This window comes from Citrobacter sp. W9, from assembly GCF_026719375.1.
Taxonomy (GTDB): Bacteria; Pseudomonadota; Gammaproteobacteria; order Enterobacterales; family Enterobacteriaceae; genus Citrobacter; species Citrobacter werkmanii.
Genome location: NZ_JAPPTE010000023.1, coordinates 1 through 54015 on the forward strand (window position 1 = coordinate 1; position 54015 = coordinate 54015).

Here is a 54015-nt window from a genome sequence, read left to right on the forward strand (position 1 = left end):
TCAGCGTGGTACCTGTTCCATATGAAAGTCTGCTGTAAATGGTGCTCATTCTGGTCATAGCCTCACCTCCGATACTTCGGATGGCGCTGTGTGTGATGAAAGGGTCAGGCTTCACGGGCTGGATTTATCAACAAAGCACGTAGTAATTGATTCCCGTGAGCCTGAAATGAAAAAGCCCCGCGAATTGCGAGGCTTAATATTTGTGGAAGATTAGATCGACGATATGACAGGGGTACTGGTGCAATGCACCTCGCGAATACCCCTGTCGTATCGCCGGAAAGCAAAAACCCCGCGCTGGCGGGGTTCTCGTTATATTCAAATTGTTCGCTTTTCGTCGCTGCCATCGTGGTGCAGCTCTGCCAAGCATGAATGGATTATCTAACTTTCTGGGTAGTTTTCAATACCAGACACAAAAAACAGCACAAAAAAGCAAAAACATTATTCCTCAGTTTCCAAAAGTGCTTTGGCTGACAAGAACACCTTTGCTCTGAAAATCTGTAAACACCACTTCACTCGCTCTCTGGCCTTTTCTTGTGTCAGCCAGGGCGCAATCGCCTGCAGTTCCCGGGTTATATCTGAGATTTTTTTTCGTGTGGTGTAATACTGAAGACCAACGACATAAACCGGATCGCTAATATCCAGCGCCTGTAGTACGCATTGCTCAACAAAATCGACATCGTCATTATGCAGGGCCTCGTCAATTACACTGGCGGGTGACTGGGGCCAGAGAATGCTGTGTGCCCTGTTCATTGCCTGCTGTCCACGGAATCCCTCTTCTCTCGCCTGATTTAACGCAGCAGTGAAACGCTCAAGCGCCTTATCTGACCAGTTCCGTCCCTTAAGCACATTCCAGCACGCATGGCCCCGCGGCATACGGGGTGCTGTTTTTCCTCCCACACCCTCTCCCCATGTAGTGAGCAGGGATTTAATCCATCCTGACTGGATCCCTGTCAGGAGGATACATTTACCCAGCCAGCTTTTACGCGGTGCAGATGCTGCTTTACCAAGTGCTTCATAATGATTGCGGCGTTGACGTGGTGTCATCCTGTTCTTCTCCTTACGCCAGAACACCGAGCCCGTAAGCCCGGTCCAGCACTCTGATAATCATTACCGGCTGAGGTACATGCTTTCGCTCAAACTTCACCGGGTCGTTATGTAGTTCTGTATGGCACTGACGACACAGGGGGATCGCGAAAATATCATGCGCCTTCGTTGCCATCCCTCCCTGCCCCCAGCCAATTAAATGGTGTGGGTCATCTGATGGTTTACCGCAGCCTTCGCAGGGCTGTGTTTTAATCCATTCCAGATAACCGGGGGCCGTCCAGCGGATACGCTTTGGACGTTTCATATAGGTTTGCGGGGACTCAGGGTCGACCAGAACACCAACTACGGGCTTAACCTCAGGCACCTGCGCTGGTGGCATGTTCACGGTTACTGTGCTGGCTTTGGCTGTAATGATGCTGGTGGCGGTTAGACCCGGTTCGATGTCGCATTCATGCATGACTGACTGATGATCTTCCGAAGGAATACGAAGCGCCCGACTGGCTACTGATTCGGGAATTGCGTCGGTAACACCCATACGCACCGACCACCAGCATAGCTCCGCCAGCGACAGTTCTCTGGAAGGATCCTGATTCAGCGCCACCATGATGCTGTTGATAATCCAGCTAATAACATTACATCTCGCCAGCTCTGCAAGTTGTTCGCTGTAGTGGTCGCGCAAATGGTTATCACAATGTCCACACAGAAGAACCGATCCGGGTTCATGGCGCAAGATGGTTAACTCGTGATAATGGTAATCGCTGTGTGGCCACTGGCAGCAGCTACCGCCATAGCGCAGAAGCCAGTAATCAAGGCCACTCAAACCACCAGCAGCCTTAATAACTTTTTCATCCAGGAAGAACGGTCGCAGGGACTCGTCACATGCAAGCGGCTGGCGAACGTCAGGAACACGGCCAGCAGGCAAACGCTCCATACCTGCTGGCTGGCTTTCCACCAGCACACGTTCACAACTGAATAATGACATCAGCTCACTGCCCGGCTTGAGCAGCACAATTCCAAGCTCACGCGCAACCACCGGCTTCAGCAGCGCCCTCATTCTGCAATCTCCCCGATAATTATTTGTCCCTTCTCTCCCCATAATTTTGTGACGCGTGAATCCCAGATGTGAGCGTCATCTTCGTAAATAGCATCCATCAGGGCTTTCATCATGTTGTCGAAATCAGGTTTAGCCTGGTGTGGTTTACCGTTGAACTCAGCCCGTTTCTTTTTGCTCCAGCTCGCTGGCATCGGCAGAATGAAGGTGACATGTGAACCGCTTTCCGGCAGCTCAACACCCCGCAGACGAACTTCATCACAGAAAGCGCGGTAACGCAGAACCTCGGGGCGTTTTTTCCATTTGTCAGCGCGCGTCATTCTGGGCTTGCCCATTGGGGTGATATCGTAGACTTTCACATTCACCTCCAGATCCGTTGTTGCCATGTTCTGTCCTGACGCGGAGTCTTAGAGACTTCTGGCAAGAACGCGCTGATCGTCCAGTGAATGAAGTCATTATCCAGACTACGCTCGGTCTTAATCTGCTTTGCGTGATAGCGGGCTTCCAGTTCGTCAGCCTGCTCAGTGGTGAGTTGTGTATGTTGAAACCAGCTTTTCTTCATAACGCACCTCTGGATGCGGCAAAAAGAAAATCGCTGGCGTTGGTTAACGTCAGTATGTGGGATTGCTTGAATTGATCTTGCGCCATGGGGCTTTTCTCCTGTGGCGCAGCAGGTATAGGTTGTTCAGGCCTATGACGGGAGTGTAACAGAATTCTGGGTAACGCGATAACCAGCCCTTTCCAGCATCTGAGTAAATAACGTAGGTGTACCAATAATTTCATCATCCTGAAGAGGCATGAAAGACACCATGCTACCGCGACGGTACATCAGTGCTCGCTCACACTCAGGAAATGATTGCAGTCTGGCAACGATGACTCCATCGTGACATCTGATGACTGCGTAGCCTTTTTTGGGCAATTCTACTTTTTCTTTCACTTAAACTCCCCCATGCAAACGGGATCAAAGTAACACCCAAAATAATTAATAAAACCAGTCGTCAGCGCTTTCCCAGGTATCCTGGAGGATTGATTCAATTTTCTTTTTGTCGTCCTTGTCACCGCCAATAACACTTAACCCATTTGAACCGGCACGGCGGATTGTGAGCCTGCAATTGTCATAGTGATCATTCAGACGCTTAAGCAATTCTTTCTCCAGTGCTGGTACCGCGCCTTTAGGAAGTTCTTTCATGCGATCAATGGTTAATTCAACTTTCATAATGGCCTCCATTGCATATACTGTGTTTTTATACAGTATACCTATGCAAGGAAATGATCAACGATTTAAGAGCACAAATTGTTAATTTTCTGTCAGTAGTAAAAAAAGAAAACCCGCCGTAGCGGGTTGAATTAGCAATGTTTTATTAAGCCGCTATTTGTTTCTGCTGACAAAGCTCCGGCAAATTAGCACGCACCAGCGCCTCAGCAAAAGGCGGAGGAACGGCGTTACCGCAGCGGGCAACCTGCTTATCCTTCGCGTACTTCTTGCCCCGATAGTCCTGGTCGATGATGTACCACTCAGGGAAGCCCTGCGCTCGATATAACTCGTGTGGCTGCAGCATGCGCATGCCGATATCAACGATGCGGTAAGTTATGCCGTCAATGGTCACCAGCCCGTCACAATCCTCGCCGCAGTATTTACGCAGAAACGCCAGCGCCTGCTGCGCGCGATGTTCGTCGTATTCATCGACCGCAAGAGTGGTTTTCACCTCCCCTACATGCAGGCCGCCCGCCGTCACCGTTGGCATTGGATCACTGGTTGGCTGCCCGTCCCGGCAGGTACCGCGCAGTTTAACCAGATGCGACGTAACTGCAGCGTGATGATTTCCCGTCGTTATGGTATGAGCCGGATTGTCCAGCGTACCGCCGGGATGTCCTGTGTTATTGACCATCAAATGCGCAGCGACAACTGCGTGGTGATCAACAGTGGTAACTGAATGAACAGGCTCATCTAAACCGACACCCGGCCCCGTATAGTTACCGCCGTAGTGTTTAGCAAGGAAAGCGCTCACCGTCGCGAATTTATTTCCACCTGCAGTAACGGTCCCCAGCGGGTTATCCAGCCGCAGCACACGCGGTTCTTGTCCAGGTCGTTCGCCATACCCCATCTGGATCAGCGTAGGCGTTACCAGTTGAGATTTACCGCCACCGCCAGCGGTGATGGTTGCGCTCGGTTCGTCTGCCCGGTGGCCGACACTTGCCCCAAACTGCCGGCCAACAAACGGTGCAATGGCTGCCTCAACGATACCCAGAGCATGCCCGTTCCCGCCCGGGCGTTTTGACGTGCCCGCGGTTACCGTCGGAACAGGTTCGGTAACGGGCTGCCCGGTTGCGCCTGTGCGAAATTTGGTAAGATGTGGGACGGCTAACGCGTAACCGTGGGTTTTAGTAATGGTCTGCAAAGGCTCACTCAGTTCCTGCCCGCGGAAACAGTCGTATTTTCCTTTGGTCGTGGTGTGATTGCACTTCACGATAAACGGCGACGCACTGTCGATAACAAACCGCTGGATGCCGCGCGCGATGCGCTTCAGGGTATTTTCTGCCAGCGTTTTTTTGCGGTCGAAAATCGACGGTGCCGGAATTGTCCAGTCGATACACTCCGCAGCTGTACGCCATGGTGCCAGCCTGCCAGCCTGAACCGCAGGTGATTTCGGATCCCCATGCGTTGGTTCCGGCCACACAATCGGCTTCCCATCGCGACGCATGACCATGAAGAAACGTTTTCTGATTGTCGGCGCACCATAGTCGCATGCGCGCAGTTCGCGATACTCGACAACATAACCAAGGCCTTTAACCAGCCGCGCAGCGTCTTCGCTATCAAGCGAAATATTCAGAAACTCACAGCATTCAGCCAGCGCCGGGTGTGATGCAGAAATACCCGTGGTCAGCATTGCGACAAAGGCGTTAAAGGTCTCACCGACCCGTGCCGGGTCAGGACGCTGTTCAACTGGCTCAGGTGGTCCGATAAATTCATCAAGAAAACGATCCGCGTGACTGATGAATGGCATTTCACGTAATAATGGCCCCCACGTTTTAAACTCTTCGACGTTCTCCAGCATCATCACGCGAGGGTCAACATCCAGACCCCAGCGCAAAGTTACCCATGCCAGACCTCGTATAGACTTCTCTACTGGCTTAGCGCCCTTTGCCTTTGAGAAGTGTCGACAGTCAGGGGAAAGCCACACCAGACCGACACGATGCCCAGCGGTAGCCACCTTTGGGCGAACCTCATACACAGATTCGCAATAGTGCAGCGTATCAGGGTGATTCGTTGTGTGCATCGCCACGGCGTTCTCATCGTGGTTGATTGCTATATCAACACTACGACCGATCGCCAGCTCAATTCCCGTACTTGCCCCACCGCCGCCGGCAAAGTTATCAACGATGATTTCTCTCACGCGTATTTCTCCATAGCGATGGCCAGTGACTGTGCCGCTGTGATAATGTCCGGTACCGGCAGTTTCTCCAGCCACATGCGATTGATGTGATGTTTAAGGCGCCGCTGGTGATGTGACGGGAGATCCTCGGCACTTTCAATCTGGCTATATACCATTCCCACTTCGGCAGGCCAGACAGTTTCCTCAACATTCACCAGCAGCAGGTTTTCCAGCTCGACGATACGCTTCGTGGCGTATTCCAGTTGCGGATCCATCACTTCTCTCCCTGATGCTGTTCAGTTTTGATATGCAGGCGCGGCTCCCCGTCTTTCGGCTCAGGCCATTCTCGCTGCTTGTTTACCGCCAGCTTTTCTACCATCGCCAGGGTAATCTGCTCGTCACTGATACCGGCACGACGTTGTGCATCCCATAACAGGAATTGCATGTCAGCCCATTCGCTAAGGTCGCCTGGTTCAGCAGCAGCCTCGAGCGCTTCTTTGGAAAGGTGCTTCAGCTGACCAACTGGGCCGACATCGCCGAAAGTGGTCTGTGACCATACTGAATGCTCACGGCGTACCAGCTCGCGGGCAATCACCACATCAATCACCTTCACAGCATCAGCCATTGCGTAGCCGAGATTACCGCCGTCGCTTTGTGCTGCTGCTTTGCTGAGTATTTCGTGTATCTGGTGCAGGCGATCGAGTGATACAAGGCCGCGAGCCGGGTGGTTGTTAGTTGTCATGGTTAGTGACTCCTGAATCCGTTGCAAGCGCGAAGAAATTCGACGATATAACCCTTCATTTTTTCAGCCATGTCGCCGGACCATCCTTTAGGTGGTGTCCATGTTTCTACGATGTCAGCCATCTTTTTCGCTTTGGCTGGGGTAACATTGAGCGGGTCATTGGTATGTTGCTGGTTAACAAGTTTTTCCATTCCTGGAATATCCAGCACCGCGAACCATGTCCCATTTGACATTCCGAGTCCTGGGATGCGTTGCCCGCTGCGACGTTTATCTCTTAGTGCTACAGTCATGCTCACTCCCCCTTCACGCCAATGCCAGCGGCGATTAGTGCCTCTTTGTCGGCCTTTCCGCGAGCATTCCAGCCCTCATCAAACCAGGCCGTTGCGTCATCTTCTGGTGATTCAGATTCTGCCGCGTTATCTGCTGGCAACTGCACTGTGACGGTCTGCGCCTCCAGCTCTGCTATGCGACGATCCATCGGCTCTATCTTCGCTGTCAGTTCAGTATTGCGCTGATTGGTTTCTACTATGCGCCTCTCTGCGGCTTCCAACTTTTCACGCGTTTCCCGCATATCGTCACGCATAGCAAGCGTTGCCGCTTCAAGGGAGTTATTGTCGCGCTGTAGTTGGAGATTTTCATCCAGCAAAGGCTTAAATACCTTCTCGTAGACACTACGGGCTACAGCATCACGACCATCACGCGATCGTAATTCAGTGGCTTTTGCAATGGCCGCAATGAATTCTGCTGCCGACAGTTTTGGTGCCTGTTTGTTGAGTGCTGTCATTGGGCTGATCCTTCTTCCTTGCGGCGATTGATATAGCGAGTAATAGCCTCACGTACTTCTTTCCGCTCTGCTTCGGTAGACTTTGTTGAGCGCATCCACTCCGGAATTGTGTTCTTGCTCATAGCGCGGCTCCTTTGCGAAGCTGGGCTGCGAATTCGTTAGCATCATCGATATAAGAATCCATCCATTCAGATTTGCGGTAGGCGGTTAACATCTCCACGCCCTGCGCCCGCATTTCAGCCAGAAAGGCGTCTGTCGCTGGCATGTTGCCCGTTGCGCTCATAGCAGCAAGAATCGCCTTCACTCCGTCCTGCCCGACTTCTTCGCAGATGGCATCGGTATTAGCGCCAACCACATCACAGAAAGTTTGAACTGCTTTTCTTGATATGTGGTTCTCAGCCGCCAGCCCCCTGCACTTGCTCTCGGCGTTAGCGAGCTGTACTGCCATGTCGAGCATCTGTAGTTCAAGTTCTTCGTATGTCGGTTTCATGCTGGCATTCTCCCCACGATATCTATAACCCGGCGCATAACCGCACTTCCCCGAAAATCTGCTGGTAACTCAATCACAGGCTTACTCGATCCGTATGAAAAACGTTGGAGATCGAAATCAATCACAGCCTTTTGGTCCCTGAACAAACCTAGACGACCGTAACGAATGAGTTCGCCGCGTTCGGCTGCTACGCGGAAATACTTCTCAGCAGTCTGACGATGCAGCGACAACATCTGTGATGCCTCGCTAACGGTTAAGCGTCCACGGATTTTCACTTCTTCGATGATCACCCGGATAAGTGCCGCCTGCTCTTCTGGTGTGTTTGGTCTTGGCATGCTGATCATCTCCGGGCCATACGCAGGCATTCATTACGTTGCTGTGCTATACGTGACACTTCAGCTGAACTACGGGCAATGTCTAACATGTCGGTATATACTTTTGCCGCGCGCCGCCAGAGTCCTCGGGACTTCAGGTCTTTCGCCATTTTCTCTGCTAATTGCGTTTCAACCGGGTCACTTTTCTCTTCCATGAAGGGCAGTTTTACGTCAGGTAATTCGGCATCCGGAGCGATGTTATAAACATACTGAGTTCCGTTGTGAGTACGCAGGACTGTGCCGCTGACAGTCAACGTGCGCAGAAACTTACCTGCGGTACCGGATGGAATATCCAGCGCTTCACACACATCACGTAATACGCAGTTCGGGGTATGGCGTACCACTATCGCTACCCGATCTTTCTGAGAGATTTCTATGGTCATTGGTCAATACTCGTTTTAGTTACTTCACGACCCGTAAATGGGTCACATTTTTGCGATAACTTCCCCAGGCGAAATTTACCCAGATACCGTCATCCATGGTTAAGCGGTCCATGACCCGCTCACCCAGAACTTTAGATAACTCGTCATAATTCAGGTTTGTTAGCACCCCCACTGGTTTCATTGACGCCATACGGCGATCGATAATCTGATTAAGTAATACCCACTCATTGCGCGTATCTCGTTGAACACCAACCTCATCAAGAACAAGCAAATCAACCTTGCACAAATCGTCCAGCAAATCGGACTCAGACTGGCCCTCGTCATAGCATTTGCGTGCGCGAAGCATCAAATCAGGTACTGTCACGACCAGAACGGAATAATCGTGCTGAAGCAGGTAGTTCCCGATTGCCGCGGCAAGATGATTTTTCCCTGTTCCGCAACTGCCGCTGAATATGAAACTGGTAAAGCCATTCCCAAAGTTATGGGCGTAGCTCTTAGCCATCGTCAGCGCGTGTTTCTGCCCGTCGTTGCTCACCTGGTAATTTGCAAATGAACACCCCCTGTGCAACTCGCAGATCCCTGATCGCCCAAAAATCCTTTCTGAACGGTTACGCTGATTTTGTTTTTCCAGCTCAGCTGCGCGCTTTCGCCCTTCTTCCTGCTGCCAGGCCATTAATTCCTGACTGCTGGTAAATTTCGGCTGAACACCTGCAGGCATGAGATTACGTAGACGGCCAAGCAAGTCATGCGTCGATTTCATCATTACCCCCTGAATCCCGGCGGGATCTGAGTGTCAGGTTGTGAAACGCCAAAGCCAGTCTGTCGACGTGTACCTGCCGATGGTGAGGAAGATTTGGCGCGTGATGTTTTCAGGCTGGAAGCAAAAGTCTGTTCCCACTGGATGTGGTGTTTAACTTTCCCTTCGCATTTCCAGTAGTCCCGGAACTGCTGTAATTCGACGTCGGTATACCCTGGTAGATCCCCAAGGTTTATTCCCCACTGCGCAGCCTGGCGTACAAAGTCATCACCAGGTGTCCAGTCATCTGTGATCGGAAATTTGCCTATGGGCGGTAAAAAGCCACTTGGCGCGTATAACTCTCTCTCTTGGTTTTCTTTTAGATCTGTATCTGTATCTGGATCTTTATTAGTTGGGTTTCCGTTGGCATTCTGTTTTAACGGTGGCTCAACACCCGTTGAACACCCGTTGTTATTTTGTTGGTTATTCGCTCCTTTTTTAGCTTTTCTCGCCTGAGCGGATGCTTTTCCAGCTGCTGACTTTTGGCTGATCGAGTTTTTAACCGCCTCCAGATCACGCTCTATACGCTCCTGTACCCATTCGGTTCCGTTATCGTTAAAAAACTCTTTCAACGAAGGTTCAACGGCATCCCAACGGTCGTTACTCAGCCGTGCAATTTTCGATAGTCGGTTTTTGGGGATCGGGCGACCTGTTTGCCAATAATTGAACATCAGTAGCAGGTATGCGCCATGCTCTTCTGTAGACAGATGCATGGTGTCCGCCAGGTAATCAGCAATGTAAAGTTGCATGTAAGGCAGAGCTGCCATGGTTACTCCCTTGTCCGGTTTCCCGGCGCGTAATGGTTATTGCTCAAAACTCGATTAAAACAATTGCGGCGCTACGGCACTTATACTCGCCAGTAGTGGTCCCGCCGCGTCAGCTGGTAACATGTTGAACAATGCGATTGCCGCTTCACGAATCTCCTTCTCAAGCTTCTGTAATGGCGCGCCAACTAATTTCGCCTGGTGTGCCTCACTGCACTCCTTGATAGCGCTAGCCACCAGCTCCGCTTCTGTGCTCGCATTACTTAACCCGTGCTTCCTTGCGATCTGAACTGGCATAGCGCTGATGATTGAGCCTGACAGCCGCATAACGTAAGACGTGTACTTTTCTGACCCTCCTTCGTTTTTCAGATATCGGAATAAATTCTGTTTATTAACAGCAATTCCGCGGCCATCTGCCTTGGCCCACTCTTCAGCCACCAGCTGAGCTATCCGTTCCTGTGCCTGCCCTGGTAACGTTGATTCCCATTCACGAACGGCAGCCAATATGACGCGGTGCTGAATGCTGTCGCGGCGCTGGGGTTTAAAATGATTTTGCGTTTTCAACGGAACAGCTAAGCGTTGGCTATGATGTTGATATGTTACTGATTGCATGATTAAGCCTCCTTTTGAGGTAAACCATCAGTGGGGTTAGGATAAAGATCAGGACGCAATTCGTGGGGGATAACTTGCCAGTCCAAAGCCCTGCAAGCGTTTAGAACCTCTGTGCTGGCGACTTGGGTACGAAACCAAGCTGAAACAGTTTGCGAATTTTTACCAAGCCGGCGAGCCAGCTCTGATTGACTACCACATAACGTAAGTATTTTTTTCTGGGTCTGTTCTTTCATGGTGCCTCCTGATTTTGTTTTCATATGATTGAAAATAAAATTTTCATTGTCAAGAAAATAGAACGATCCAATCTGCAAAAAAACTTTGTATCCTTACTTAATGGTTTGATTTGGATATGAATATGAACTTTGAAGAAAGACTGATAAGAGCCCTCGAAGAAGCTGGCATATCTCAATCTGAGTTAGGCCGCCGGGTTGGTGTGAACTCTCAATCCGTCAGTGGCTGGTGCAACTCTGGAATTATTCCAAGAAAGGAAAAGTTGGCTTTGCTGCCGGAAGCTCTAGGTAAGCCCTTGTATTGGTTCTTTATGACTGATGCTGAAGAAAAATGGCTTAAGGAAACCACCGAGAGCAAAACTATCCTAAATGATAAGCAGCAGCGATTGCTGGAGGTATTCGATCAGCTTCCAGAGTCTGAGCAAGATCGGTTTATTGCCCTCGCTAATGAAAGGCTCGATGAGTTGGATAAATTCATGGCAGAATTCCTCAAGAAAAGAAAAATTGAACCCCCAATACCTCACGACTGAGATAGAACCCCACCAAACAGCCGCAATCGCGGCTTTTTTTTCGCCTAAAATTCACAAAATGTAAATACCCGCAGACTTCATTGAAAGTTTTATCTTCAATAAAAACTTGACCAATGAAAATATTATTTGTAGTCTGATTTTAGAAAATCAGTCATCAAGGCAGGACGCCCACGAAGTAGCTGCCGGCGGCATACGAATCACCGGATGAGATGGCAGGCATTAACACGCAGCAGGTTCAACGTTCCGCCAGCCTGGCGACAAGGGCAACACAAGAGGATAAATCCATGATCGATTTCGCACGTAAACCAGTGCGGTGTCAGGCCGTACATCTAAATCGCATTGAAGTCATCATTCGACTGATTTGCTACACGCTTGCCCAGAAGGGCGACCCGTCTGCCGACCAACAGACCGTAGTTCGTTAATAACGAGTTTGACCAATGGCTGTTGCCAGCCTCATGCCCGGTGCACAGGGCATTGTGATGGTAATACCACCATCGTAACCAAACAGGAGACGAAGACCTGTTCTGGTTAAATTGGAAAAGTGTTCTTAGCCCGTCCCGTGGCGGGCTTTTTTCCGGAGGTTTTTATGTCAGCGAACGATCTGGCATTGCGCTTCAGCAGCGCACCAGCAGAGGCATTAATCGGGGTTTTGCCTGTTCTGGAAGTAAAAGAAGCATTACGTGAAGAAGTTGAAAGTGATGTGATGGATGAAGTCTGGACTGAGCACAACTTTGAAATGGAAGCGATGGGTGAACAAGTTGATGAAACAGCCAGGCTCGCTCGTAAGTTTGAATGTGCGGCTGAAGCTCTTGGAACGGCGATCAAACTTGCTCTGACTCTCCCACATAATGAGGCAATGCAGGTTCTGAATGACGCCTTAAACGATAACCCAGGATACGGTCGCGAACCGGCAAAGGATGCGTGATGGAGTTTGGAATAAAACGTGTGGTGGCTTCAGTTCAGGTCGTTGCCATCCTCAACAGAATTTACAACGGCAGCCCGGTTTCCATCGCATCTATCAGCAAGGAATCAAAGCTGTCTGTGTCTTACCTGGAGCAAATCTTCTCGAAGCTGCGCAGCAGTGAAATCGTCACCAGCCAGCGTGGCGCTGGTGGCGGGTACCACCTTAACAAAGCAAACCCCAGCGTGGCTGACGTCGTTCGCGCCGTTACTCACACGCCTGATTCATTTGAGCCCGTGCTGAATGCTCTGGAGTGGGTCCCCGTCGCACAGCTGGCGCAGGGAAAATCCCCTACCCCATAAAGCACAAAACCCGCGCAAGGCGGGTTAAGTACCCGGTCAGCCGACCAAAGCTTTCCGGAACGAGTTTTGACCAATAACCACTACCTTAGGCGGCGATCATCAGCTGCCGGGTATCTTACAATCCTATGGAGCCCGAACGCAATGTTAACGTATGCGTATCTTATTAAAGCCAAAGCGAAAGCAACTGAGGCAAAAAACCTGTTTTGCTGGTTCTCTGCGAAATCAGATTCCCGTGCAGAACGCGAAATCCTCAATATTCTCGAAGACAACGATATTGCCGTCGGTCGTGGCGCCGACTATCAATTACCTGTCCGCACCAACTGGTTTGTTGTTGACGATCTTCCTGAGGAAAGCACACTTGATGACACATGGTGCGATCGTTACGAACTGGCAGAAGATCAGCAAACGTGGCAACTGAAACAGAAGCTTGATCATGAGAATCAGGAGACTTCCTGCCAGCAAAAACCTGAAACTACCAGTGCCAATGTACCCACCAGCGATGCACCAACGTTGCTCCGCCCCATATCTCGCCTGCGCCTGTCTCAGCGACTGATTGCGCACCTGGTCAATGACACTGAAGAGAAGGAAATCAGTGAAGCGCAGCACATCCAGATCGGACAAATGGTACTGGACGAAAATGATCTCTATGTACAAAACCTGTTACTGGCCGTTGCGAATGTGCCGGCGGTGAAAGAGCTTTCTGCTCATGTTGAGTGGAAGCTGGCAAATGCAATAAAAGAAGTTTTTGACCGTGAGCAGGTCTATACCGTTGCTTCATTTGAGCAATTTATTACCGAATGGATTGAAGAACCAGAAAAGCGAGCTCTTACCGTTCAGGAGTGGGTTAATCAAAAGAAAGCAGGAGTTGCGGGTGATGAACATACCACTCCACCTGTAACGCCTGAACTCATTACCGTTGCGACTCTCCCGCTACGCCAGCGCCTTTTGGCTCAGTTTATTTCTGATGAATATGCTTACCATATTGATACTGAGCAGAAGAAAACCATTCAAGAACTCGAGCTGGATGTGGATAACAGCTATGTGCAGAACCTGCTGCTTGCCGCCGAGAATGTAGAACCATTCAGGAAGGCGCCAGAGATCGATATCTGGAAGATTGTCAGCGCGCTGAAAACCGTTTTTCCGGTTGATGGAAAACGAGTTGAACTGGTCACCGTCATTCAGTTCTTTAAGGCCTGGTTCAACACTGAGTACATTGACCGTGGGCTGCTGGTTAAAGAGTGGTGTAAGGGCAATCGTGTGTCGCAGATTCAGCGCACTGACTCCGGAACCAACGCTGGTGGAGGCAATAAGACCGATCGCAACCCGCAACTTGTCCACACGCTGGATACTCTGGACATTGATATTGCGCTGGCCACACTTCCAATGGATTTCAACATCTACGATATTCCTGGTGGCGTTTTCCGTCGTGCAAAAGAGATCATTTCTAAAAACGAAAGCCCTTTCAAAGAGTGGTCCGCCGCCCTGCGCAAACGCGCTGGCATCCTGGATTATTCCCGCGCCGCTATTTTCGCGCTTATTCGTAGTGCAGAAGAAAACACTCACCATTTCCCGGAACTGCTGAGCCGTTACATCAACAAAAACCTGACTGAAACCGACCACCAGCACCCAACTGAAGAAACCCTGGCGGCAGCCGGTCACGTACCAGAAAAAAGCTGGGAAAACGAGATTAAAGAGAAGTCCACAGCTGAACAGAAGGCAATAACCGAGCAACCAGAAATCGCCAACATGGGCAACGGTGTTTTCTCCATCGATGGTCTGATGGGTAACCAGCCGGCGCCAGCGCTTTCTGTCGTAGACCAGGTACGCCAGCGCGCCGTCGAAGAAAAATTACATCAAGCCAATACCGAGGAAACCACCAGCGATGTGCAGATGGAAAAAACTGACAACAGCGAAATCAAAGCCAATCCTGATGTGCCTCAGGGCGAAGCAGCAGCTTTGCCAGTTGAAAGCACTGATGCAACTGGTGAGCCTCCAGCTTCCCTGAATAATGAACCCGTTCACCATATAGATACGGATCACCTGAACGCTTTTTATACTCACCTGATGGTTGATTTGGAAACTATGGGCAGCGGTCCTGATGCACCAATAGTCTCTATCGGCGCCGTATATTTTGATCCTTCAACTGGTAACACTGGTGCCGAATTTTACCAGGTTGTCAGTCTTGAATCATCGATGTCGTTTGGCATGAAACCGGATGCGTTGACAATTCAGTGGTGGTTGAAACAATCATCTGAAGCCCGCTCAGCCATTCTTGTTGATGAGGCCCTGGGGCTGCGTGAAACCCTTGAACTACTGGCTGACTTTATTGCTGAAAATTCTGCTAACGGTAGTCACACCGTTCAGATGTGGGGTAATGGTTGCTCGTTTGATAACGTCATTCTCCGCCGCGCATATGCCTTAACAGAAACTCCTTTTGCTGTTCCGTTCTGGAATGACAGGGACGTAAGGACCATGGTTGAACTGGGTAAATCTGTCGGTATCAACCCACGCTTCGACATCCCGTTTGAAGGCGACATGCACAATGCGCTTTCTGACGCCCGGCATCAGGTCAAATACATATCTGCAATCTGGCAACGTCTGACCGCAAACTGATTATTGAATATCAACCAGTGCCAGCTGTTGCGCGTATCGTAATGGCTGGCTATCGAGGTGAAAGTGAAACTTGTATCACTCGAACGCTGGGCGGAACTCAGATATGAAGTACCGCCACCAATAGGAACGCTAAGGAAATGGGCGCGAAACGGGAATATCTACCCAGCGCCAGAGAAGGAAGGCACCCAGTATCGCGTCAGGCCGGATGCGGTTTTTATCCGACCAAATAAATATTGTAAAACGATCAACACAAACCAAAGCAGACACCCGTTAAAAGGGCGATTGATAGAGAGGATTATCGATGGCGAGGCCGGACAAGTATGACGCTAATTTGCCTAAGAATCTGACCTATCGTAAAGCCAGGAAGTCATATTCCTGGCGCAATCCCGTCGACGGAAAAGAGATATCTCTGGGTAAAATTTCGCGCAGGGAAGCGATCGCCCAGGCCATTGAAGCAAATCACTACATCGATAAAAATTACACTCCAATCGCCCTACTCGAACAACTGAAAGGTACTAATGAATACACCATGGCCAGCTGGCTCGATCGGTACGAAATTATCCTGCAACGACGCAAGCTGGCGACCAATACTTACAAAGTTCGCGCCGGGCAGCTGGCGACCATTAGAGAATACTTTGGCGTAATGATACTGGCCAGCATAACCACCCGAGATGTGGCTGAGTTTATTGATCGCTGGACGGAGTGCGGCAAAACAACGATGGCAGGAACCATGCGATCAGTACTGTCTGATGTTTTCCGTGAGGCCGTTGTGGAAGGACGTGTTGATTCCAATCCTGTGGACCCAACTCGAGCACCTAAAATTAAAGTGCTGCGCGAGCGCCTGGAATATGAAATGTTTGTGGCCGTTCGTGCTGGTGCAGAGCGCATGCCAGCATGGTTCGGCCTGGCGATGGATCTCGCCCTGGTCACCGGTCAGCGACGTGAAGACGTCGCCCGGATGTGCTTCAGTGACATTAAAGATGAACGACTGTACATCGAGCAACAAAAAACCGGGTCTTGCCTGGCTATCCCACTTTCACTGACGTTGAAAGCATCCGGCCTGAGGCTGTCGACCATCATCGATCGCTGCCGGCTTGTCAGTCGATGCGATTTTTTGATAAGCCCCGGGATCAGAAAAAACAGCGAAGACGGAAGCATAAACCTGGACAGTCTGACAAAAGGTTTTGTGAAAGCACGAAATTTTTCTGGTTTAAAGTTTTCAGAAAACCCACCTTCATTTCATGAAATTCGGAGTCTGGCGGGAAGGATGTATGAGAAGGAATTCGGGAAGGATTTTGCGCAAAAACTGCTGGGGCACAAGTCAGAAAAAATGACTGAGAAGTATCTTGATACGAGAAAAAAAGAGTATGTGCTGATCTAATTTTTCTTCGTAAATGAATTGTGAATGTTAAAAATGGTGTGGTATAACGAATAAAGACCGAATATTTGAATTCGGACAAATTTCGGACATTTTCGGACATGGAGTCCTAAGTGACTGAAATTAAAGCCCGATAAAAAGAGACCGAATACGATTCCTGTATTCGGTCCAGGGAAATGGCTCTTGGGAGAGAGCCGTGCGCTAAAAGTTGGCATTAATGCAGGCTAAGTTACCCTGCCATTTAAGAATAGATGACAGCGCCAGGTTTTCCAGTCCGCGACTAAAGTGACCGGAAAAAAAGGCAGTCTGTTACACGACCAAATGTAAAAACCGCAAGTTCTCCTGTGAGATCCTGCGGTTTTTTTATTGGAAATCAGAACGCTACATCTGACAATTAACAGAGTTTTTCTGCACGCTCAACAAACGGCGCCAGGCTCATTTTTTCACCCGGTTTCGTCGGGTCATCAATCTGGATAATCTCAATCGGCTTCGCCGTGGTTTTACCGCTCGCAACCTGTTCTCTGGCAACATCATTCAATGGATATTGCACCAGCGTGCTGGGATTGATGACATACAGCGCGTGACCTGCACGGCAGGTCAGCATCACCTCTTCCCGATTAAACGCCCACTTATCTTTGCCAACCTCAAAACGGCTGACGGTGATGACCTGTGGCGCTGCCAGCGCGGCCCCTGAACTTGCCAGTAGTAGTAAAGAGAGAATGATTTTTTTCATGCGTTTTGCCAGTCCATCAATCAAAAAGGTTCGAGGGTTGCAAACAGGCTGACAATCGCCAGCACAACGGCCCCTATTCCCCATTCCAGTTTTGTCATCCAAATGAAATAGAGCGTCACACAGCCATTATCCTGCTGCATGCGTGGTACCAGAACATACCGATTCGCCAGGGCAATCGCTACCATTAGCATGACAAGGGCACCTTTTAACAAAAGCAGTTGCCCATAAGCCATGTGCCAGGAGCCGGAAACACCGACAATAAACAGGGCATTCATAATCCCGGTAAGTAAAACCCCGGCAACGAAGAGATGCCCATAGCGGGAGAAACGCATCATGGTTCCGATCGCTTGTTCCCGCCAGCGGCCCTGCGCCATTCTCATACAGTAAAGTACGGGCAGCAAGCCGCCAAACCAGGCGGCGGCACATATCAGATGTAAGGCATGGTTAACCTGTTGGATAGCCCCAGCGACGCCAGTATGCAGCGTTGCATGTCCAACGCCTGCCAGCAAAATAAACTGAGCAATCGTCAGCATCAAGAGCAGTCGCGACATGCTGCGCGGCACAACGATGGTCACCACCAACGTGACCATCGCGAGGATAATCTGCCATAGCCAGACGCCGCCAAATTGCGTCTGCAGAACGGCGCCCCAAACGTCTGTAGAGACGACATCCCGCCATCCTGAGCCCATTAAGCCCCCCTGGATCGCCAGCATTAGCGTCGCGCTGATAAAACTCCACGTCGCGGCATGGCGTTGCAGACGTAAAAAACGACGCATCATTAAACGGCGAACCGAAACGGGAGCCAGCCATGCGCCGTAAAGCGCACAACCAAACACCAGCATCAACGCGGTAAAATGAATAAATCGCAGGGCAACCCAGGTAAATGCCAGCATCGGTTATTTCACGCTAAAGGTATATTGTCCCTTTGTCTTGTGACCATCCACGGATACAACGTGCCAGTCCACCGTATATTTTCCGGCCTTCAGCGTTTGAGCGAGCGGAATAATCAGTTGCGTTTTGTCCTGATCGCTGCGGGTCGCTTTGCCCGTCTTGATTGATTCCTTTTGTGGACCTGTCAGCGTTGCGCCGCTGAACGCAGGTTCGACGCCTTCAGAAAAATTCAGCGTCAGCGCCTGGGGAGAAGCGGTGACTTCCGCATTCGCCGCCGGACTTTGTTTTGTCAGGTGAGCATGCGCCAATGCAGCGGGTGTTGCGAGGAGGCTGGCGAGTACGATGAGAGTATTACGTAGCGAAGATGCAGATGAAGCCATTTCAACTATTCCTTTTTGTTATGTCTAATCTATAGAGAATAACCTTCTACAATGATCGAGTCGAGAATCATCAATTCTGTCTTGCCATTAATGCGCACTCTTAGTAACTTTGCGCGCCGGAAGACAGAGAAAAGGAGCAGCCTATGAACATCAATCTGGCCAAACTTGAGCAAGCCGAAATGGATAAGGTCAATGTTGACCTGGCCGCGGCGGGTGTCGCATTTAAAGAACGCTACAATATGCCGATCGTTGCCGAAGTGGTTGAACGTGAACAGCCCGAACATTTACGCGACTGGTTTCGTGAAAGACTCATCGCGCATCGCCTGGCATCCGTCTCCCTTTCACGTTTACCGTACGAGCCGAAAGTTAAATAAAACTTATATTACGTTACGATTCCTTACATGATGCCTGCTACAGTATAAGTATATTCTTAATCTATACTTTAAAGATGGTTGTAGACACTATGAAAAGGAAATCATTATGTCACACTGGAAAATCGCAGCAGCACAATACGAACCCCTTCACACATCAGTGACCGAAAACGTTGCCCATCACCTGCAATTCATTCAGGCAGCCGCACAATGCCAATGTGAATTGCTGGTCTTCCCCGCCCTCTCCTTGTTGGGCTGCGTTGATGAGAATGACTCCCTCCCAGCGCCACCTGATGAAGCGTTGCTGGAACCGCTGGCGCATGCCGCAGCGACTTACCGCATGACAATTATCGCGGGATTGCCGGTAGAGCATAACAATCGTTTTGTGAAAGGCATTGCGCTTTTCTCTCCCTGGATGACATCACCATTAACGTTTCATCAGAGCCACGGGGCCTGTATTGCCAGACAGCGCAATGCCATCAGCGTTGTGGATAGTCAGCCAGAAGGTATTGATATCGATCCTGCTTTTTCGTTATTCACCAGTAGCCAGTCCGTCAGCGAGCCAGAACTCCTCTCATCCGCATCTCAGCTACAAAGTTTCTCGCATAAATTTGCCATCGCGGTATTAATGGCCAATGCACGCGGGAGCAGCGCGTTATGGGACGAGCGAGGTCGATTGATTGTACGCGCCGACAGCGGTTCTTTGCTCTTAACCGGTCAACGCACGCCACGGGGTTGGCAAGGTGATATCATTCCTTTACGCTAGTCGTTTTGGTCGGGAGCATGGCATGTTGCGCATAATAGATACAGAAACCTGTGGTCTGCAGGGAGGCATTGTTGAGATTGCTTCTGTCGATGTGGTTGATGGAAAGATAGTTAACCCAATGAGCCACCTGGTGCGCCCTGACCGCCCCATTAGCCCCCAGGCGATGGCTATTCATCGCATTACTGAAGCGATGGTAGCCGATAAGCCATGGATTGAAGATATCATTCCGCACTATTACGGTAGTGAGTGGTATGTGGCGCACAACGCAAGTTTCGACCGCCGCGTATTGCCAGAGATGCCCGGAGAGTGGATCTGCACCATGAAGCTCTCCCGTCGATTGTGGCCAGGAATCAAATACAGCAATATGGCGCTGTACAAATCACGTAAGCTGAACGTTCAGACGCCTGCAGGCCTGCATCACCACCGCGCTCTGTACGATTGCTACATCACTGCGGCTTTGCTGATCGACATCATGCAGACTTCAGGCTGGACCGCAGAGCAGATGGTCGACATTACCGGCCGCCCTGCATTACTCACTACTTTCACATTTGGTAAGTACCGTGGAAAACCGGTATCAGAGGTGGCAGAACGCGATCCGGGCTATCTGCGTTGGTTATTTAATAACCTCGACAGTATGAGCCCGGAGCTGCGATTAACGCTGAAGCACTATCTGGATAACATCTGATCTGAAGCTTGCCCAGACAGCGTTCCCTGTGCCAGCCCAATCAAAAACGCGTACTCCAGGGCCACGCCTTCGTAAGATTTAAAACGCCCGGACTTACCGCCGTGCCCGGAATCCATATCCGTGCACAGTAACAGCAAGCGATCGTCCGTTTTCAGCTCACGCAATTTTGCCACCCACTTTGCCGGTTCCCAGTATTGCACCTGGGAGTCGTGTAATCCCGTCGTGACCAGCAAATGCGGATAATCCTGCGCGGTGACGTTGTCATAGGGGCTGTAGCTTTTCATATACGCATAGTACTGCGGATCCTGCGGATTACCCCATTCCTCAAATTCACCGGTGGTGAGTGGAATTGACTCATCCAGCATCGTGGTCACCACGTCGACAAACGGCACCTGGGCGATCACGCCATGGAACAAGTCCGGGCGTTCATTAATGGCGACGCCCATTAACATTCCTCCGGCGCTTCCCCCCATGCCGTAGCATAACGATGGCGCACCATAACCCATTCTTAGCAGCGCATCGCAGACATCGAGGTAATCATTGAAGGTATTTTTCTTGTGCAGAAACTTACCGTCTTCGTACCATTGCTGACCCAATTCACCGCCGCCACGCACATGGGCAATGGCGTAAACAAAGCCGCGATCCAATAAGCTTAAACGGCTGCTACTGAAATCAGCATCCATGCTGGCACCATACGAGCCATAGCCGTAAACCAGTAGTGGATTTTTCCCTTTCAGGAAATACTTTTGATGATAAACCAGCGAGACCGGAACCTCAGTACCATCACGGGCGGTGATCCAGACATGTTCGCTGCGGTAATTCGCCGCATCAAATCCGGGAACCTCCGTCTGCTTAAGCACGCGACGCTCCCCGGTGTCCATATCGAGTTCAAACAACGTGTCCGGCGTGGTCATGGAGGAATAGCCATAGCGCAGGCGCGATGTCTCCGGTTCCGGGTTATAGGCAAGCCAGGTCACATACGCCGGATCGTCAAAGGCGATACCGATCACTTCGCGCGTTTTGCGATTGATCTGACGCAGACTGGTTAAACCCTGCTGGCGTTCTTCCACCACCAGCCAGTCGGTAAACAGGGTAAACCCCTCCAGCATGACGTTCTCGCGCGGCGGGATCAGCACCTCCCACGCTTGTTCATTGCGTACGCGCGTGCGGTACAGACCAAAGTTTTTACCTTCACGATTAGAACGCAGATAAAACTTGTGCTGATAGTGATCGAGGCTGTACTCATGGTCTTTACGCCGCGCTAAAAAAAGCAAAGGTTCGGCGTCGGCCAGTTCTGCATCCAACAGCAGAACCTCACTGGTCGTCGCGCTGGCGATATGGATCACCACATAATGTAACGAGGTGGTTTTATGCAGACTGACATAAAACATGTCATCGGCTTCTTCGTACACCAATTCGTCCAGTGACGAGGGAGATCCAACGGTATGCCGCCAGACCTGGTACGGCAGTAACGTCGTGGCGTGTTTGCGAACGTAATAGAAGGTCTGGGAATCATTCGCCCAGACCAGATCCGCTTCAACGTTATCCAGTACTTCCGGATACCAGTTGCCGCTTTCCAGATTGCGGAAGCGAACGCCATATTGCCGCCGGGAGAGGTAATCTTCGGCCAGCGCCATAATGCTGTTATCGGGTGATATCGCCAGCCCTCCCAGCGTATAAAATTCACTGTGGGCTGCGCGTTGGTTGCCGTCCAGCAGAGTATCCCATTCATCCCACTCTTCGCTGAGAACCGACTGGCGCTGATAAATGGCATATTCACATCCCGGTTCATAAATATGCCGGTAACGATAACCATTTTTCACATAGGGAGCGGACGCATCCTGTGGGGGAATACGGTCGATAATTTCTTTCAGAACGCGGTCCTGCAAAGCCTGCTGCGAAGCCATAACCTGATGGCCATACGCATTTTCCTGTTGCAGGTATTCGAGCACGTCCGGCTGCGAGCGGGTGTCGTCTCGCAACCAGTAATAATTATCAACACGTGTATCGCCATGCTGCGTCATGGCGTGAGGAATACGAGAAGCTTTTGGTAGCATGTCATTGTTCTTTTGCTTAAACATCCTATAAGGGTGGCAAAAGACAGCGATGATGCAAGCGAAACATGCGCCTTAGCGATAAGTAATTAACCCGGTAAAGCCTGTTTTTGCGCCTTGAGATCCTGTTCAATGCCGTCACGAACATCCTGTGGGATCTTCAACGCATCCCCCAGAGCATTCAGATAGCTGCGCTCCATAAAGTGGTCGATATCAATCGCCGCACAGCTCAGGAAGTATATTTCCAGCGCCTCTTCTTCGTTGCGGATCCCTTGCGCCAGGCGCTGAGGATCCAGCGGTTGTTCGATAGCCCGCTCAATCAGAACGCGGCCTTGCTCCTCAACACCCGCGTCACGAAGCTGCTGTTCAATGGCGGTACGCTCTTTGGCATCAATATGACCATCGCTTTTAGCCGCAAAAACCAGCGCCAGGATCAGGCGTTCAGTTCGCTCATCCAGCGGCGAGCTTTGTACGCCGAACTGCGGCTCATCCTGATGCGCGGCGCGAACTTTATCTTTGTATTTGTTCCACAGCACGGTTCCGGCAACCGCACCACCACCCACCAGAAGCGCGCTGGTGCCGTATTTGCTCAGTAACTTACGTGAGGATTTGTTGGCAACCAGTAATCCCGCCAGACCGCCTAACGCGCCAGGGACCAGAAGTTTACTCAGCCCTTGCTCGCCGGAAGATGATGCGGAGGATCCTTTTTGCCCAAGAAGAGATTGTAGTTGGTTCAGCCAGTTAGCCATTTTGCCCCTCAAGTACAGACGAATAATCGTCAAAGCGTACCCGAGGGGATGTCAGGAAGTGTTCAGCTCATCAAAAGATGTGCAAATACGCTCATTACTGCGGTTGATACTCCGCCGTTCCGGCCTGGCAGTCGACTTTTACCTGATAGTGAATATCCGCGCTTTTTCCGCGAACCGTCAGCGGGACCGACCATTTGCCATCTTTGCCCGTAATATCGGGGGTATTAACCCAGGCGACAGGATCGGCTTGCCCAACACGCTTTTGATCGTCAGCCCAGCGCGCGATGCGATTTTGTTGATAATCACGTTTCACGCTCGCCGCAATACCATCAGCATTCAGCCCTTCGCATTTTGGAAACTGAACATTTTTGCTTTCCATGTTTGCCGCAAAAACAGATACGCTGGCAGATAACAACAGCAGGCTTAATAACGCTCTTTTTTTATACATTTTTTTCTCCTTTATCTCCCCTTCGTCTTTCCGGTCGCATGTAGCAACGCGAAAAGACGTCAGGGATTGCACAATGATTCAGGAAAAAGCATGGTACAAAACGTCAGGAGCGCAAGTCGTTTCAGGCAGCCTGGGTATCATCCTCAGCGTGCGCGTCATCTTTAACGGCCTGCGGAGACGGCAGCTTGCCGTTTTTCAGGATGGCGCTCAGCACATCTTTTTGCTCAGCCAGCCACAGGGAAAGCGCTTCACGCTGCTCGTCTTCAAGCGCTACCGGTGACTGCTCCAGCCATGTGTCGAGCAAATCCGCTGTATCAAGCATTTTGTCATACGCATCGGCTTCCTTTTTGCTGGTAAACGACATTTTTTCCTCACCTTCCCGAATGACTACGTATTTAACTTCAACCGCCATTTTTGCAGCCTCTTAAATTACCTGTATTTATGTACAGTATATTCTTTTTGCGCCCTGAAATCAACCTGGCAATAAAGACAGACGCAAACGTTTTCGTATATACTGCGCCCAGATAAAACAGGGGATTAATTTATGACGTTATTAGGCACAGCGCTGCGTCCCGCAGCAACGCGAGTGATGTTATTAGGTTCAGGTGAACTGGGTAAAGAAGTGGCGATCGAATGCCAACGCCTGGGTGTGGAAGTCATTGCCGTGGATCGTTACCCCGACGCGCCAGCCATGCACGTTGCCCATCGCTCATACGTAATCAATATGCTCGATGGCGAAGCGTTACGCGAGGTTGTCGAGCGCGAAAAACCACATTATATCGTGCCGGAAATAGAGGCGATTGCCACGGATATGCTGGTAAAGCTGGAACAGGAAGGGCAACACGTTGTGCCGTGCGCACGAGCGACCCAACTGACCATGAACCGCGAAGGGATCCGTCGCCTCGCCGCAGAGGAACTGTCTTTACCAACCTCTTCTTTTCGCTTTGCAGACAGCGAAACTCGCTTTCGCGAGGCCGTCGCCGAAATTGGCTTTCCTTGCATCGTGAAGCCAGTAATGAGTTCCTCAGGTAAGGGGCAAAGCTTTATTCGTTCAGCCGATCGGCTCACCGAAGCCTGGAACTATGCTCAACAGGGAGGCCGGGCAGGCGCCGGGCGCGTTATCGTCGAAGGCGTGGTAGATTTTGATTTTGAAATTACCCTGCTTACCGTTAGCGCCGTTGATGGCGTACACTTTTGCGCGCCGGTAGGGCATCGTCAGGAAGATGGCGATTATCGTGAATCCTGGCAGCCTCAGCAGATGAGCGACCTGGCGCTGGCGCGCGCGCAGGAGATTGCCCGTAAAGTCGTGCTGGCGTTAGGCGGCTACGGTCTGTTTGGCGTGGAGCTGTTTGTCTGCGGTGATGAGGTCATTTTTAGCGAAGTCTCCCCTCGCCCGCACGACACCGGAATGGTGACCTTAATTTCGCAGGACCTGTCTGAGTTTGCCCTGCACGTTCGCGCATTTCTCGGTCTGCCCGTTGGCGCAATCCGTCAGTATGGGCCTTCCGCTTCCGCCGTTATTCTGCCGCAACTTAGCAGCCAGAATGTGACGTTTGATAACGTACAGGCCGCCGTGGGCGCTGGCCTGCAAGTACGATTCTTTGGTAAGCCGGAGATCGACGGGAGCCGTCGTTTAGGCGTGGTACTGGCTACAGCGCAAACCATTGAAGACGCGGTTGAACGCGCGAAACACGCCGCCGCACAGGTGAAAGTTACAGGATAAAAAACCAGCCCCGTAGGCCGGATAAGGCGTTGATGCCGCATCCGGCCTACGGTTTACACATTAACGGCTTACTGCTTCGCGCCTTCTACTGCTTCACGAGCCAGTTTGGTAATGCGTTCGTAATCGCCAGCTTCCAGCGCATCTGCCGGAACCAGCCAGGAACCACCGATGCACAGCACGCTTTTCAGCGCGAGGTAGTCACGGTAATTCGCCGGAGAGATACCACCGGTTGGGCAGAAACGTACCTGAGAGAACGGGCCCGCAATCGCCTGCAGCGCTTTAGTACCGCCGTTCGCTTCCGCCGGGAAGAATTTGAACTCTTTCAATCCGTAGTCCATACCCAGCATCAGTTCAGAAACCGTGCTGATGCCAGGGATCAGCGGAATAGTCCCTTCCGTTGCGGCTTTTAACAGCGGCTCGGTCAGACCCGGGCTGATAGCAAACTGCGCACCGGCTTCGGTGACTTCAGCCAGTTGTTGCGGATTCAGTACAGTACCTGCGCCGACGATGGCGTCCGGAACTTCTTTCGCGATCGCGCGAATGGCATCCATCGCACATGCGGTACGTAAGGTCACTTCCAGAACGCGCACGCCACCTGCAACCAGCGCTTTTGCCATCGGCACCGCATGTTCCAGTTTATTAACCACAATAACCGGTACAACCGGGCCAGTGGTCAGGATTGCTTCTGCACTTGTCTTCCAGTTTTTCATCAGAGTTTTCTCTCGCCTGATTACAAAATAAGTCTTAAAAAGTGATACAGGTTGCGCCCTGCTCCGCTCCGGACAGCTTCTCACGCAACGCGCTGAACATTTCACGTCCGGTCCCCACGCGCGATGCGCTGAGGTCTGGAATGTGAGGCTGACGTGAAGCAAGTTCTTCTTCGTCAACCAGCAGCGTCAATTCACCTGTCTGTCCATTCACACGAATGATGTCGCCATCACGTACTTTTGCCAGCAGACCGCCATCATAGGCTTCTGGGGTTACATGGATTGCTGAAGGCACTTTACCTGAAGCACCTGAAAGTCGTCCATCGGTAACTAACGCAATTTTGAAACAACGGTCCAATAATACACCAAGTGGCGGCATGAGTTTATGTAATTCTGGCATTCCGTTCGCTTTTGGTCCCTGATGACGCACAACAACTACGCAATCGCGGTCAAGCAGACCGGCATCGAACGCCGGTAACACATCGTGCTGACTTTCAAAAACGACTGCCGGCGCTTCAATAACCTGATTTTCAACCGGTACCGCCGACGTTTTCATCACTGCGCGCCCGAGGTTACCGCTCAGCACTTTAGTGCCGCCGTGGTGAGAGAAAGGTTGGTCAAAGGTGGCAATCACGTTGCTGTCCAGTGATTTCGCCGCCCCTTCGCGCCAGTCCAGTTCACCGTTGTTAAGCCACGGCTCCATGGTGTAACGCGATAAACCGAATCCGGCAACGGTATTCACATCTTCATGCAGCAGACCCGCGTTCAGCAGCTCACGCATTAGCACCGGTACGCCGCCCGCCGCCTGGAAATGGTTAATATCCGCCGGACCGTTCGGGTACAAACGCGCCATCAGCGGCACGATATCGGACAGATCGGAGAAGTCATCCCAGTTAATCAGAATCCCGGCCGCGCGCGCCATGGCCACCAGATGCATCGTGTGGTTAGTTGAGCCCCCGGTCGCCAGCAGCGCCACAATTCCGTTCACCACCACTTTTTCATCGATCATTTTACCGATCGGCATCCATTCATTGCCGTTCCCGGTAAGACGCGTAACCTGACGGGCGGCAGCAGCGGTCAACGCTTCACGCAGCGGCGCATCCGGATGGACGAATGAGGAGCCTGGCAGTTGCATCCCCATGAACTCAACGACCATCTGGTTGGTATTCGCCGTACCGTAGAACGTACAGGTACCCGGTGCGTGATAAGACGCCGCCTCGGACTCGAGCAGCGCCATGCGATCAACTTTGCCTTCCGCATAGAGTTGACGAATACGCACTTTTTCTTTGTTCGCCAGGCCGCTCGCCATCGGCCCGGAAGGAATGAAGATTGACGGCAGATGACCGAATGACAGCGCCGCCATCACCAGGCCAGGGACAATTTTATCGCACACGCCGAGGAACAACGCGCCATCGAACATATTGTGAGAGAGACCTACAGCCGCTGACATCGCAATCACTTCACGACTGAGCAGCGAAAGCTCCATCCCATCCTGTCCCTGGGTAACACCATCACACATGGCCGGCACACCACCGGCAACCTGACCTACCGCATTGGCTTCATGCAGCGCCTGGCGAATGATAGCCGGATAATGTTCATATGGCTGATGCGCAGAAAGCATGTCGTTGTAGGAGGTAATGATCGCGATATTGTTACGCAGCATGCTTTTCAGCGATGCTTTGTCGTCCGGTTGACACGCGGCAAAGCCATGCGCCAGGTTACCGCATGCCAGTTGCGAACGATGAACGGTGGTCGATTTAGCTTGTTCAATACGGGCGAGGTAGGCGGAACGTGTATGGCGAGAACGTTCGACGATACGTTGTGTTACGCGTAACAAATTCGGATTCATAGAGGCTCCTAAAATTTATCTGTCAGAGCGGTAGGGTTAACAATGCTTATCAGTCGTGTTAAAAAGTGCTGAATCGCTTGTTTGCCGTAGCTCAGGGGCAAAATCGTTTCAGGCAGTGTAATAAAAAAAGCCCCGCGGGTGAATCCACGCGAGGCTTAAAAGTGCAAAAATTGTTCTGCAATCTGTGTTAGATCATGTTACCGGTAAAATAACCCCTATGGGTAAGGCGATCTTTTACTCGAATTCGTTCCAGGAACGACCATCTCGGGTGATCATTGCCACAGAGGCAACCGGTCCCCAGGTCCCTGCCTGATACGGTTTCGGCGCATCGTTGTCCATCGCCCATGCTTCGGTAATTGAGTCGACCCACTTCCAGGCTTCTTCAACTTCATCACGACGCACAAACAGCGCCTGAATACCGCGCATCGTTTCAAGCAGCAGTCGCTCATAGGCGTCGGCCAGATGCGTCTGGTTAAAGGTTTCGGAATAGCTCAGATCAAGCTTGGTGATTTGCAGGTTATGCTTGTGGTCCAGACCCGGCACTTTGTTCAGCACCTGGATATCAACACCTTCATCAGGCTGCAAACGAATAGTCAGCTTGTTCTGCGGCAGATCCTGCCAGGATTCCCGGAACAGATTCAGCTCAGGCGTTTTGAAATAGACGACGACTTCAGAGCACTTCGTCGGTAAACGCTTGCCGGTACGCAGATAGAACGGAACGCCCGCCCAACGCCAGTTATCAATATCCACACGGATCGCCACAAACGTTTCCGTATTGCTGCTTTTGTTCGCGCCCTCTTCTTCCAGATATCCCGGAACTTTTTTGCCCTGGGCAAAACCCGCGGTGTACTGACCGCGAACCGTCTTTTCACGCACGTTTGAGCGGTCGATACGGCGTAGTGATTTCAGTACCTTCACTTTTTCATCACGAATGCTGTCAGCGCTCAGGTCCGACGGCGGAGACATCGCGATCATGCACAAGATCTGCAGCAGGTGGTTTTGGATCATGTCGCGCATTTGACCGGCCTGGTCAAAATAACCCCAGCGACCTTCAATACCCACTTCTTCCGCGACGGTAATTTCAACGTGATCGATCGTGCGGTTATCCCAGTTGTTTACAAACAGGGAGTTGGCAAAACGCAGTGCCAGCAGGTTCAGCACCGTCTCTTTACCGAGATAGTGGTCGATACGATAAACCTGACACTCTTCGAAATATTCACCGACCTGATCATTGATCTCGCGCGATGTTGCCAGTGACGTTCCCAACGGTTTTTCCATCACGACGCGGGCAGGTTTAGCATTCAGCTTTGCTTCACCCAAACCTTTGCAGATCGCGCCAAAGGTGCTTGGCGGCATCGCGAAATAGTTAATCGTAGTCCGTGATTTCTGATCCAGCATTTCACCCAGACGGCTAAATGCGGCGGTATCATTGACATCCAGATTACAAAACTCCAGACGGCCGCTGAGGGTCTCCCACAAACCTTCATCAATTTTTTCTTTCATGAAGGTTTCGAGCGCTTCGCGCACAACCTTGGTATAGGCTGCTTTGTCCCAGTCGGCACGCCCTACCCCGATGATACGGGTTTCCGGGTTAATCTGGCCGGCCTTTTCCAGTTGATACAGGGAAGGCAGCAATTTCCGCCGCGCCAGGTCGCCCTTCGCGCCGAAAATGACCAGGTCACATGCCTGGGCTGTTTGCGTTACCGCCATGTCATTCTCCTCAATTAAGTGTCTGGTGCTTTTGCCAGAAACTGGTTGTAATTTTATTACAGTGCACTGTACTGCTTTTACGTGAATCCGGAAACCGTAAACGCTTATCCAGCCGTGCTGTTACTGCAAACAGGCGTTTGATTGGCGTTTACCTCTGCAAAATGGATAAAAAAGTCGCTTTTTTTCGTAGCCATGAAGAAGTAACAAAACCAGACTTCGATCATGTAATGAAAAAAAACAACAACTATTCTGTCCATTTTGCCCCGTTCCTTCCGTGGCAGGGGTAATATCTAGCAAATGTATCCCCCGATTTCCCCGTATCGCTGAAATCGTTTTTTCCCATGAGCCATGAGTCGACCTACATCATGAATATGCTGGAAAAAATCCAGTTAAAACTGGAACAGTTGAGCAAATCAGAGCGTAAAGTCGCTGACATTATTCTTGCCTCACCCGACCGGGCAATCCATTCAAGCATCGCTGCGCTTGCGCTGGAAGCCAACGTCAGCGAGCCGACGGTGAACCGCTTCTGTCGCAGTATGGATACGCGCGGCTTTCCTGATTTTAAACTGCATCTGGCGCAAAGTCTGGCAAATGGCACCCCTTATGTTAATCGTAATGTGGATGAGGATGACAGCGTAGAATCTTACACGGGAAAAATCTTCGAGTCGGCGATGGCAAGTCTTGACCACGTTCGCCAGTCTCTGGATAACACCGCGGTAAACAGGGCGGTGGATTTGTTAACCCAGGCGAAGAAAATTGCCTTTTTTGGCCTTGGGTCTTCCGCCGCGGTAGCGCACGACGCGATGAACAAATTTTTTCGTTTTAACGTACCGGTGATCTATTCCGACGATATTGTACTGCAACGTATGAGTTGCATGAATTGTAGCGACGACGACGTTATTGTGCTGATTTCGCATACCGGAAGAACCAAAACTCTGGTTGAACTGGCGCAGTTGGCGAGGGAAAACGACGCGATGGTTATCGCCTTGACCTCTCCCGGCACGCCGCTGGCGCGCGAAGCCACGCTGGCCATTACCCTCGACGTACCGGAAGATACTGACATTTATATGCCCATGGTCTCTCGACTTGCTCAACTGACCGTGATAGATGTGCTGGCTACAGGATTTACTTTGCGCCGCGGGGCAAAATTTAGAGATAACTTGAAGCGTGTCAAGGAAGCACTCAAGGAATCGCGTTTTGATAAAGAATTACTCATCAAGAGTGATGATCGCTAAAAGCAATAACAATGTTCTACCCTTTTATCATCCGGGTCGTTCATTTACCGTCAATGTTTGAGAACGACCGGATTAATGTTCACGCAACACCTAGTTGTTTCAGTCAACGGAGTATTACATGTCCAGAAGGCTTCGCAGAACCAAAATCGTTACCACGTTAGGCCCAGCAACTGATCGCGATAACAACCTCGAAAAAATTATCGCTGCGGGTGCGAACGTCGTACGTATGAACTTTTCGCACGGCTCTCCAGAAGATCACAAAATGCGGGCGGATAAGGTCCGTGAAATTGCCGCAAAACTGGGCCGCCATGTAGCTATTTTGGGTGACCTGCAGGGACCTAAAATCCGCGTATCAACCTTTAAAGAAGGTAAAGTTTTTCTTAATGTTGGCGACAAGTTCCTGTTAGACGCCAACCTTGGCAAAGGCGAAGGCGACAAAGAAAAAGTCGGGATCGATTATAAAGGTCTGCCTGCTGACGTCGTGCCAGGCGATATCCTGCTACTTGATGACGGTCGCGTACAGCTTAAGGTGCTGGAAGTCCAGGGAATGAAAGTCTTCACCGAAGTCACCGTCGGCGGCCCGCTGTCCAATAATAAGGGCATCAACAAATTGGGCGGCGGTCTTTCTGCTGAAGCCCTGACCGAAAAAGATAAAGCTGACATCGTCACTGCAGCGCAAATCAGCGTTGATTATCTGGCCGTCTCCTTCCCGCGCTGCGGCGAAGACCTGAACTATGCCCGTCGTCTGGCGCGCGACGCAGGTTGCGATGCGAAAATCGTCGCCAAGGTAGAACGTGCGGAAGCTGTCTGCGACCAGAATGCGATGGATGACATCATTCTGGCTTCCGACGTGGTGATGGTCGCGCGTGGCGACCTGGGCGTTGAAATCGGCGATCCTGAGCTGGTAGGTATTCAAAAAGCGTTGATTCGTCGCGCACGTCAGCTGAACCGTGCGGTCATTACCGCCACACAGATGATGGAGTCGATGATTACCAACCCAATGCCGACCCGTGCGGAAGTGATGGACGTGGCTAACGCCGTTCTGGACGGTACCGATGCCGTTATGCTCTCTGCAGAAACGGCAGCAGGTCAGTACCCGGCAGAAACCGTCGCGGCAATGGCTCGCGTATGCCTGGGTGCCGAGAAGATCCCGAGCATCAATGTCTCCAAACACCGTCTTGACGTGCAGTTTGACAACGTCGAAGAAGCAATTGCTATGTCAGCGATGTATGCCGCTAACCACCTGAAAGGGGTAACCGCTATCATCGCGATGACTGAGTCTGGTCGTACCGCGCTGATGACCTCTCGTATCAGTTCTGGCCTGCCGATTTTCGCGATGTCTCGTCATGAGCGTACGCTGAATCTGACCTCTCTGTATCGCGGTGTCACCCCGGTTCACTTTGACAGCGAAACTGATGGCGTGGTTGCCGCAAATGAAGCGGTGAACCTCCTGCGCGATAAAGGTTATCTGGTTTCCGGCGACCTGGTGATTGTGACCCAGGGCGATGTCATGAGCACCATTGGCTCAACCAATACCACGCGTATTCTGACTGTAGAATAATGCCAGCGTTTGATGTAAAAAAGCCTCTCGTTTGAGAGGCTTTTTTTATTTCTTCGGATAGAGATCTTTGCGTTTATAAGGCTCAATTTCACCCGGTTTACGCGTCTTAAGCAGTTTTAAAATCCAGGTGTATTGCTCAAGGTGTGGGGCAACAAAAATTTCCACCTCTTCGTTCATTCGTCTGGCAATAGTGTGATCATCCGCCGTCAGGATGTCATCCATCGGAGGACGTACCTGGATCGTCAGGCGGTGCGTTTTACCATCATATACCGGGAACAGAGGCACCACGCGGGCGTGGCATACTTTCATCAGACGACCAATCGCCGGTAACGTTGCTTTATAGGTCGCAAAAAAGTCCACAAACTCGCTGTGTTCAGGACCATGGTCCTGATCCGGCAAATAGTATCCCCAATATCCCTGACGTACAGACTGAATAAACGGTTTGATACCATCGTTACGCGCATGCAGGCGGCCACCGAAACGACGGCGCACCGTGTTCCAGACGTAATCGAATACCGGGTTTCCCTGGTTGTGGAACATCGCCGCCATTTTCTGCCCCTGGGAAGCCATCAACATCGCCGGGATGTCCACCCCCCAGCCATGAGGAACGAGAAAAATCACCTTTTCATCGTTGCGACGCATCTCTTCGATGATATCCAGGCCTTGCCAGTCAACCCGACTCTGAATTTTCTCCGGGCCGCGTATCGCCAGTTCCGCCATCATGACCATCGCCTGAGGCGCGGTCGCGAACATTTCATCGACAATGGCCTCGCGCTCAGCTTCACTACGCTCAGGAAAGCAGAGAGACAAATTGATCAATGCTCTGCGACGCGAGCTTTTTCCCAGTCTTCCGGCGAGCCGTCCGAGCTTTGCCAAAACAGGATCGCGGAATGATGCTGGCGTTAACGCAATCCCGGCTATCGCCGCCACGCCAAGCCAGGCGCCCCAGTAGCGCGGATGGCGAAATGATTTGTGAAACTCAGGGATATACTCAATATTCTTTTTTTTCGTTTCCATGCTCTTCCAGTGTCTGGTATCGCGAAAAGTAAATCTGCTGATAGTGTAGCGGCGCACCGTGTGCCGTACAAAATAAAAAAGCCGGCACGCATCGCGTACCGGCTCTGTCAGTGTGCTAATTAATCAAAACGCAGCTGAGGAACAACTTCTTTCACCTGTGCCAGGTAATCAGTGCGATCTGAACCGGTCAACCCTTCTGTACGCGGCAGTTTCGCCGTCAGCGGGTTAACAGCCTGCTGGTTGATCCAAACTTCGTAATGCAGGTGCGGGCCCGTTGAACGTCCGGTATTGCCTGACAGCGCGATACGGTCGCCACGTTTCACTTTTTGTCCTGGCTTAACCAATAGCTTACGCAGGTGCATATAACGCGTAGTGTAGGTGCGACCATGACGTACCGCAACATAGTACCCAGCGGCGCCGCTGCGCTTCGCGACAACCACTTCACCATCACCTACCGATAGCACTGGCGTCCCCTGCGGCATCGCAAAGTCGACACCTTTATGCGGCGCTACGCGTCCCGTCACCGGGTTCAGGCGACGCGGGTTAAAGTTCGAGGAGATGCGGAACTGTTTCGCCGTTGGGAAACGCATAAAGCCTTTCGCCAGTCCGGTACCATTTCGGTCATAGAACTTACCGTCTTCAGCGCGGATGGCGTAATAATCTTTGCCTTCAGAACGCAAACGCACGCCCAGCAGTTGGCTTTGCTCACGTTTGCCGTCGAGCATTTCGCGAGACATCAGCACCGAGAACTCATCGCCTTTTTTCAGTTTGCGGAAATCCATCTGCCACTGCATGGCCTTGATCACCGCACTGATTTCAGAGCTGGTCAGCCCGGCATCTTTAGCACTGGCAACGAAGCTCCCGCCGACTGTGCCTTTGATACGGCTGTTGACCCAATCGCCCTGCTGCATTTCGCTGCTCATTTTGAAACCCGTCGCAGTGCGATCGTAAGTACGGGTTTCGCGACGAGAAACTTCCCAGGTCAGGCGTTGCAGGTCACCTTCCGCGCTTAGCGTCCAGGAAAGTTGCTGGCCAATTTTCAGGTTACGCAACTCTTTATCGGAAGCAGCAAGCTGGCTGATGTCACCCATATCGATGCCGTACTGATTCAGAATACTGCTCAGCGTATCGCCCGTAGAGACGACATACTCATGCACACCGGCCTCACCAGACGTTTTGTCATCCAGTTCATCCTGGGGGATAGCTTCATCTTCCTGAGCGGCCTGATCGATAGGTTCGCTGGCCTCAGGCAACAGAGAACGAATCTCGCTTTTTTCCAGCTCGATAGTTTTGACGATGGGTGCAGAATCAGGGTGGTAAACATAGGGCCGCCAGACAGCGACGGCCAATGTCAGTACGGTAAGCGACCCCAGCATAACGCGATGGGGTCGCGGCAGATTATTAAATGCCAGAGCGACAGAGCGGGCTATCTGTTGCACGTATTCACTTCCTCATTAATCTCCTTTCAGGCAGCTCGCATACTGGTTGGCTAATTGGTTCAAAAACGCTGAATAGCTTGTTTTACCCAGTTTGATATTCGTTCCGAGTGGATCCAACGTTCCCATTCGAACGGTTGTCCCTCTCGCGACGGCTTCAACGACCGCTGGCCTGAACTGTGGCTCAGCAAAAACGCAGGTTGCTTTTTGCTCAACCAACTGTGTTCTTATTTCATGTAAACGCTGCGCACCAGGTTGAATCTCAGGGTTCACGGTAAAGTGACCAAGCGGTGTTAGTCCGTAGTGTTTCTCGTAGTAGCCATAGGCGTCATGAAAAACGAAATAACCTTTGCCCTTGAGCGGCGCGAGCTCGTTACCTACCTGCTTATCGGTTGCGGCTAATTGTGCCTCAAAATCCTTCAGGTTGGCGTCAAGTTTGGCTCGACTTTGCGGCATAAGTTCCACTAATTTTTCATGGATTGCAACCGCTGAGGCCCGCGCTATCTCTGGGGAGAGCCAAAGATGCATGTTGTAATCGCCGTGATGGTGATGCTCGTCACTTTTTTCACCACCCGCATCGCTGTGTCCATGATCTTCATCGTCGTCGTCAGCACCTTTCATGAGTAACGGTTTCACGTCATTAAGCTGCGCAATCGTTACCTGTTTCGCGTTAGGAATATTCTTGACTGACTTTTCCATAAACGCTTCCATCTCAGGTCCAATCCACACGACTAAGTCCGCGCCCTGTAAGCGTTTTACGTCTGAAGGACGCAGTGAGTAATCGTGTTCGGAAGCCCCGTCAGGCAGCAGAACCTGGGTATCAGTTACCCCATCAGCAATGGCTGAAGCGATAAATCCCAGCGGCTTAAGAGACGCCACAACGGCAGCATTTGCCGCCTGTGTTGCACTACCCCAAAGAGCAGCGGATAATGCTGCGAAAAGAAGCGTATTTTTATGTAACATAATGCGACCAATCATCGTAACGAATGTAAGAAATGTGATATTATAACATTCTATAACTTCTGCAAGACTAAAATTGATATGACGACTTTGGTTTCACTGGAAAATGTCTCGGTCTCTTATGGTCAACGCCGCGTCCTTTCTGACGTATCGCTTGAACTTCGACCCGGTAAAATTTTGACGCTTCTCGGCCCAAATGGTGCCGGGAAGTCAACCCTGGTGCGCGTTGTTTTGGGGCTGGTAGCGGCTGACGAGGGAGTTATCAAGCGTAATGGTCAATTGCGGATTGGCTATGTGCCGCAAAAGCTGTACCTCGATACCACGCTTCCGCTGACGGTCAGTCGTTTTCTGCGCTTACGTCCCGGCACCAAAAAAGAGGATATTCTTCCGGCGCTGAAGCGCGTTCAGGCCGGGCATCTGATGAATGCGCCGATGCAAAAACTCTCTGGCGGGGAAACGCAACGCGTCCTGTTGGCCCGTGCTTTATTGAATAAGCCTCAGCTACTGGTTCTTGATGAACCGACCCAGGGTGTGGATGTCAATGGTCAGGTCGCACTGTACGATCTTATCGACCAGTTACGACGTGAACTGGATTGCGCCGTACTGATGGTTTCCCATGACCTGCATCTGGTGATGGCTAAAACCGATGAAGTGCTGTGCCTCAACCACCATATTTGCTGTTCCGGCGCGCCGGAAGTGGTTTCCATGCACCCGGAATTCATCTCAATGTTCGGGCAACGCGGCGCCGAACAACTCGGAATTTACCGTCATAATCATAATCATCGCCACGATTTACAGGGTCGTATCGTCTTACGCCGGGGAAATGGTCACTCATGATTGAATTGTTATTACCCGGTTGGTTAGCCGGGATCATGCTGGCCTGTGCCGCCGGCCCACTCGGCTCGTTCGTCGTCTGGCGTCGTATGTCTTATTTTGGTGATACGCTGGCCCACGCTTCACTGCTGGGCGTCGCTTTTGGTCTGCTGCTGAATGTAAATCCTTTCTATGCCGTCATTGCCGTGACCCTGATGCTGGCGGCCGGTCTGGTATGGCTGGAGAAGCGCCCTCACCTCGCGATCGATACCTTGCTTGGTATTATGGCGCACAGCGCGTTGTCATTGGGGCTGGTTGTCGTCAGCTTGATGTCAAACATCCGCGTGGATCTGATGGCCTACCTGTTTGGTGATTTACTCGCCGTGACGCCAGAAGATCTCATCTCCATCGCCATTGGCGTGATTATCGTTCTGGCGATTCTGTTCTGGCAGTGGCGCAACCTGCTGTCGATGACCATCAGTCCGGATCTGGCGTTTGTTGATGGCGTGAAGCTGCAACGCGTTAAGCTGTTGCTGATGCTGGTTACAGCTTTAACTATCGGTGTGGCGATGAAGTTTGTCGGGGCGCTGATTATCACCTCTCTGCTGATCATCCCTGCGGCAACCGCCCGTCGTTTCGCCCGCACACCGGAACAGATGGCAGGCGTCGCCGTTGGTGTGGGTATGATAGCGGTTACAGGGGGGCTGACCTTCTCAGCCTTTTATGATACCCCAGCAGGGCCATCCGTGGTGCTGTGTGCCGCGCTGCTGTTTATCTTCAGCATGATGAAAAAGCAGGCAAGCTAAGCGAGTGTTGCCGGGTGGCGCTGCGCTTACCGGGCCTACAAAATCGCCCTGGCCTGGTGAGCGTAGCGACTTCAGCCGCTAAGGCATCTCTGGCGGCGTGATCCCGAAATGGTTCCAGGCGCGCACCGTTGCCATTCTTCCGCGCGGCGTACGCTGCAGAAAACCTTGCTGAATCAGATACGGCTCCAGCACATCCTCAATGGTTTCACGTTCTTCCCCGATCGCCGCCGCCAGGTTATCCAGGCCGACCGGTCCACCGAAGAATTTATCGATCACCGCCAGCAGCAGCTTGCGGTCCATATAATCGAAGCCTTCCGCGTCGACGTTGAGCATATCCAGCGCCTGAGCGGCGATATCCGCCGAAATGGTGCCGTCATGCTTCACCTCGGCAAAATCACGTACCCGGCGTAATAAACGGTTGGCGATACGCGGCGTACCACGGGCGCGACGCGCCACTTCCAACGCCCCTTCATCGCTCATTTCCAGTCCCATGAAGCGGGCGCTACGTCCGACAATGTGCTGCAGATCGGCAACCTGATAGAACTCCAGTCGCTGCACAATACCAAAGCGATCACGCAGCGGGGACGTTAACGACCCGGCGCGCGTCGTCGCCCCAATCAGGGTAAACGGCGGCAGATCGATCTTAATTGAACGTGCAGCAGGCCCTTCGCCAATCATGATATCCAGTTGATAATCTTCCATCGCCGGATACAGCACCTCTTCCACCACCGGCGACAGGCGATGGATTTCATCGATAAAGAGAACATCGTGGGGTTCAAGGTTAGTGAGCATCGCCGCCAGATCGCCCGCTTTCTCCAGCACAGGTCCGGATGTGGTGCGCAGGTTGACGCCCATTTCATTGGCCACAATATTGGCAAGCGTGGTTTTACCGAGGCCAGGAGGACCAAAAATCAGCAGGTGATCGAGGGCATCACCGCGCAGCTTTGCCGCCTGAATAAAAATCTCCATTTGCGAGCGTACCTGAGGCTGGCCAATATACTCTTCCAGCAATTTAGGGCGGATCGCACGATCCACCAGGTCTTCAGGTGTCGTGCTGACAGCCGAAATCAGGCGATCTGCTTCAATCATCCTTTACCTCACAATGCCGCGCGAAGCGCTTCACGAATCAGGGTTTCACTGCTGGCATCAGGGCGGGCAATTTTGCTCACCATGCGGCTGGCTTCCTGTGGTTTATAGCCTAACGCCACCAGCGCAGCAACCGCTTCCTGCTCGGCGTCCTCCGTTGCCGGACTTGCCGGAGAGGTCAGGACCAGATCCGCCGCCGGGGTAAAGAGATCGCCATGCAGACCTTTAAAGCGGTCCTTCATTTCTACAATCAAACGCTCGGCAGTTTTCTTTCCAATGCCGGGTAACTTCACCAACGCGCCAAGTTCTTCACGTTCAACGGCATTCACGAACTGCTGGGCAGACATACCGGAGAGGATCGCCAGCGCCAGCTTCGGGCCTACGCCGTTGGTTTTAATTAACTCTTTAAATAGCGTGCGTTCTTGCTTGTTGTTGAAGCCATACAGCAACTGCGCGTCTTCACGCACCACAAAATGGGTGAAGATAATCGCTTCCTGTCCGGCTTCCGGCAGCTCGTAGAAACAGGTCATGGGCATATGCACTTCATAGCCTACCCCACCAGTTTCCAGAAGGACCAGCGGGGGTTGTTTTTCAAGAATGATGCCTCTGAGTCTGCCTATCACATGACGCTCCTGCGTTAAGGGCTAAAAGGTAATGCGCTATCATAAAAAAAGGCTGGATAGATATCCAGCCTCATTTGTCACTAACGTAACCGACCTCGCGCCAGATTCAGCCTCGACTCGCTCATTTGCATGGCATTCTGACTGACATGGCAGTGGGTAATGGCAATCGCCAACGCATCCGCGGCGTCCGCCTGCGGGTTGGCGGGCAGCTTCAGTAGCGTACGCACCATATGCTGCACTTGGCTTTTTTCCGCACTACCGATACCAACCACGGTCTGTTTTACCTGGCGGGCCGCGTATTCAAAGACCGGAAGGTCCTGATTGGTCGCCGCAACGATTGCCACGCCGCGCGCCTGCCCCAGCTTTAGCGCCGAGTCGGCATTCTTCGCCATAAAAACCTGCTCAATGGCAAAATAGTCCGGCTGGAACTGGGTGATTATCTCCGTCACGCCCGCATAAATCAGCTTCAGACGTGATGGAAGATCGTCAACTTTGGTGCGAATACAGCCGCTGCCGAGGTAGGTCAGTTGCCTGCCGACCTGACGGATTACGCCATAACCGGTAATGCGTGACCCCGGGTCAATGCCGAGAATAATAGACATCACGCATCTCCTGTTATTGTATGGCTTAACCACATCATTCTAAGGTCGCAGCAACCTCATCGGAGATTTCACCGTTGTGGTAAACTTCCTGTACGTCGTCGCAGTCTTCGAGCATATCGATCAGACGCATCAGTTTCGGTGCCGTTTCTGCATCCATGTCCGCTTTAGTGGACGGGATCATCGTCACTTCAGCGCTGTCTGCTTTCAGGCCAGCCGCTTCCAGCGCGTCACGCACTTTGCCCATCTCTTCCCACGCGGTGTAAACATCAATTGCGCCGTCGTCGTAGGTCACTACATCTTCAGCACCGGCTTCCAGCGCCGCTTCCATGATGGTGTCTTCGTCGCCTTTCTCAAAAGAGATCACGCCTTTTTTGCTGAACAGGTAAGCCACGGAGCCGTCGGTGCCCAGGTTACCGCCGGTTTTGCTGAACGCATGACGCACTTCAGCCACGGTACGGTTACGGTTGTCAGACAGGCATTCAATCATCACCGCGGTGCCGCCAGGGCCGTAACCTTCATAGATGATGGTCTCCATATTCGAGTCTTCATCACCGCCCACGCCACGCGCGATGGCACGGTTCAGGGTGTCACGGGTCATGTTGTTGGACAGCGCTTTATCCACCGCCGCGCGCAGACGCGGGTTAGCATCCGGATCGCCCCCGCCCAGTTTAGCCGCCGTCACCAGCTCACGAATGATTTTGGTAAAAATTTTACCGCGCTTGGCATCCTGCGCGGCTTTACGATGTCTGGTATTGGCCCATTTACTATGACCTGCCATAAATAATATCTCCAAAAAGCGCGCCTTCTCAGGCGACGTTAATCACAAATTCTTCAATCGCCTGCCGATTACTCCACGACTTGGTTAACTGGGCGGCTTCAACCGCATTAACCCAACGATAGGTCAGATGTTCGGTGAACACGATCTCTCGTTCTGAGGGAAGTGCCAGGCAAAACCAGGATTCAGTATTACGTTCAATTCCCGGCGCATAGCGATGACGTAAATGGCTAAAAATCTCAAACTCCACCGTGCGCTGACAGTCAATTAAGGTCAGTTGCTCAGTCGCAACATCAATGGCGACCTCTTCCTTTACTTCGCGCATGGCGGCCTGCGACGCGGTTTCACCCTCTTCCAGGCTGCCGGTGACCGACTGCCAGAAGTCAGGATCGTCGCGTCGCTGTAACATCAGCACTCTCCCGGTGTCCTTTGCATAAATCACGACCAACACCGAGACAGGCTGTTTGTACTTCATATCAGTTATTCTCGGCCTTCTTCACAACCTGAATGCTCAGTTCCGCCAGCGCAGCTTCGTTAGCGAAGCTTGGCGCTTCAGTCATCAGACACGCGGCTGCCGTCGTTTTCGGGAAGGCAATAACGTCGCGAATGTTATCAGTACCCGTCAGCAACATGGTCAGACGATCCAGACCAAACGCCAGGCCCGCATGCGGCGGAGTACCATATTTTAGCGCATCCAGCAGGAAGCCGAATTTCTCGCGCTGCTCTTGCTCGTTAATGCCCAGAATACCGAATACGGTCTGCTGCATGTCACCGTTGTGAATACGTACGGAACCACCACCTACTTCATAGCCGTTGATAACCATATCGTAAGCATTGGCAACCGCATCTTCCGGCGCAGCTTTCAGCTCAGCAGCGGTCATGTCTTTCGGCGAGGTGAACGGGTGGTGCATCGCGGTCAGACCGCCTTCACCATCGTCTTCAAACATCGGGAAGTCGATGACCCACAGCGGCGCCCATTTCGACTCGTCGGTAATGCTCAGATCTTTACCCAGTTTCAGACGCAGCGCGCCCATCGCGTCGGCAACCACTTTCTTGTTGTCGGCACCGAAGAAAATCATGTCGCCGTCTTGCGCTCCGGTACGCGCCAGAATCGCTTCCACGATTTCTGCGTTCAGGAACTTAGCCACCGGGCTGGTGATACCTTCCAGACCTTTCGCACGCTCGGTGACTTTGATGTAAGCCAGACCTTTCGCGCCGTAGATCTTAATAAAGTTACCGTAATCATCGATCTGCTTACGGCTTAAGCTCGCACCGCCCGGTACGCGCAGAGCGGCTACTCGGCCTTTCGGATCGTTCGCCGGACCAGAGAACACCGCGAACTCAACGTCTTTCACCAGATCGGCGACGTCAACCAGTTCCATTGGGTTACGCAGGTCTGGTTTATCGGAGCCGTAACGGCGCTCAGCCTCGGCAAAGGTCATGATCGGGAAATCGCCGAGATCCACACCTTTCACTTCCAGCCACAGATTCCGCACTAACGCTTCCATTACTTCACGCACCTGCGGCGCAGTCATGAAAGACGTCTCGACGTCGATCTGGGTAAATTCAGGCTGACGGTCAGCACGTAAGTCTTCATCGCGGAAGCATTTTACGATCTGATAGTAACGGTCAAAGCCAGACATCATCAGCAGCTGTTTGAACAGCTGAGGAGACTGCGGCAGCGCGTAAAACTTGCCTTTATGAACGCGGGAAGGCACCAGATAGTCGCGCGCGCCTTCCGGCGTCGCTTTGGTCAACATCGGGGTTTCGATGTCGAGGAAGCCGTGATCGTCCATAAAACGACGCACCAGGCTGGTAATTTTGGCGCGTGTTTTCAGGCGCTGCGCCATTTCAGGACGACGCAGGTCCAGATAACGATACTTCAGACGCGCTTCTTCGGTATTAACGTGGTTAGAGTCCAGCGGCAGTGAGTCTGAGCGGTTGATGATGGTCAGATCGGACGCCAGTACTTCAATTTCGCCAGTCGCCATATCGGCATTGACGTTTTTCGCATCACGCGCACGCACGGTGCCCGTAACCTGGATGCAGAACTCATTACGCAGTTCGGAGGCCAGCTTTAACGCGTCCGCACGGTCCGGATCGAAAAATACCTGCACGATACCTTCGCGGTCGCGCATATCGATAAAGATCAGGCTACCAAGATCACGACGACGGTTGACCCAACCACACAGAGTCACCTGCTGCCCCTCGTGGGACAGACGTAGCTGCCCGCAATATTCTGTACGCATGAGATATCCCTTAACTTTGCCGCAGGCGGATTGTCATCTGTCTCGCAGATGACGAAGTCGCAGCTTTAGCTGAATGTCACAACTGAATGAAAAAAGGCGGCTATTATACTGGAAATTCTGCCGCACGATAAGTCCGGTACTGACTGTACGCCTGTTTCCTCGACGGGCATTGCGTAATCTCACAAAAAATAACAAAAATTGTCGCCCCTTTCACACTGATTCGCGATTAAGGTGTAACGGAATTCTTATTTTTTACTGGAGTGACCATGCTGGAACTGAACGCAACAACAACCGCCCTTGTCGTTATTGACTTACAGGAAGGGATCCTGCCTTTCGCTGGCGGACCACATACGGCACACGATGTGGTTATCCGCGCCGCACGGTTGGCGGAAAAATTTCGTGCTAAGGGTTCTCCAGTAGTGATGGTACGCGTTGGCTGGTCTGATGATTATGCTGAAGCGCTGAAACAGCCGGTTGATGCCCAGGCCCCGGCCAAAGCGTTACCCGACAACTGGTGGGATTATCCGCAAGCCCTGGGCAAATGCGCCAGCGATCTGGAAGTCACCAAACGTCAGTGGGGCGCGTTCTACGGTACCGATCTCGAGCTACAGTTGCGCCGCCGGGGCATCGATACCATCGTCCTGTGTGGCATCTCCACGAATATTGGCGTGGAATCCACCGCGCGAAACGCGTGGGAGCTAGGATTCAATCTGATTGTTGCGGAAGATGCCTGTAGCGCCGCCAGTGCTGACCAGCATCAAGGCAGCATGACACACATTTTCCCACGCATTGCGCGCGTGCGCAGCGTGGACGAGATCCTGCACGCATTATGATCTATATCGGCTTACCCCAGTGGTCGCACCCGAGATGGGTGCGACTTGGGATCACCAGCCTGGAAGAGTATGCCCGCCACTTTAACTGCGTGACGCGGGTATTTTAAAAATCACTAAAGAACGCCCAAGAGCATGTGTTTTCTTTAGTATATTCAACACATTAAAAATTAACATCATGTGAAATTCGGTAAAGTTCATACGTGTTATAACGTCCCAATTATGCCCCAAAATGCCCCAAAGCAGACATTTTTGCCCCAAGTATGCCCCACAAGTCACGTATTCAAGTCGTCTATATCCATAGCACACCGAGTTACATTCTTGCATCCGGGGTGTCGACAATACCTACTTTATTGAGTGTGCGAGAATTACCAGGAACCTTTCCACAATGTAGTAGTCTAATAGTCGAATCCATCTAACATTAAGAAGCGTTATGATCACTAGCCTCTCATTGATATCTTCTGTAATAGTCACTCTATGTATCATGGTGTTCGCTACAGTAAAGGTAGGGATTGGTTTGTCTAACAATCCAGACAGAAATGATAATTAACCTCAACCACGTAACCACACTTCATACTTCACTTAACAGTGATGTGCTCACATCACCGGGCAATCATCAAACTCCGCGTTCCTGGCATCATTAATGATGTACGTGATCACTCCGAATATAGCGGGCGCAGAACTGTAACCGTCATCATCTGCTGGCAGCGCCTCCCGTCTTCCGTTCTCCAGATTAACCAGGTGGGGTTGAGGATGTGTCCGATATCGCTTGATTCTGAACTCCCCGTCTATTGCGCATATCAGCAGCGATCCATCACAGGCAGTAAGTGACGCATCAACAACAAGCAGCGCCCCCTGAATTATCCCTTCCCTGAAATGTGAACGCGATGCCCGCATGAAATAAGTCGCTGCGGGCTGGCTGATTAGCTGCTGATCGAGGGAAATCTTTGTTTCAACGTAATCACTGGTAGGTGACGGAAAGCCCATGGCTATAGTCCTCCGTTTGGATTGAACAACTGAAAGGTTCGGTTCTCGCCTTCCTGCGTTGATACATCGCGGAATGTTGTCACATACCACTCGATCCATTCGTTGGCCTGCTTCATCGTCCAGTTCCAGTTAACCTTGCTCAGTTCCTGGACAAACCGTTGCGTGGTGACGGTCTTCCGGCCATTTGGTTCCTGCTGTATCGAAGCATACCAGGCTATTTCAATATCGCTGCGTCGTGGCATCATCACGCCCTCTCTTGAATACCGGATAAAAACACAGTATAAATACTGTATATCCATCCAGTAAAGAGGCAATGAGCAATGTTCGTGGAACTCGTTTATGACAAAATGAATTTTGATGGTCTGCCCGGTGCAAAAGATATCATTCTGGGCGAGTTAACTAAGAGGGTTCACAGGATCTTCCCCGATGCTGATGTTCGGGTTAAACCGATGATGACACTACCGGCGATCAATACTGACGCCAGCAAGCATGAGAAGGAACAGATAAGCCGAACTGTGCAGGAAATGTTTGAAGAGGCTGATATGTGGCTGGTTAATGAGTAAACCGACACAGCCCATCTTTTATTGATGGGCTGCGGCTTTCAATCTCCTGCCCACAATTTTTTAACTGTCTCTTCAAGCTTCACAATCTTATCCATTAAAGCAAGAATAGCCTCATGGTGCAGCGCGGCAGAAACACCATAGGTGTCAGGTGAGAGAACACCCTCAACAATTGAGCCATCATCAAGCTCAATATCCTGTCCACTTACAACGGCTTTCGGGAATATTTTTTGCACGTCCTGCGCAGTAAAACCGATGCCAAATGAACCGTTAGATTTCCAGATCCATGTTTGACCTCGAACCTGACGCATCTTGCCAAGTGGGTCATCTATGGGGCCATTAAGATCTTTTAGTCGTTCATCGCAAGTCGGAGACCAGCCAGCACCTCTGGCTATTCCATCCTGGCCAAATGACCAGTAGGCAGGTGAACCACCATATGAAAGTTGTAAGTATCCATAACTTCCTTGTCCTTGTGCTACTTGTGCATACATTGAAAAATCAATCCCGCTGTATACGCCAGATCTGAACCTTGAACCAATTAACTCTGAATCTGTGATCGCCCCTACAGGAGGAGTGCTTGCCGGAGATGTTGAGCCGGCTTTGACCGTTCCTAAAACAACCCCCCCTGATTTGCCATTTACGGTTCCCAGGCGTGAATCATCAGAATTAACCTTTCCTGCCAGGGACTGCGAAAGAAACAGCCACGACGGACCGGTGAAAGTAGTGCCATCCGGGAGCTTCACTGTGATATTCCCGGAGTTGCTGAATACCTGCTGCCAGTTCTGTTTGTCGTAGTTCAGACCGCGAAGTGCCTCTGCGCTCTGGGTAACCAGTGCAGCGGTAACCATATTCAGCGCCACGCGGGGAACGGCAGACCAGGCCGCGCCAGATTGTGTTGGCCCGGTAAAGTTACTGACCAGCGTCAACGCTGTGCCGCTTTCCACTGATTTAATCGGAAGCGTATAGGGAACGCCACCGACAGTGACAACAATAAAATCTCCGGCCGCCACCTCGGTGGTAAACGCGGTCCCGTTGCCAGCGACCGCAGCAGAGTTATTCGTCAGGGTTAAAGTTCCTGCTGACATGGATATCTCCTGAATTAAGATAATAAAAAACCCGCCGGAGCGGGTTATTTTTGGTATTTCATTGAGGGCAATTCGAACTGGTGAAATTATTTTTATTCACCCATCGCCAGTTAAAGGGATAACCGGCCCTGTACTCAGTCTGATTAACAATCTTTCGCACACCGTAAATCTGTACTGACTGGGGCAGTCCACCAAGCACTAACTCAGCCCGACAAACCGGTTTCTGTTTCTCCAGAACAGGCCCTGAACATGCGGAAAGCACCAGACTGGCAATAACAGGAATAATTATATTTTTCATTTCGATACCAGAGTTAATTATTTAAACAAAAAATAACTAATGGCGTTGAATAATAAAAATAGTTTTAATAGATCAATATTCTTAAATTGATCGTTTAAATCGATCGGTTTAATCATATGCGGCTGTGTTTATCGCCGTTATTACAATCCCGCTATTCGTCGTTCCGACTGAAGAACCACTTGCTGTTGTTGATGAAAGTCCTTTTATTCTTGTTCCCGCACCTTCATTGAAGCACCCCGTTCCTACATCAACAGGCTGAATGATTGGCTGCCCACCAGGCGCTGAACCAGCATGCAGAAGAACAGACCCCAGTCCCATCGGATTTACAGCCCATTTACCCGACATGTATGTATCAATGTTAAGCCCACCACTTACAGCACCTGGTGAACCAATAGTTGTAAGGTCGCTTAATACCCGGGACTCATTCGTAAGTACCAGTGTCCCTTCGGCATCCCATATAGCCACCCCCCAGGCCGGAAGCGTAAGCGGATATATGGCAAAAAAATAGGCCTCAAGGACAAAAGCCGATCCCCTGTAATTAGACGCATCAACACTGAACGTATTGCCACTTTTTGAAGCTGATATCAGCCCAGGCCCCGCCGCCATACCCCCTGGATGAAACCGTGAAGCTCAGCGCCTGCTCAAATACCGGCTCCATCGCATCGGCTCTCCATCTAACTGTGTCGCTCCTTATTAACTAAAGAATCTATCTGTTGCAGGGGAGACGATTACTGTAAATCGGTTTACAGAAAAGTAAAGCGTATTTGGTTGTCCCCCTTGCACCTTCCAGACGTTGACTGTGATTGGTACGTTGACCGCGCCTGCAGGTACATCCACATAACCTACAACGTTTCGGAGGATTGAGGTGGTATTGTTGAACTCTTCATCAAACATAACTACTCCGTTTATCGTTAGCTGGACCCTAAATTGGTTATCTGGTCTAGAAACGCCCATTGAAATGGCTGAATATGGTATGCAAATACGAGCAGGATAATTCAGGCCACCTCTCCAGTATAATGTCTGGCTCCTTCCGTCCCCTCTTACTATAGACATTTGCGGGAAAGTCCAAATTGCGCAAACGTCACCCTCTATTTTATTAGCTCGGACCGTCCCATTAAAATATCCGTCATTGCCGTAAATTGTACCGCGGACTGTTACGTTATTGAATTCACTATTTCCATTTTTATTGATATGCCAGCCTACCGAACCTGTAACATAGTTGTTGGACTGGATGTAGTTGCCGATTTTGGCGTTACTGATGGTGCCATCGCCTATCACCGTATCCCTGATAATCACCTGACCATTAACAACAGCAAAGGGTGAATATTGCGTATCACCGCTACCACTCATCAGGACGAACTGATTGGCGTTAAATCCGATACGAGTTACCACCGGCTGGCCTGGCTGAGCCAGCGCTGCGATGCTCATTCCGGCGTTATATTCCTGCCCGTTAATACGCAAACCAACCTTCAGCGTATGAATCGCCGATGCGCCAGTGCTGTCTACCATGGCAGTCAATTTGTCCTGTAGCACAGCTGTTACCTGGGAATATTGCTGGCTGGTAGTCTGCCCGAGTATATCCACTTTTCCGTCAACCGCAGAGACTCTGCCATCCACTGTTGACACTTTCCCGTCAACTGAAGTGAGCATCGTGCCCTGCGCCTGCACCTGCGTGGACATTTCCGCCATGGCTTTATCGACCTGTGCAATGGTCGTTTTAACCACCAGAATATCCGCGCGCACCTCGCCGTACTGCGCCCACTGGTGCTCAACTGTTCCATGGTTGGCCAGCGCATTCTGCAATGCGGCCTCCAGGTTAGTATCAATGTCGCTTGTCAGGCGGTCACCGTCAGCAGACGTCAGGAAGTCATCTGCAATATCGCCCAGGTAGTCGTCAGCATTCGCATTAGATTCACCACGAACCCAGTCGGTCCAGCCGGATTCATTACCCGTTCTATCCACCAGTTGCGCGCGGTACCAGAATTCCTGCCCCGCTTTTAAACCAAGTTGGGTGTATTCGGCAGACGGATAAGGCACATCCGACAGCAAGAGAGGATTCGAGAAATCACTGTTCGCGGTGTACTGAATTTCCGTTTTCAGCGTGTCCCCGGTGTTAGCCGGGAATCCCCAGTTCAGGCGAATCCCCCAGTTGATCGGCGTTGTCGCAAAGCCGACAGGTTTCGGCGGATTTCCCACTTTACCCGTAAGATTTACTTCTGATGATGTCGCCCATACTGATGAAACGTCGCTGGCGTTCACCGCCCTGACACGGACCAGATAGCGACCCGAGTAGATACCCTGCACTTCAAAGCCGAGAGAAGACGTTCGGGGCACACTAATCCAGTTGCCGCTGTCACGCCGCCATTCCGCCTCGTAAGCAACTGCACCCTGAACAGAATCCCAGGCAACGCGCATAGTGGTAATCGCAATGTTCTGGTTAACCGTAGAGTAACTGTCTACGACAATATTTCCTGGGGGAGCCTGAACCCCCGGTGGAATGACACTGACTGGCCGCTCGTCCAGTCTTGCGCCGGTATCAACAGCGGAATAGATATCAGGGTTGTAAGTCGTCCCGGTGACCTCGAAAGTACCGTCGTTGTTGTCCCGCGTTCCCGTAACACGGAAAAGCGCTATAAACAGATCGTCAGAGTCCACACCCCAGTTACATTCAGCCTCCGGCGTTTCGCTGTAGGGTGTGGTGACAGTGACTGTGTTTCCGTTAACGGCCTGGACGGTTCTGGCCTGAGCTGTGCCTGACGGAAGATTCAAAAACAGCCTGTTACCGGCTTTCACATCAGCAGCGCGATCGAGGGTTATGTTGCGGCCGTTAACCGCACTCACCCTGCCGCCGATAGTTCTTCCGGCCAGCTCGTTAGCAGCCACGCCGATCACCTCACCAACAGTGGGGACGTCCATGCCTGTGCTGAAGGTCACCACCTCGCCGATACCGTTGGTAAGCAGCGCCCAGCGCCCCCGCCGGTTTGCCTCTGACTGCCTGGTGCAGCCGATCGCAGTCATTTCGAGCTGACGATAATCGAAGCGCATGGCCAGATCGCTATCGTAAACAGGCTCAGGCGTATCTTTGTAGTGGTTGGCAGGGTCTGACCAGTTCACCAGCGCGGCAGTGTTTCGGGTGGTTTCACTCGGGTCCGCAAAGGTAAATTTTCCTTCAACAACGCTGGCGTGGTTGTAGATGTGCCACACATCCCGGGGCATATCGGCCAGGACATACATCTTATTGTCGCCCCAGTACGTCATGCCGCGAAATATACCCGCCAGATCACGAAGTACGGTCCAGGCGTCATTACGGTCCTGGATATAAACGTTGCAACGAAAACGAGGCTCCGTCCCGCTGCCGCCCTTGCCGTCTGGTACCAGTTGATCGCAATACTGGGCGATGCGATAAAGTTCCCATTTGTCTATCTGAGTCGCATCGATTCTTTGACCCAGCCCGAAGCGCTCGTTCAGGATGATGTCGTAATATATCCAGGCTGGATTATCCGTCCATGCCCATTTAAATACGCCCTCCCATGTACCAGAGTAAGTACGGGTTTCAGGATCATACGTGTCAGGTACACGGATGATTCGCCCTTTCGGATTGCACACAACCTGAGGAATGCCATTGTGGAACTGCTTTGCGTCAAACTCTACATACAGCAGAGCTGTGTTAACGTAGCGAAGTTTGGCGTCAATAATTTCAGTAACGGCCACAACGCGCATGATGTCCACGACATTCACGCTCGTGGAATCCGGCGTGATTCTGCGAACCCGCAACTGCCATCCAGTCGAGGCTTTTGGAAGATTGACGCGGTGGCTGCGCTCATAAAGCGACGTGGTTTTGTCATCAACAGCACCGTTAATCACCGTTTCATACGGCCCACCATCGACCGACAGATCGATAGCATACTCAACGCGGGTGCCGACTTTATCGCCGTTGTTTTTCTGGAGTAAAAGAGTTGGCCATCCCAGGCGAATTCGCAGCGCAGAGAGCTGCGTGTTGGATACCGCGCGAACGTACGGCACGGCCTGTTTCAGCTCGTATGAAACCTGAATCTCGTTTTCAATGCCGGGGAAGCCCTGAATGTAGTCCTGGTCCTGAGTACCGGAACGGAACTCATATTTTACATTATTGAAGTTATAACTTCCGTTGGCGTTCTGAAGGGGCGTATATGAAGATGAGTCACCAAGAAAAATGTTTTTACCATCAAGTCCGCCAGCGAACTCACCCTCTCCAAGAGCAATCAGCACCTTTGCCCTCGCAATGGACTGAATGCTGTCCGGTGCTTCCACGGGCGTTCTGGTCTGATTGCTGCCACCTTTACCGCGGCCTTTGATGATTGTCGTCGTCATATCGCGTCCATAAAAAAAGCCACCGTCAGGTGGCTTATAGTACGTGGTTTGGTTTATTGCTGATCTTCTGCATAAATCCCGGCTGAGATAATCGCACCGCCTATTTCCCTCTGTCCGTAAAGCAAAGGAACGGGGTTACCGGATGCCGTAGTATTGACGGGTCCGCCAAACGCATAGGAAGGCTTATTATCTGGGTCCTGTCGCATCCTCAGACCAGCAACCTGAGGGGAAAGCATTTGCACTACACCACCCACAGCCATAGAACCAGCTGCGGCATATAGCGCCATTTGTGTACCTGCTGCCCATCCTATTGGGTTCCACCAGGTAAAAGCCGCAATTGCGGCGGCAGTAACAATTTGAAAGAGGCCAGCCCTTTTACTGCCGCGTATTACAGGGATAATGCGAAGTTCATCGCCAGGTCCAAGAAGATCAAACTCTTCCTTTCCTATGTTTATTTGGTTTCGGAAGATGACAAAATCCAGCCCTTTCGCTCTGGTCTCGCGCAGGTAAGCATCAAAGCCATCAATGGTGTTAGAAAGCGCCCTGAACACTTCGCTGGCAGACGTTAGTGCGCGGCGATGCGTCCTGCCAAATCGCTGAGCCATTGAGCCGCTGAGTTTGATAACGGTTTTTCTTTCCATTACATCAAATCCTTATAACGCAGAATTTTGATGGTACGGTCACGGTAATAACCACCGTAGGGAATACGCTGGCTTAGCTGGCCATACATGTGATGCAGTAGCATGTTGCCATCAAGCAAAATCCCGGCATGGTTCGGGACGGTGGACTGTACCTGCATGATAACCATGTCACCGGGCTGAGCTGGACCGTCGTACTCACGGAAACCGCATTCCTGCCAGTTGTCCATATAGAGGTTTTCACCCTGCTCCCACCAGTGCCGATCTACGCTGTAGTTGGGCAGTTCAATGCCGTGTTCGATGCGGAAATAGTCCATAATGAGAGACCAGCAGTCTGCATGCCCGAGTACAAACTGGCGCCCTGTGAGGGGACGGTCTCCGCGAGGCATGACGGTGCGAATGTCGCCCTCAGGCCACGATGCAATAATCCAGGGCAGTTCCGTGGCATCACACATCAGCATGTCGAGTTCACTCGGCTGGGTTGTTGCCCCGTCGCCGGGGTGACTGTGGACGATCGCCACCACAGTTCCCTGCTCTTCGGCGGCCGCATAATCCTCAGGATTGAGTTCAAATTGCTCAGTCGGCGACTCAGCATTATTTTTGCAGGGGATGTATTTCTCCACCCGCCCCTTCTGAATAACCACGCCACAGCACTCCTCGGGGAAGGATGCGGCGGCATGCGCCAGAATGGCGCTAACTGTTTTGTCGCGCATGATTATCCTCTCAGAAGTGAAGCGCCGGGGAACCCGCCATAATCCAGCTGTTCATTCTCTCCGAAGCGAGGTTTACAGCCCGTTGACAGCAATCCGGAGCAAACATCCTGTGAAGGATCGTCCACCCGATTGCCGTCTTTATCGAACCAGCCGTTTTGCCCGGCGTAGGTGCAGCCGTTCCCGGTTTTGTACCAGCCACGCATGCACCACGTGCACATTGGCTGAATTTGCCGGGTCGGAATGAGTTGCCCGCGCAGATCGGCTGGACTGGAAAGCTCAAATTCTACAGTTTCATCGTCTGATCCTGATTTACGGTCGATGTAATAAACCTGTTTGCGCTCCTCGTTGGGATTCGCAGTCTGGTTCCCATCAGGGAAGTTTCTGGCGTCCAGATAGTGTGCGAAGGTGTCATGGATGATCACCTTTGCTTTAGCCATCCCCTGAAATCTTCGGCACAGCGCGCCAATCGTGCCGCTGATGTTTGCAACGGTGAGAGAAGGTCGTGAACACTGGCCGTCACTGCTGACAGATATGCCGGTCAGTTCATACGGCCACGCGCCATACTCCTGCCCCTGCCACCACACCGACTTCGGCTCAAGTTTTGACTCGTCGCCGCCTGCGGCGATGATTTCCGCCTCGGTATGCGGGATTGTCTCGTTGTGAAAGCGAAGAATACCTGCACCGAAAGCTGAGCCGTCCACCTCGATCAGGCGGACGCGCTTACCCGGCTCCAGTTTCTGGACATCAGATGAAATACTCATGGGTGGTATGCCTGTGTGAATGTGCTGCTGAGGGTGTATTTTTTGTTGCCGTGTGTAGATATCTGAAAGGATTCCGCGCGCCATAAGCCTGATGGCTCAAGCGGCGACTTCCAGATAAATGATTTCCACCCGGCATGTCTGTTGAGAAAGTTTTTAATGGCCTGAATGTAAGCCTCATCGCCGGTAAAACTCACGCTCCATTGAGATGTTACCGGGTTGATACCGTCCCCAGACACCTGCGCATAGCCATCGCCAAACTGTGCCTTTCGTGTACGAAAATTTGTATCAACCTGAGAGGCAATCTTTGGGCACCATCTGAATGTTTCGACTGCCATGGTTAAACCCCCTTGATTAATCGCCACAGAGGCGAGCCCGGCATGCTGGCCTGTTCGTTAATGACGCCAGTGATGGCATCTTTCAGTTGTCTACCAGCAGCGCCGGTTGTTCCCTGACTGGCTGCCTGTGGTGATCCACCCTGAATATTGATATCGCCGAAGTTAACTGAAGGCATACCACCGGAGACCTGAGGAGTGCCAACAGCCCGAACGCCAAGCGAACCATCAGCGGCGCGCGTAAGCGGCATAATGGCTTCCGGACCAGCTTCGGCAAAAACCCCTGCACCTTTGGCAAAAGCAAACAGCTGAGGCGTCTGAAAAACGCCATTGCTGTAAGCGCTCAGGGACGGAGAGTCGTAAACATTACCCTTCGCATTAAAGGTAAAGTTCGCGCCAGCATTCTGAATAGCGGTACCGCTGCTGGCGGTAGCGGCTGACGAGGCACCAAAACTGAACAGTGAACCAATTGAGCTAACGCCATTAGCAACAGCCATATTCACCAGGACGTTCTGGATAATCTTCAGTACGCTGACGCCCCAGTCCTTCCAGCTATCAACGTTGCCATTGAGCATGTCGGTGATCGTGGTGACCGCGCCACCCATGGCCTGCTTCATGCCGTCAGCGGCCATGGAAGAATAATCAGTAGCTTCGTCCACCCAGTTCGCATAACCCTCAGACAGTCCCGTCATCCAGTCGTCACGCTGCGCATCAGAAGCTGCGTAATATCCCTCCTGGTCGCGCAGGCGCTCATCGAGATAGCGCTTATTAAGTGCCAGTCCCTGCTGATAGAACGTCTCGTCG

Annotated in this window: 66 protein-coding genes and 2 pseudogenes (1 of these 68 only partly in view); 20 read left to right on the top strand and 48 right to left on the bottom strand. The window is 51.6% G+C overall.

The features are described 5' to 3' along the window. Positions 1–438 precede the first annotated feature (438 nt). The 19 genes from OOJ59_RS23345 to OOJ59_RS23435 all read right to left on the bottom strand — a co-directional run bounded on the left by OOJ59_RS23345 (position 439) and on the right by OOJ59_RS23435 (position 10647). Complete coding sequence (locus OOJ59_RS23345; RefSeq protein ID WP_268063524.1) at positions 439–1044, bottom strand: hypothetical protein; 606 nt, start codon at positions 1042–1044, stop codon at positions 439–441. Positions 1045–1057: 13 nt separating this feature from the next. Further along, positions 1058–2098, bottom strand: a complete 1041-nt coding sequence (locus OOJ59_RS23350) for a DUF968 domain-containing protein (protein ID WP_268063506.1) — start codon at positions 2096–2098, stop codon at positions 1058–1060. After that, on the bottom strand, positions 2095–2481 hold the full coding sequence (locus tag OOJ59_RS23355) for a RusA family crossover junction endodeoxyribonuclease (protein WP_065944709.1): 387 nt from the start codon (positions 2479–2481) through the stop codon (positions 2095–2097). The genes OOJ59_RS23350 and OOJ59_RS23355 overlap by 4 nt, the downstream gene beginning before the upstream one ends. Then, positions 2457–2657 carry a hypothetical protein gene (locus tag OOJ59_RS23360; RefSeq protein ID WP_065944708.1) on the bottom strand — a complete coding sequence of 67 codons (201 nt, stop codon included), beginning with the start codon at positions 2655–2657 and terminating at the stop codon, positions 2457–2459. Before OOJ59_RS23360 ends, OOJ59_RS23355 begins: the two co-directional genes overlap by 25 nt. 129 nt (positions 2658–2786) lie before the next feature. Continuing rightward, positions 2787–3032: a hypothetical protein gene (locus tag OOJ59_RS23365; RefSeq protein WP_127791700.1), complete on the bottom strand. Its 246-nt coding sequence runs from the start codon at positions 3030–3032 to the stop codon at positions 2787–2789. A gap of 45 nt (positions 3033–3077) precedes the next feature. Further along, positions 3078–3311, bottom strand: a complete 234-nt coding sequence (locus OOJ59_RS23370; protein WP_268063507.1) for a DinI family protein — start codon at positions 3309–3311, stop codon at positions 3078–3080. A 145-nt stretch (positions 3312–3456) separates the two neighbouring features. Next, positions 3457–5490: a DNA cytosine methyltransferase gene (locus OOJ59_RS23375; protein ID WP_268063508.1), complete on the bottom strand. Its 2034-nt coding sequence runs from the start codon at positions 5488–5490 to the stop codon at positions 3457–3459. Then, a complete protein-coding gene (locus OOJ59_RS23380; RefSeq protein WP_268063525.1) occupies positions 5487–5744 on the bottom strand; it encodes a hypothetical protein in 258 nt (85 codons plus the stop codon). The genes OOJ59_RS23375 and OOJ59_RS23380 overlap by 4 nt, the downstream gene beginning before the upstream one ends. Further along, the gene (locus OOJ59_RS23385; RefSeq protein WP_268063509.1) at positions 5744–6211 is read right to left on the bottom strand and encodes a DUF550 domain-containing protein; all 468 of its coding nucleotides are present in this window, start codon (positions 6209–6211) and stop codon (positions 5744–5746) included. The genes OOJ59_RS23380 and OOJ59_RS23385 overlap by 1 nt, the downstream gene beginning before the upstream one ends. 2 nt (positions 6212–6213) lie before the next feature. Further along, entirely contained in the window at positions 6214–6501 is a 288-nt protein-coding gene (locus OOJ59_RS23390) for a DUF7739 domain-containing protein (protein ID WP_268063510.1), read from the bottom strand. 2 nt (positions 6502–6503) lie between these two features. Next, a complete protein-coding gene (locus OOJ59_RS23395; protein ID WP_268063511.1) occupies positions 6504–6995 on the bottom strand; it encodes a hypothetical protein in 492 nt (163 codons plus the stop codon). Continuing rightward, positions 6992–7117 (bottom strand): hypothetical protein, encoded by a 126-nt coding sequence (locus OOJ59_RS23400; protein WP_268063512.1) that lies wholly within the window; start codon positions 7115–7117, stop codon positions 6992–6994. Before OOJ59_RS23400 ends, OOJ59_RS23395 begins: the two co-directional genes overlap by 4 nt. Continuing rightward, positions 7114–7485, bottom strand: a complete 372-nt coding sequence (locus OOJ59_RS23405) for a hypothetical protein (protein WP_442781393.1) — start codon at positions 7483–7485, stop codon at positions 7114–7116. Before OOJ59_RS23405 ends, OOJ59_RS23400 begins: the two co-directional genes overlap by 4 nt. Next, a complete protein-coding gene (locus OOJ59_RS23410; protein WP_016150447.1) occupies positions 7482–7820 on the bottom strand; it encodes a DUF977 family protein in 339 nt (112 codons plus the stop codon). Before OOJ59_RS23410 ends, OOJ59_RS23405 begins: the two co-directional genes overlap by 4 nt. A 5-nt stretch (positions 7821–7825) precedes the next feature. Next, entirely contained in the window at positions 7826–8242 is a 417-nt protein-coding gene (locus OOJ59_RS23415; protein ID WP_121581675.1) for a PerC family transcriptional regulator, read from the bottom strand. A 19-nt stretch (positions 8243–8261) separates the two neighbouring features. Then, positions 8262–9002: an ATP-binding protein gene (locus OOJ59_RS23420; RefSeq protein ID WP_048235132.1), complete on the bottom strand. Its 741-nt coding sequence runs from the start codon at positions 9000–9002 to the stop codon at positions 8262–8264. Between the two features lie 2 nt (positions 9003–9004). Next, positions 9005–9805: a DUF1376 domain-containing protein gene (locus tag OOJ59_RS23425; RefSeq protein WP_268063513.1), complete on the bottom strand. Its 801-nt coding sequence runs from the start codon at positions 9803–9805 to the stop codon at positions 9005–9007. Between the two features lie 54 nt (positions 9806–9859). Next, entirely contained in the window at positions 9860–10414 is a 555-nt protein-coding gene (locus OOJ59_RS23430; protein ID WP_268063514.1) for a toxin YdaT family protein, read from the bottom strand. A 2-nt stretch (positions 10415–10416) separates the two neighbouring features. Beyond that, the gene (locus OOJ59_RS23435) at positions 10417–10647 is read right to left on the bottom strand and encodes a transcriptional regulator (protein ID WP_102803801.1); all 231 of its coding nucleotides are present in this window, start codon (positions 10645–10647) and stop codon (positions 10417–10419) included. A 122-nt stretch (positions 10648–10769) separates the two neighbouring features. Here OOJ59_RS23435 and OOJ59_RS23440 point away from each other — a divergent pair, with 122 nt between their 5' ends. The 7 genes from OOJ59_RS23440 to OOJ59_RS23470 all read left to right on the top strand — a co-directional run bounded on the left by OOJ59_RS23440 (position 10770) and on the right by OOJ59_RS23470 (position 16431). Beyond that, positions 10770–11174, top strand: coding sequence for a helix-turn-helix domain-containing protein (locus tag OOJ59_RS23440; RefSeq protein WP_137348669.1), 405 nt, complete (start codon positions 10770–10772; stop codon positions 11172–11174). Positions 11175–11383: 209 nt separating this feature from the next. Further along, positions 11384–11596, top strand: a complete 213-nt coding sequence (locus OOJ59_RS23445) for a hypothetical protein (protein ID WP_086523794.1) — start codon at positions 11384–11386, stop codon at positions 11594–11596. 164 nt (positions 11597–11760) lie between these two features. Then, positions 11761–12099 (top strand): hypothetical protein, encoded by a 339-nt coding sequence (locus OOJ59_RS23450; protein WP_135107954.1) that lies wholly within the window; start codon positions 11761–11763, stop codon positions 12097–12099. Further along, positions 12099–12437 carry an RrF2 family transcriptional regulator gene (locus OOJ59_RS23455; RefSeq protein WP_188332468.1) on the top strand — a complete coding sequence of 113 codons (339 nt, stop codon included), beginning with the start codon at positions 12099–12101 and terminating at the stop codon, positions 12435–12437. The genes OOJ59_RS23450 and OOJ59_RS23455 overlap by 1 nt, the downstream gene beginning before the upstream one ends. 141 nt (positions 12438–12578) lie before the next feature. Beyond that, complete coding sequence (locus tag OOJ59_RS23460; protein WP_268063515.1) at positions 12579–15050, top strand: exonuclease; 2472 nt, start codon at positions 12579–12581, stop codon at positions 15048–15050. A gap of 63 nt (positions 15051–15113) precedes the next feature. Continuing rightward, a complete protein-coding gene (locus OOJ59_RS23465) occupies positions 15114–15374 on the top strand; it encodes an excisionase (RefSeq protein WP_072211989.1) in 261 nt (86 codons plus the stop codon). Further along, entirely contained in the window at positions 15352–16431 is a 1080-nt protein-coding gene (locus OOJ59_RS23470; protein WP_268063516.1) for a tyrosine-type recombinase/integrase, read from the top strand. Before OOJ59_RS23465 ends, OOJ59_RS23470 begins: the two co-directional genes overlap by 23 nt. A gap of 391 nt (positions 16432–16822) precedes the next feature. Here the strand turns inward: OOJ59_RS23470 and OOJ59_RS23475 are convergent, their stop codons facing one another. The 3 genes from OOJ59_RS23475 to yobA are packed head-to-tail and all read right to left on the bottom strand — an operon-like array spanning position 16823 to position 18432. After that, the gene (locus tag OOJ59_RS23475) at positions 16823–17161 is read right to left on the bottom strand and encodes a YebY family protein (protein WP_038641391.1); all 339 of its coding nucleotides are present in this window, start codon (positions 17159–17161) and stop codon (positions 16823–16825) included. Positions 17162–17181: 20 nt separating this feature from the next. Continuing rightward, on the bottom strand, positions 17182–18054 hold the full coding sequence (copD, locus tag OOJ59_RS23480; protein ID WP_069324700.1) for a copper homeostasis membrane protein CopD: 873 nt from the start codon (positions 18052–18054) through the stop codon (positions 17182–17184). A 3-nt stretch (positions 18055–18057) separates the two neighbouring features. Next, positions 18058–18432 carry a CopC domain-containing protein YobA gene (gene yobA / locus OOJ59_RS23485; protein WP_160956461.1) on the bottom strand — a complete coding sequence of 125 codons (375 nt, stop codon included), beginning with the start codon at positions 18430–18432 and terminating at the stop codon, positions 18058–18060. Positions 18433–18575: 143 nt separating this feature from the next. Between yobA and OOJ59_RS23490 the strand changes: the two genes are divergently transcribed. The 3 genes from OOJ59_RS23490 (at position 18576) to exoX (ending at position 20254) form a co-directional block, all read left to right on the top strand. Next, complete coding sequence (locus OOJ59_RS23490; RefSeq protein WP_038641397.1) at positions 18576–18806, top strand: DNA polymerase III subunit theta; 231 nt, start codon at positions 18576–18578, stop codon at positions 18804–18806. A gap of 106 nt (positions 18807–18912) precedes the next feature. After that, a complete protein-coding gene (locus OOJ59_RS23495; RefSeq protein WP_160956399.1) occupies positions 18913–19569 on the top strand; it encodes a carbon-nitrogen hydrolase family protein in 657 nt (218 codons plus the stop codon). Between the two features lie 22 nt (positions 19570–19591). Next, positions 19592–20254, top strand: a complete 663-nt coding sequence (gene exoX / locus OOJ59_RS23500; protein ID WP_038641401.1) for an exodeoxyribonuclease X — start codon at positions 19592–19594, stop codon at positions 20252–20254. Here the strand turns inward: exoX and ptrB are convergent. The 4 genes from ptrB to yebG form a co-directional block, all read right to left on the bottom strand. Continuing rightward, the gene (gene ptrB, locus OOJ59_RS23505; RefSeq protein WP_193157063.1) at positions 20236–22311 is read right to left on the bottom strand and encodes an oligopeptidase B; all 2076 of its coding nucleotides are present in this window, start codon (positions 22309–22311) and stop codon (positions 20236–20238) included. The two genes, exoX and ptrB, sit on opposite strands and share 19 nt — an antisense overlap. An 86-nt stretch (positions 22312–22397) precedes the next feature. Beyond that, entirely contained in the window at positions 22398–23057 is a 660-nt protein-coding gene (locus tag OOJ59_RS23510) for a tellurite resistance TerB family protein (RefSeq protein WP_038641405.1), read from the bottom strand. 94 nt (positions 23058–23151) lie between these two features. Next, positions 23152–23505, bottom strand: coding sequence for a protein YebF (gene yebF / locus OOJ59_RS23515; RefSeq protein WP_038641408.1), 354 nt, complete (start codon positions 23503–23505; stop codon positions 23152–23154). Between the two features lie 121 nt (positions 23506–23626). Then, positions 23627–23917 (bottom strand): DNA damage-inducible protein YebG, encoded by a 291-nt coding sequence (gene yebG / locus OOJ59_RS23520; RefSeq protein ID WP_038641410.1) that lies wholly within the window; start codon positions 23915–23917, stop codon positions 23627–23629. Positions 23918–24049: 132 nt separating this feature from the next. Between yebG and purT the strand changes: the two genes are divergently transcribed. Next, positions 24050–25228, top strand: coding sequence for a formate-dependent phosphoribosylglycinamide formyltransferase (purT, locus tag OOJ59_RS23525; RefSeq protein ID WP_137347811.1), 1179 nt, complete (start codon positions 24050–24052; stop codon positions 25226–25228). A 68-nt stretch (positions 25229–25296) separates the two neighbouring features. Here the strand turns inward: purT and kdgA are convergent, their stop codons facing one another. From kdgA to zwf, 3 genes are all read right to left on the bottom strand, one after another. Next, positions 25297–25938: a bifunctional 4-hydroxy-2-oxoglutarate aldolase/2-dehydro-3-deoxy-phosphogluconate aldolase gene (kdgA, locus tag OOJ59_RS23530; protein ID WP_038641415.1), complete on the bottom strand. Its 642-nt coding sequence runs from the start codon at positions 25936–25938 to the stop codon at positions 25297–25299. A 34-nt stretch (positions 25939–25972) separates the two neighbouring features. Further along, positions 25973–27784 (bottom strand): phosphogluconate dehydratase, encoded by a 1812-nt coding sequence (gene edd / locus OOJ59_RS23535; RefSeq protein ID WP_085048044.1) that lies wholly within the window; start codon positions 27782–27784, stop codon positions 25973–25975. A gap of 234 nt (positions 27785–28018) precedes the next feature. After that, positions 28019–29494 carry a glucose-6-phosphate dehydrogenase gene (zwf, locus tag OOJ59_RS23540; protein ID WP_003034896.1) on the bottom strand — a complete coding sequence of 492 codons (1476 nt, stop codon included), beginning with the start codon at positions 29492–29494 and terminating at the stop codon, positions 28019–28021. A 365-nt stretch (positions 29495–29859) separates the two neighbouring features. Between zwf and OOJ59_RS23545 the strand changes: the two genes are divergently transcribed. Both OOJ59_RS23545 and pyk read left to right on the top strand, forming a co-directional pair. Next, on the top strand, positions 29860–30729 hold the full coding sequence (locus OOJ59_RS23545) for a MurR/RpiR family transcriptional regulator (protein ID WP_038643240.1): 870 nt from the start codon (positions 29860–29862) through the stop codon (positions 30727–30729). Positions 30730–30847: 118 nt separating this feature from the next. Continuing rightward, a complete protein-coding gene (gene pyk / locus OOJ59_RS23550) occupies positions 30848–32290 on the top strand; it encodes a pyruvate kinase (RefSeq protein WP_038641420.1) in 1443 nt (480 codons plus the stop codon). Positions 32291–32335: 45 nt separating this feature from the next. Here the strand turns inward: pyk and lpxM are convergent, their stop codons facing one another. From lpxM to znuA, 3 genes are all read right to left on the bottom strand, one after another. After that, positions 32336–33307: a lauroyl-Kdo(2)-lipid IV(A) myristoyltransferase gene (gene lpxM / locus OOJ59_RS23555; protein ID WP_038641423.1), complete on the bottom strand. Its 972-nt coding sequence runs from the start codon at positions 33305–33307 to the stop codon at positions 32336–32338. Between the two features lie 119 nt (positions 33308–33426). Beyond that, entirely contained in the window at positions 33427–34746 is a 1320-nt protein-coding gene (mepM, locus tag OOJ59_RS23560) for a murein DD-endopeptidase MepM (protein ID WP_050764953.1), read from the bottom strand. Between the two features lie 15 nt (positions 34747–34761). Then, positions 34762–35706 carry a zinc ABC transporter substrate-binding protein ZnuA gene (znuA, locus tag OOJ59_RS23565; RefSeq protein ID WP_160956249.1) on the bottom strand — a complete coding sequence of 315 codons (945 nt, stop codon included), beginning with the start codon at positions 35704–35706 and terminating at the stop codon, positions 34762–34764. 78 nt (positions 35707–35784) lie between these two features. On the opposite strand from znuA, the gene znuC reads away from it, so the two are divergent. Both znuC and znuB read left to right on the top strand, forming a co-directional pair. Continuing rightward, the gene (gene znuC / locus OOJ59_RS23570) at positions 35785–36540 is read left to right on the top strand and encodes a zinc ABC transporter ATP-binding protein ZnuC (protein ID WP_006684140.1); all 756 of its coding nucleotides are present in this window, start codon (positions 35785–35787) and stop codon (positions 36538–36540) included. Beyond that, positions 36537–37322, top strand: a complete 786-nt coding sequence (gene znuB / locus OOJ59_RS23575; RefSeq protein WP_069324707.1) for a zinc ABC transporter permease subunit ZnuB — start codon at positions 36537–36539, stop codon at positions 37320–37322. The genes znuC and znuB overlap by 4 nt, the downstream gene beginning before the upstream one ends. 78 nt (positions 37323–37400) lie before the next feature. On the opposite strand, the gene ruvB is transcribed toward znuB, so the two are convergent. The 6 genes from ruvB to aspS all read right to left on the bottom strand — a co-directional run bounded on the left by ruvB (position 37401) and on the right by aspS (position 42657). After that, on the bottom strand, positions 37401–38411 hold the full coding sequence (gene ruvB, locus OOJ59_RS23580) for a Holliday junction branch migration DNA helicase RuvB (RefSeq protein ID WP_005120696.1): 1011 nt from the start codon (positions 38409–38411) through the stop codon (positions 37401–37403). 8 nt (positions 38412–38419) lie between these two features. Beyond that, positions 38420–39031: a Holliday junction branch migration protein RuvA gene (ruvA, locus tag OOJ59_RS23585; RefSeq protein ID WP_038641428.1), complete on the bottom strand. Its 612-nt coding sequence runs from the start codon at positions 39029–39031 to the stop codon at positions 38420–38422. A gap of 80 nt (positions 39032–39111) precedes the next feature. After that, complete coding sequence (gene ruvC, locus OOJ59_RS23590; RefSeq protein ID WP_003034867.1) at positions 39112–39633, bottom strand: crossover junction endodeoxyribonuclease RuvC; 522 nt, start codon at positions 39631–39633, stop codon at positions 39112–39114. Between the two features lie 34 nt (positions 39634–39667). After that, positions 39668–40411, bottom strand: a complete 744-nt coding sequence (locus tag OOJ59_RS23595; RefSeq protein ID WP_006684137.1) for a YebC/PmpR family DNA-binding transcriptional regulator — start codon at positions 40409–40411, stop codon at positions 39668–39670. 28 nt (positions 40412–40439) lie between these two features. Beyond that, positions 40440–40883: a dihydroneopterin triphosphate diphosphatase gene (nudB, locus tag OOJ59_RS23600; RefSeq protein ID WP_038641430.1), complete on the bottom strand. Its 444-nt coding sequence runs from the start codon at positions 40881–40883 to the stop codon at positions 40440–40442. Position 40884: 1 nt separating this feature from the next. After that, on the bottom strand, positions 40885–42657 hold the full coding sequence (gene aspS / locus OOJ59_RS23605; RefSeq protein WP_042307805.1) for an aspartate--tRNA ligase: 1773 nt from the start codon (positions 42655–42657) through the stop codon (positions 40885–40887). A gap of 266 nt (positions 42658–42923) precedes the next feature. On the opposite strand from aspS, the gene OOJ59_RS23610 reads away from it, so the two are divergent. The 3 genes and pseudogenes from OOJ59_RS23610 to OOJ59_RS28290 all read left to right on the top strand — a co-directional run bounded on the left by OOJ59_RS23610 (position 42924) and on the right by OOJ59_RS28290 (position 44037). After that, complete coding sequence (locus tag OOJ59_RS23610) at positions 42924–43490, top strand: hydrolase (RefSeq protein ID WP_038641434.1); 567 nt, start codon at positions 42924–42926, stop codon at positions 43488–43490. Further along, positions 43487–43582, top strand: a pseudogene (locus OOJ59_RS23615) (hypothetical protein); the annotation flags it as partial. The gene OOJ59_RS23610 and the pseudogene OOJ59_RS23615, both read left to right, overlap by 4 nt. 338 nt (positions 43583–43920) lie before the next feature. Continuing rightward, complete coding sequence (locus OOJ59_RS28290) at positions 43921–44037, top strand: YnaM/YnfT family protein (RefSeq protein WP_349813808.1); 117 nt, start codon at positions 43921–43923, stop codon at positions 44035–44037. A 47-nt stretch (positions 44038–44084) separates the two neighbouring features. Here the strand turns inward: OOJ59_RS28290 and OOJ59_RS23620 are convergent, their stop codons facing one another. Next, the gene (locus tag OOJ59_RS23620; RefSeq protein ID WP_442780962.1) at positions 44085–44474 is read right to left on the bottom strand and encodes a HumD family translesion DNA polymerase; all 390 of its coding nucleotides are present in this window, start codon (positions 44472–44474) and stop codon (positions 44085–44087) included. A gap of 107 nt (positions 44475–44581) precedes the next feature. Between OOJ59_RS23620 and OOJ59_RS23625 the strand changes: the two are divergent. Both OOJ59_RS23625 and OOJ59_RS23630 read left to right on the top strand, forming a co-directional pair. Next, a pseudogene (locus OOJ59_RS23625) lies at positions 44582–44701 on the top strand (hypothetical protein); the annotation flags it as partial. A 93-nt stretch (positions 44702–44794) separates the two neighbouring features. After that, positions 44795–45037, top strand: a complete 243-nt coding sequence (locus OOJ59_RS23630) for a DinI family protein (protein WP_268055645.1) — start codon at positions 44795–44797, stop codon at positions 45035–45037. Positions 45038–45075: 38 nt separating this feature from the next. Here OOJ59_RS23630 and OOJ59_RS23635 read toward each other — a convergent pair whose 3' ends face one another. The 9 genes from OOJ59_RS23635 to OOJ59_RS23675 form a co-directional block, all read right to left on the bottom strand. After that, positions 45076–46119 carry a tail fiber domain-containing protein gene (locus tag OOJ59_RS23635; RefSeq protein ID WP_268055646.1) on the bottom strand — a complete coding sequence of 348 codons (1044 nt, stop codon included), beginning with the start codon at positions 46117–46119 and terminating at the stop codon, positions 45076–45078. Positions 46120–46177: 58 nt separating this feature from the next. Next, positions 46178–46417, bottom strand: a complete 240-nt coding sequence (gene cor, locus OOJ59_RS23640) for a phage exclusion lipoprotein Cor (RefSeq protein ID WP_268055647.1) — start codon at positions 46415–46417, stop codon at positions 46178–46180. Between the two features lie 108 nt (positions 46418–46525). Continuing rightward, entirely contained in the window at positions 46526–47023 is a 498-nt protein-coding gene (locus OOJ59_RS23645; RefSeq protein WP_268055648.1) for a hypothetical protein, read from the bottom strand. 87 nt (positions 47024–47110) lie between these two features. Continuing rightward, positions 47111–50767, bottom strand: coding sequence for a TipJ family phage tail tip protein (gpJ, locus tag OOJ59_RS23650; RefSeq protein ID WP_268063517.1), 3657 nt, complete (start codon positions 50765–50767; stop codon positions 47111–47113). 53 nt (positions 50768–50820) lie between these two features. Beyond that, a complete protein-coding gene (locus tag OOJ59_RS23655; RefSeq protein ID WP_001549121.1) occupies positions 50821–51408 on the bottom strand; it encodes a tail assembly protein in 588 nt (195 codons plus the stop codon). Further along, entirely contained in the window at positions 51408–52118 is a 711-nt protein-coding gene (locus OOJ59_RS23660; RefSeq protein WP_044701246.1) for a C40 family peptidase, read from the bottom strand. The genes OOJ59_RS23655 and OOJ59_RS23660 overlap by 1 nt, the downstream gene beginning before the upstream one ends. Positions 52119–52120: 2 nt before the next feature. Continuing rightward, entirely contained in the window at positions 52121–52879 is a 759-nt protein-coding gene (locus OOJ59_RS23665) for a phage minor tail protein L (protein ID WP_127785630.1), read from the bottom strand. Next, positions 52876–53214: a phage tail protein gene (locus tag OOJ59_RS23670; protein ID WP_071684499.1), complete on the bottom strand. Its 339-nt coding sequence runs from the start codon at positions 53212–53214 to the stop codon at positions 52876–52878. The genes OOJ59_RS23665 and OOJ59_RS23670 overlap by 4 nt, the downstream gene beginning before the upstream one ends. Before the next feature lie 2 nt (positions 53215–53216). Beyond that, positions 53217–54015 carry the 3' end of a phage tail tape measure protein gene (locus tag OOJ59_RS23675; RefSeq protein ID WP_268063518.1) on the bottom strand. Its footprint extends 2504 nt past the window's final position, so 799 of the gene's 3303 nt are visible here — the last part of the coding sequence; the start codon falls outside the window, past its right edge — the gene reads right to left on this strand; it ends in the stop codon at positions 53217–53219.

What these genes read in the sequence shown, in the direction of transcription:
- OOJ59_RS23345 (WP_268063524.1), bottom strand. Translation starts at nt 1,044, where the DNA reads ATGACACCACGTCAACGCCGCAATCATTATGAAGCACTTGGTAAAGCA.
- OOJ59_RS23350 (WP_268063506.1), bottom strand. Translation starts at nt 2,098, where the DNA reads ATGAGGGCGCTGCTGAAGCCGGTGGTTGCGCGTGAGCTTGGAATTGTG.
- OOJ59_RS23355 (WP_065944709.1), bottom strand. Translation starts at nt 2,481, where the DNA reads ATGGCAACAACGGATCTGGAGGTGAATGTGAAAGTCTACGATATCACC.
- OOJ59_RS23360 (WP_065944708.1), bottom strand. Translation starts at nt 2,657, where the DNA reads ATGAAGAAAAGCTGGTTTCAACATACACAACTCACCACTGAGCAGGCT.
- OOJ59_RS23370 (WP_268063507.1), bottom strand. Translation starts at nt 3,311, where the DNA reads ATGAAAGTTGAATTAACCATTGATCGCATGAAAGAACTTCCTAAAGGC.
- OOJ59_RS23380 (WP_268063525.1), bottom strand. Translation starts at nt 5,744, where the DNA reads ATGGATCCGCAACTGGAATACGCCACGAAGCGTATCGTCGAGCTGGAA.
- OOJ59_RS23385 (WP_268063509.1), bottom strand. Translation starts at nt 6,211, where the DNA reads ATGACAACTAACAACCACCCGGCTCGCGGCCTTGTATCACTCGATCGC.
- OOJ59_RS23390 (WP_268063510.1), bottom strand. Translation starts at nt 6,501, where the DNA reads ATGACTGTAGCACTAAGAGATAAACGTCGCAGCGGGCAACGCATCCCA.
- OOJ59_RS23395 (WP_268063511.1), bottom strand. Translation starts at nt 6,995, where the DNA reads ATGACAGCACTCAACAAACAGGCACCAAAACTGTCGGCAGCAGAATTC.
- OOJ59_RS23400 (WP_268063512.1), bottom strand. Translation starts at nt 7,117, where the DNA reads ATGAGCAAGAACACAATTCCGGAGTGGATGCGCTCAACAAAGTCTACC.
- OOJ59_RS23405 (WP_442781393.1), bottom strand. Translation starts at nt 7,485, where the DNA reads ATGAAACCGACATACGAAGAACTTGAACTACAGATGCTCGACATGGCA.
- OOJ59_RS23410 (WP_016150447.1), bottom strand. Translation starts at nt 7,820, where the DNA reads ATGCCAAGACCAAACACACCAGAAGAGCAGGCGGCACTTATCCGGGTG.
- OOJ59_RS23415 (WP_121581675.1), bottom strand. Translation starts at nt 8,242, where the DNA reads ATGACCATAGAAATCTCTCAGAAAGATCGGGTAGCGATAGTGGTACGC.
- OOJ59_RS23420 (WP_048235132.1), bottom strand. Translation starts at nt 9,002, where the DNA reads ATGAAATCGACGCATGACTTGCTTGGCCGTCTACGTAATCTCATGCCT.
- OOJ59_RS23425 (WP_268063513.1), bottom strand. Translation starts at nt 9,805, where the DNA reads ATGGCAGCTCTGCCTTACATGCAACTTTACATTGCTGATTACCTGGCG.
- OOJ59_RS23430 (WP_268063514.1), bottom strand. Translation starts at nt 10,414, where the DNA reads ATGCAATCAGTAACATATCAACATCATAGCCAACGCTTAGCTGTTCCG.
- OOJ59_RS23435 (WP_102803801.1), bottom strand. Translation starts at nt 10,647, where the DNA reads ATGAAAGAACAGACCCAGAAAAAAATACTTACGTTATGTGGTAGTCAA.
- OOJ59_RS23440 (WP_137348669.1), top strand. Translation starts at nt 10,770, where the DNA reads ATGAACTTTGAAGAAAGACTGATAAGAGCCCTCGAAGAAGCTGGCATA.
- OOJ59_RS23445 (WP_086523794.1), top strand. Translation starts at nt 11,384, where the DNA reads ATGGCAGGCATTAACACGCAGCAGGTTCAACGTTCCGCCAGCCTGGCG.
- OOJ59_RS23450 (WP_135107954.1), top strand. Translation starts at nt 11,761, where the DNA reads ATGTCAGCGAACGATCTGGCATTGCGCTTCAGCAGCGCACCAGCAGAG.
- OOJ59_RS23455 (WP_188332468.1), top strand. Translation starts at nt 12,099, where the DNA reads ATGGAGTTTGGAATAAAACGTGTGGTGGCTTCAGTTCAGGTCGTTGCC.
- OOJ59_RS23460 (WP_268063515.1), top strand. Translation starts at nt 12,579, where the DNA reads ATGTTAACGTATGCGTATCTTATTAAAGCCAAAGCGAAAGCAACTGAG.
- OOJ59_RS23470 (WP_268063516.1), top strand. Translation starts at nt 15,352, where the DNA reads ATGGCGAGGCCGGACAAGTATGACGCTAATTTGCCTAAGAATCTGACC.
- OOJ59_RS23475 (WP_038641391.1), bottom strand. Translation starts at nt 17,161, where the DNA reads ATGAAAAAAATCATTCTCTCTTTACTACTACTGGCAAGTTCAGGGGCC.
- copD (WP_069324700.1), bottom strand. Translation starts at nt 18,054, where the DNA reads ATGCTGGCATTTACCTGGGTTGCCCTGCGATTTATTCATTTTACCGCG.
- yobA (WP_160956461.1), bottom strand. Translation starts at nt 18,432, where the DNA reads ATGGCTTCATCTGCATCTTCGCTACGTAATACTCTCATCGTACTCGCC.
- OOJ59_RS23490 (WP_038641397.1), top strand. Translation starts at nt 18,576, where the DNA reads ATGAACATCAATCTGGCCAAACTTGAGCAAGCCGAAATGGATAAGGTC.
- OOJ59_RS23495 (WP_160956399.1), top strand. Translation starts at nt 18,913, where the DNA reads ATGTCACACTGGAAAATCGCAGCAGCACAATACGAACCCCTTCACACA.
- exoX (WP_038641401.1), top strand. Translation starts at nt 19,592, where the DNA reads ATGTTGCGCATAATAGATACAGAAACCTGTGGTCTGCAGGGAGGCATT.
- ptrB (WP_193157063.1), bottom strand. Translation starts at nt 22,311, where the DNA reads ATGCTACCAAAAGCTTCTCGTATTCCTCACGCCATGACGCAGCATGGC.
- OOJ59_RS23510 (WP_038641405.1), bottom strand. Translation starts at nt 23,057, where the DNA reads ATGGCTAACTGGCTGAACCAACTACAATCTCTTCTTGGGCAAAAAGGA.
- yebF (WP_038641408.1), bottom strand. Translation starts at nt 23,505, where the DNA reads ATGTATAAAAAAAGAGCGTTATTAAGCCTGCTGTTGTTATCTGCCAGC.
- yebG (WP_038641410.1), bottom strand. Translation starts at nt 23,917, where the DNA reads ATGGCGGTTGAAGTTAAATACGTAGTCATTCGGGAAGGTGAGGAAAAA.
- purT (WP_137347811.1), top strand. Translation starts at nt 24,050, where the DNA reads ATGACGTTATTAGGCACAGCGCTGCGTCCCGCAGCAACGCGAGTGATG.
- kdgA (WP_038641415.1), bottom strand. Translation starts at nt 25,938, where the DNA reads ATGAAAAACTGGAAGACAAGTGCAGAAGCAATCCTGACCACTGGCCCG.
- edd (WP_085048044.1), bottom strand. Translation starts at nt 27,784, where the DNA reads ATGAATCCGAATTTGTTACGCGTAACACAACGTATCGTCGAACGTTCT.
- zwf (WP_003034896.1), bottom strand. Translation starts at nt 29,494, where the DNA reads ATGGCGGTAACGCAAACAGCCCAGGCATGTGACCTGGTCATTTTCGGC.
- OOJ59_RS23545 (WP_038643240.1), top strand. Translation starts at nt 29,860, where the DNA reads ATGAATATGCTGGAAAAAATCCAGTTAAAACTGGAACAGTTGAGCAAA.
- pyk (WP_038641420.1), top strand. Translation starts at nt 30,848, where the DNA reads ATGTCCAGAAGGCTTCGCAGAACCAAAATCGTTACCACGTTAGGCCCA.
- lpxM (WP_038641423.1), bottom strand. Translation starts at nt 33,307, where the DNA reads ATGGAAACGAAAAAAAAGAATATTGAGTATATCCCTGAGTTTCACAAA.
- znuA (WP_160956249.1), bottom strand. Translation starts at nt 35,706, where the DNA reads ATGTTACATAAAAATACGCTTCTTTTCGCAGCATTATCCGCTGCTCTT.
- znuC (WP_006684140.1), top strand. Translation starts at nt 35,785, where the DNA reads ATGACGACTTTGGTTTCACTGGAAAATGTCTCGGTCTCTTATGGTCAA.
- znuB (WP_069324707.1), top strand. Translation starts at nt 36,537, where the DNA reads ATGATTGAATTGTTATTACCCGGTTGGTTAGCCGGGATCATGCTGGCC.
- ruvB (WP_005120696.1), bottom strand. Translation starts at nt 38,411, where the DNA reads ATGATTGAAGCAGATCGCCTGATTTCGGCTGTCAGCACGACACCTGAA.
- ruvC (WP_003034867.1), bottom strand. Translation starts at nt 39,633, where the DNA reads ATGTCTATTATTCTCGGCATTGACCCGGGGTCACGCATTACCGGTTAT.
- OOJ59_RS23595 (WP_006684137.1), bottom strand. Translation starts at nt 40,411, where the DNA reads ATGGCAGGTCATAGTAAATGGGCCAATACCAGACATCGTAAAGCCGCG.
- nudB (WP_038641430.1), bottom strand. Translation starts at nt 40,883, where the DNA reads ATGAAGTACAAACAGCCTGTCTCGGTGTTGGTCGTGATTTATGCAAAG.
- aspS (WP_042307805.1), bottom strand. Translation starts at nt 42,657, where the DNA reads ATGCGTACAGAATATTGCGGGCAGCTACGTCTGTCCCACGAGGGGCAG.
- OOJ59_RS23610 (WP_038641434.1), top strand. Translation starts at nt 42,924, where the DNA reads ATGCTGGAACTGAACGCAACAACAACCGCCCTTGTCGTTATTGACTTA.
- OOJ59_RS28290 (WP_349813808.1), top strand. Translation starts at nt 43,921, where the DNA reads ATGATCACTAGCCTCTCATTGATATCTTCTGTAATAGTCACTCTATGT.
- OOJ59_RS23620 (WP_442780962.1), bottom strand. Translation starts at nt 44,474, where the DNA reads ATGGGCTTTCCGTCACCTACCAGTGATTACGTTGAAACAAAGATTTCC.
- OOJ59_RS23630 (WP_268055645.1), top strand. Translation starts at nt 44,795, where the DNA reads ATGTTCGTGGAACTCGTTTATGACAAAATGAATTTTGATGGTCTGCCC.
- OOJ59_RS23635 (WP_268055646.1), bottom strand. Translation starts at nt 46,119, where the DNA reads ATGTCAGCAGGAACTTTAACCCTGACGAATAACTCTGCTGCGGTCGCT.
- cor (WP_268055647.1), bottom strand. Translation starts at nt 46,417, where the DNA reads ATGAAAAATATAATTATTCCTGTTATTGCCAGTCTGGTGCTTTCCGCA.
- OOJ59_RS23645 (WP_268055648.1), bottom strand. Translation starts at nt 47,023, where the DNA reads ATGGCGGCGGGGCCTGGGCTGATATCAGCTTCAAAAAGTGGCAATACG.
- gpJ (WP_268063517.1), bottom strand. Translation starts at nt 50,767, where the DNA reads ATGACGACGACAATCATCAAAGGCCGCGGTAAAGGTGGCAGCAATCAG.
- OOJ59_RS23655 (WP_001549121.1), bottom strand. Translation starts at nt 51,408, where the DNA reads ATGGAAAGAAAAACCGTTATCAAACTCAGCGGCTCAATGGCTCAGCGA.
- OOJ59_RS23660 (WP_044701246.1), bottom strand. Translation starts at nt 52,118, where the DNA reads ATGCGCGACAAAACAGTTAGCGCCATTCTGGCGCATGCCGCCGCATCC.
- OOJ59_RS23665 (WP_127785630.1), bottom strand. Translation starts at nt 52,879, where the DNA reads ATGAGTATTTCATCTGATGTCCAGAAACTGGAGCCGGGTAAGCGCGTC.
- OOJ59_RS23670 (WP_071684499.1), bottom strand. Translation starts at nt 53,214, where the DNA reads ATGGCAGTCGAAACATTCAGATGGTGCCCAAAGATTGCCTCTCAGGTT.